This window comes from Prescottella agglutinans, assembly GCF_004011865.1.
Taxonomy (GTDB): domain Bacteria; phylum Actinomycetota; class Actinomycetes; order Mycobacteriales; family Mycobacteriaceae; genus Prescottella; species Prescottella agglutinans.
Map to the genome: position 1 here is coordinate 229,400 of NZ_RKLP01000011.1, position 42,190 is coordinate 271,589.

Consider the following 42,190-nt stretch of genomic DNA (forward strand, 5'->3'; position numbering starts at 1 on the left):
ATGCAGCACCGGTGGCTCCGGTTCGCGAAAAGTGGTGTGCCGGTTGGCCCCGACGACGAGCCGACGTGGGATGCCTACGACCCGATCGGTCGGGCCACACTGGTGATCGACAAGCAGGACAGGACGGTTCCGGACCTGGACGGGCCCCTGCGCGCCGCGTGGGGTGAACAGGTGATCGCGTTCACGTGACGGACGTGCCGGCGCGTTGACCGGAAATTCGTCCGAAAGTTGGAATTGCCCTCGATCCCCGGCGGGTTCGGCCGGAGATCGCGGGCTTCCTCTGGTGGAATCGCGGTAGCGTCGCCGGAAGGGGCGCCACACGAGGAGGGCGCAGACATGAGCTTGGATTCGTCGGATACCGAACCCCATGTGGGTCGCCGGGAGTGGATAGGCCTGGGCGTTCTCGCCGCCGGGCTGTCGTTGATCGTCGTCGACGGGACCATCGTGAACGTCTCGCTGCCGGTGATCATCGACGAGTTGGGTCTCGATCTCACCGACGCCCAGTGGATCAACTCCATCTACGCCGTGGTGTTCGCGGCGCTACTGCTCACCGCCGGCCGACTCGGCGACCGGTTGGGTCGCCGGATGCTGTTCATCCTCGGCGTGGTGGTGTTCATCGGCGGCAGCCTCATGGCGGCCGCGTCGGAGAGTTCGACGGCCCTCATCGTGGCCCGCGTCGTGCAGGGTGTGGGCGGCGCATTCGTGCTGCCGTGCACCCTCTCGACGGTCAACGCGACCTTCCGGGGCCGTGACCGGGCCATCGCGTTCGGCGTGTGGGGTGCGGTGATCTCGGGCATGGCTGCCGTCGGGCCGCTGCTCGGTGGCTGGCTGACGACGTCGTTCACGTGGCCGTGGATCTTCCTCGTCAATGTCCCGATCGGCATCCTCGTCATCATCGGCGCCGTCCTCACCGTTCCCGAGACGCGGGCGAAGATCACCGTGCCCGGACTGGACGTGGTGGGCCTGCTGCTCAGCGCAATCGGCTTCGGCGCGTTGATCTTCGCGCTCATCGAGGGCCAGACCATCGGGTGGTGGAAGCCGATCGCCGACCTGAATGTGTTCGGCATGACCTGGCCGGTGACCGCCCCGATCTCGGCGACGCCGGTCGTCGCCGCCGTCGGTGTGGTCGCGCTGGTCGGTTTCGTGGTGTGGGAAAGGCATCGGGCGCGGATCGGGTACTCGGCCATCCTCGACCTGGACCTGTTCCGGTTCCGTACCTTCAGCTGGGGCAACTGCACCGCGATGGCCGTCGCGATCGGTGAGTTCGGTCTGTTGCTGGTGCTGCCGCTGTTCCTCGTCAACGCGTACGGCCTGAGCACCCTCGGTGCCGGGACGGTGCTTGCGGTGATGGCGCTCGGCGCCTTCGCGTCCGGTGCCGCGGCGCGTCACGTCACCGCCCGGTTCGGTGCCCCGCGCACCGTGATGCTCGGTCTGGCGCTCGAGGTGATCGGTGTGCTCGCATTCGCGTTGTACCTGCGGCCGTCGTCGGAGACCTGGCTGATGGCGGTGCTGCTCGCGATCTACGGCCTCGGCCTGGGACTGGCGTCGGCGCAGCTCACCGGGACGGTCCTCGTCGACATTCCGCCGTCGGAGTCCGGCCAGGGGTCGGCGACACAGAGCACCGTCCGCCAGCTCGGTTCGGCGCTCGGCACCGCGATCCTCGGCACCGTGCTGTCGCTCGGGCTCGCGCACAGCCTCACCGATCGGCTCGAGCCGATCGCGCTGCCACCCCAGGTGGAGACGCAACTGGTCGACGGCACCCGCGACTCGGCCGGCGGCACCATCCCGCCGATCCGCGAGCAGGGCGACCACGGCAAGCTCGGCCCGGCCGGACCGGAGACCGCCGACGCGCTGTCGGAGGGCTTCGCCGACGCCACCCGGTGGTCGCTGTTCGTCGCCGCCGGTTTCCTGCTCGTCGGCCTCGTGTCCGCGACACAGCTACAGTCGCGCAGGCGCGAGGAGGAGGCGGCGGCCACAGCGTAGGCGTCGCGTCGGATCGCGGCCGCCGGATACGTCACCGGCGGGTCAGTCATCGGTGGGTGGGAGCACCTGCCAGAGCACGACGACGGCGATCACCGCGAGGATGCACAGCACCCCCAGTGTCGCCGCCATCCAGATCGAGCCCGTGAGACTCACCGCGACCGCCACCACGACGGTGGCGGTCACGGTGACACCGAGGACCAGCAGGTGCCGGACGGGCCTGCGTCCAGGTCCTCCCGGCATCGCGTCGGCGTCGATCTCCTCGACGGATACCGCTACCGGCGCATCCCTCCTCGCGTCATACCCATGCCCATGATCCCGGCGCCGAGCACGAAGACCAGGGCACCCACGACCACGTTCGACCAGATCATCCCCGCGCTGGTGGTCACGCCCGAGACGAGCCACGGCGAGACGATCAACCAGACCCCCAGCAGCGGGGCGACGAATGCGAAGCCGTGGGTGCGGCTGAACGTCGTGGCGTGACCGACCGCCAGCAGAGCGACCGCGAGGCCGGCGAACAGGTTGCACATCATCAGCGACGTCTGCCCGCTGAACCCGACGATCCACGGCGATGCGGCCGCGTAGAGACCGGCCAGAACCATCAGCCCCTCGGCGACCTGGGGAACCGGACTCTCCCCGAACTCGTCGTAGCGGGCGCGGAGTTCGGCGATGTCTGGGTGGGTTTCCATCGACATGGACGGTGTTGTCGACATGACGGATCATCTCCTCGACCTTGTGTCCCAATATCGAGACTAGTCCGCTTTTGCGGGCTTACGCGATCGCCAGGATGCGCGAGCGACACCGAACTCCGGACCCGGCTTCGTGTTTCGCGCCCGTCGAGAGAGGAGCGGCCGTTCGGTTTCCGATGATTCCGGCTCGTGGGTGCGCGTCGCTCGAACGAGTGCCATCCTGGAACGGGTCGGAGTCGATCGACCCGACACGATCGCGAGGAGGTGAGGGCGCCATGAGTTCCGGTCACAGTCTGCACCTCACCGTTTCCCCAGTCGGTGCCGCTTAGCACTGCAGCGCACGCGTCGGCCTGAACGCGCACGGTGATCCTGGATATCCGTGTGCCTCGTACCGATCGTGCGTGCGCGATGGCACGCATGCGTCGGCCGACTGCATTCACCGTGTGGCCGCACGGAACCACCCCGCCGGAGTCCGGTGCGGCACGGTGCGAAGGAAGGACTCGTCCAATGACACGCGTATTTCCCTTTGGCGTGCAGTCTTTTTCGCTGCCTGCCCTCGAGTCACGTCGCGATCTCGATCCGGGCGTCGTCGAGACCCGAAACGGATCGGTCACTCGCACGGCCGCAGGTCGACCTGGTGCGATTCTCGCCCTTCCCGTGAAGATCGACTTCGAAACCGGTTGTCGAACAGCAGATTCGGGCTATCGGGTTCGCCGGGATGGTTGGGGATCGAACTCCCTGCAAGTGTGGTCCGAACCGGTCACCGGGGGCTCCGGCGCACCCGCTGCCGCGGTTCCCGGGATCGGTCAGGCGGTGACTACTGCGCTCGACGAAGTCGCCCTGGCCGTGATGGTCGGCAGCCTCGTCGGAACGATCGCCGGTGCGACGATCGGCGGCTTACTCGGCGGCGCCGGACCTGCCTTCACCGTCGTCCTGTTGCCCGAATCGCTCGCGACGTGCATCGGCGGTGCCATGATCGGGGCCCCGATCGGTGCTCTTGCCGGAACGGTGGCCGTCGGTGGCGGGGGACTGCTCCTCGCCTCTACGAAGATCGTGCGCAGCCTGGTGTCGAGTTCTCGGGAATGACCGTCGATGGAAGAGGTGTCAGATCCCGGACGCGAACCGCCGGTGCCGGGCGGCGTCGGCGCGTTCGGTGCTGATGGCGTCGACCAGGCGGGTCAACCGTCCGAACGTGGGCCCCATCCGCCGCGGGCGGTGCACGATGGCGTCGCAGATGACACGGCCGGCCTCGTCGGGCGTCAGTGCCGAGGCCTTCAGGTACTGCGCGTTGGGCGTGATCATCGCGGTTCGCACCAGCGGCATGTACACCGCGGTGAATGTGATGTTCTCGTCGAGGGTTTCGGCCTGGAACGACGTCGAGACCTCGTCGAGTGCGGCCTTCGACGCCACGTACGCGGAGTAGCCCGGACCGCCGAACAGGTTCGCCGCCGACAGGATGTTGATCACCTGGCCGAAGCGGCGCTCCCGCATGCCCGGCAGCACCGCCAGCATCAGTCGCACCGCCGCGAAGTAGTTGAGCTGCATGGTGCGTTCGAAGTCGTGTGCCCGGTCGTACGACTGCTCGAGCGAGCGGCGGATGGACCGTCCGGCGTTGTTGACGAGGATGTCGACCCCGCCGTGCTCGTCGAGGACCTTCCGGATCATCGTGTCGGACGCGTCCGCGTCGTTGAGATCGCACGGGTACGCGAACGCCTTGCCGCCGCGCCCCGTGACCGTGTCGACGACCTCACGTAGTTCCGTCTCGCGGCGGGCGACCAGCAGCACGGTGGCGCCCGCAGCAGCGAGTTCGAGTGCGGCGGAGCGGCCGATGCCCGACGACGCCCCGGTGATCATGACGCGCCGTCCTCCCACCGCCTCGGTGAGCGTGCGGCGCTGCCGCCGCGGGAACGGCCCCCGCGTATCGAGCGCATGCTTGGCCTGGAACCACCACCCCGTCGAAGTCATGGTGACGGATCCTATGCGAGATGTGGCCGCCGATCGGGCGGGTTGCCGGTACCGGTGTCCGGCAACGTCATCGCGCGATCGGGGCCGCCGTCGCCGGGAGACGTGCTGGCAAACAAACAATTTGTCGTTTCCCACGCTTCCGATCCTGGACACTTGACCAACTGTCGAGTATCAATAATCGACCCCGAATCGGACCGTTCGGTTCTGCTCTCGGGGAGCTGTCCGCTCGACCCGAACGTCCCGAAGAGGAATCATGCGCAAAATCACGCTTGCCGCTGCCGGTGCCGTCGCAGCCGCCGGGCTGTTGGTCCCCGCCACCGCCGCGAACGCCGACACCTCGGCCAACACCGAGGTCACCTTCGTGATCGCCGGTGCGGGCGGCAACCTGTCCCTGATCACCGGAGGACCGGTCGGCACCATCGTTCCCGGGTCGGGCGTCGCCAGCGGCACCCTCACCACCGTCACGGTGAACGACTCGCGCAACGGCTCCGGGCGCGCCTGGACCGCCACCGCGTCGTCGACCGATTTCGTCGGCCCCAACATGACGATCCCGAAGAGCGCGGTCACCTACAACGCGACGGCCGTCGTCGGCGGACTGCTGGGCGGCAACCTGTCCTCGACCGGTGCACAGGCTCTGGATGCCCCGAAGGCTGTCGTCGACCGCACCGGGCTGAACTGGCCGACCGAAATCATCACCTGGACCCCGTCGCTCAGCGTCAACTACCAGGGCGGTGCAGCGATCGGCACCTACAAGGGCACCGTGACCATCTCGGTCGCCTAGAGCATTCGGTACCCACCGGCCGGGGCGCATGTCGAGCGTCCCGGCCGGCCCGCTAGAAAGTGATCCATGCGTTCCCTCCCCGCGCTGCGAAGCCTCCTCGCCCTCCTCGCCGCCGTTCTCATGGCGGTGGGGATTCCCGCGTCCGCGATCGCCGAGCCCGACGAACCGGCGGCGGGCGCGGCCGACGGTTCGATCGGTATCCGACTGGTCGATGCGCCGGTGGAGCTGAAGGACGATCCCCGCGCGCTTCGGTACATCATCGACAACCTGCCTCCCGGAACGACCATCACGCGACATGTGATGGTGTCCAACAACACCGGCGCACCGGCGAAGATCGACGTCTACGCCGGCGCCGCACGCATCGCCGACGGTGCGTTCGTGCTGGAGGAGCCGGGCCAGACGAACGCCCTCACGTCCTGGACCACCGTCGACCGGCCGACCCTCGAACTCGACAACGGTCAGCAGGCCGAGGTGGCGGTGACGATCGCGGTGCCGCAGGATGCGCCGGAGGTCGAGCAGTACGCGGTGATCTGGGCGTCGCACAAGACGCCGTCCACAGACGGCAGCGGCATCACCAATGAGTCCCGGGTCGGAGTCCGCGTCTATCTGTCGGTGGGGCCGGGCAACGGTCCGCCCGCCGACTTCACCATCTCCGGCCTCACCCCCCGCCGCGGTCCGGACGGCACCGCGTCGGTCGTCGCGTCGGTCACCAACACGGGCGGACGCGCGATCGATCTCTTCGGCACGCTGGGTCTCTCGGGCGGACCCGGAGGCCTGTCCGCCGGTCCCATCGACAGTGAGGCCGCAACCATCGCGCCCGGTGAGGACGGCGAGGTCGTGATCGCCGTGCCCGACAGCGCCGCCCTGCCCGCCGGCCCCTGGACGGCCGACGTGAAACTCGAGAGCGGCATGATCAAGCACGACATGTCGGCGTCGGTGACGTTCCCGGACAAGGGCGACGGCGAATCCGTCGGCGCCTCGGATTCCACGTCGTGGCCGCTCGTCGTCGGGATCGTCGTGGCCGTGCTGGCCGTGATCGCAGCGGCCGCCTACCTGGTGGTCCGGAAGCGTCGCCCCTCGGGCACGGGGCAGTAGCCATGTGGCACAACAGGATGCCCCGCGCCCTCCGCCTGTCCGTCGCCGCCGCCGGTGTGCTGGTCCTCGTCGGTGCGCCGACGGCGACCGCGACACCGTCCGAGGTGGCGGCGCCGGAAGAGGTGACGCCGACGGCGTCGCCGCCGACGACCACGACGACGACCGTCCCGCCGACGACCACGACGACGACCACGACGACGGCCCCGACGATCGCGACGACGAGCGTGACCGCGACGACGACGGTGGCACCCACGACCGAGGCCCCGTCGACGCAGTCGCCCACGACGACGACGGTGACCACCACGACGCCGACACCGTCGGCCCGCGCCGGCGTGCTCGACACCGCGGCGGCAGGCCGGTCCGGCCTGTCCGTCGGCACGTGGGGCCCGGTCGGCACCATCGTTCCCGGTGCCACCAGGGCGAGCGGCACCCTTCCTGTGGTTTCCGTGTCCGACAACACCGTCGGCTCCGGCAGGTCGTGGGTCGCGACCGTGTCGACGACCGACTTCGTCGGGCCGAGTATGACGATCCCGAAGGGTGCCGTCGTCTACGAAGCGACCGCCCTCGCCGGTAAGGGACTGGGCGGCGCCCTGAGTTCGAGGGGCGCGCAGAGCCTGGATGCGCCGAAGGCCGTCGTCGAGCGCACCGGCCTGGACCTGCTCGAGACGATCAGTTGGACCCCGGCATTGACCGTCAATTACCCCGGCGGCGCCGCGGTCGGAACCTACCGGGGCACCGTCACGGTCTCCGTCGCCTAGCCGGCGAGGGTCAGGCGGTGGTCGCCAGTGCCGCCGCCAGTCCGAATGCGACCGCCATCGCGGCGGATTCGCCGACCGCGCGGCGCAGCGACGCGTCGGCGCTCATGCGGTGTCCGGCCGCGGGGCCGACCCACGTGCGGCGCAGCCACCACCCCGCCGCGAGCAGGGCGGCGAGCGCGGCGGCCTTGGCGAGCACCACCCGGCCGTAGCCGGTGGTGACGAGCGGACCGAATCCGCCGAGTCGGACGGCGGCGTTGACGACGCCGGTCGCGGCGAGTACCCACACGCACCGCCAGGCGATCGCCGAGTAGCGCGGCAGCATCGTCGACCACGCGCCACGCGAGCGGGCGGTGAGCGCCAAGGCGACGAGCATCCCGAACCACGTCGCCGCGGCGAGGACGTGCCCGGCGTCGAGGAGGGATCCGAGCGCCTGCTGCGACATGTGGCCGCTGATCGGGCGGGCGATGAGCGCCAGTCCGGACAACGCCAGCACGGGGGCCGCGGGCCACGGCAGGCCGCGCCGGAAGGCGACCGCGGCGACCACGGTGACGAGCGCGGTGCACGCCACGGTCGCCGCGCCGAGTCGGCCCGCGCTCACCAGGCGCACGAAGTCGACGACGGTGCCCGGCGCCACCGCGAACCGCGAGCGGCCCTCGGCCTCGGCGGCCTCGAGGATCAAGAGCACGATCTCGGCGACCGTCCACGCGCCCGCCAGCGCCGCGGTCGTCTGCCACAGCAGACCGGGCTCGAGGGCGGGTCGGCGCTCGTCGCGCTGCAGCCACTGCCACCCGGCGAGCCCGAACACGATCGCGCCGAGCCCGACGGCGAGGACCCGGATCACGCTCGTCGGGGAGGGGCCTTCCGGGGTGGCGAGCAGCCACGCGAGCCCGACACCCGCCAGTGCGGTGAGAACGGCGGACAGCAGCCATGCCCGGCCGCCGTCCGCCGTCCCCACCCGCATCGGATTCCGGCCGTCAGTCCTGGCCGCGCGGCTTGCGCAGCGCGAACCACAGGCCGCCGGCGACCACGACGACGCCGACGCCGACGAACACCCAGATCAGGGTGTTCCCGCCGTCGGAGGACTCGTCCGAGCCGTTCGAGGACTGGCCGCCGCCGCCGGCCTTCGGGCCCGGCGTGCCGGTGCCCTCCTGCGTCAGCGTGAACACCTGGGTGCCGCTGACGGGGTGGCCGTCGGCGGAGGTGACCCGGAACGCGATCGTGTAGTCCCCGACCGGGCCGAGGCCCTCGAGCGGCACGCTGACGGTGTCGCCCTGGACCGACGGGTTGCCCTTCGACCACAGGTTGCCGTCGGGGCCGACGACGGTCAGCGACGCGAACTTCTCCTGCAGCGCCTCGTTGAACGTCAGGCTCACCCGCGCGGGGGCCGTCGCGATCTGCGCGCCGTTCGCCGGGTCGCTGGCGACGACGGCGGAGTGCGCGGACGCGGTGCCGACGCCGAGCATCGTCGCGAGCATCGCCACGAAGCCGATCGCGATGACGCGGAGGCTGGTGATTCGGCGGCCGGTCATGAGTGACGGCTCCGGATCGTGGCACCGATGCCCAGCGCGGCGCCCAGGGCGCCCAGCACCAGGCCGATGCCGCCGAGCCAGCGGGCGGTGGTGTCGGTGTTGTTCGTGGTCTCGGCGGCGGCGGGCGTGCTGCCGTGCGCGTCGCCGTCGCCGGTGCCGGCCGCGAGGGTCAGCGTCGGGGCCGGCTTGTCGGGCTCGCTGCCGTCCGGGTTGGGCTTCTGGTCCCACTGCACGACCTTGCCGTCGCTGTAGGTCTGGGTGGCCGGGAACGCCACCTCGTCCTGCTCGGGCAGCGGGCCGGCGGACAGGACGAACTGCTGGAACTGGCCGGGGCCGACGCTCACGCCGGGGGCCGCGGTCCAGGTCACCGACGTCGCGGTCGCGGACGCCGGATCCTTCTGGACCGTCGACGTCCAGCCGGGCATCGGCTCGGTGCGCGCCGACTTCAGGTTCGGCAGCTGCACCGTCACCGCGGTGGTGCCGGCGGTCTCGGACTCGGTGGGGACGCGGAACGTGAGGACGGTGTAGCCGCCCTGTTCGGCGCCGGGGGCGGCGACCGAGACGTGCGCGGAGGCCACGCCGGTGGCCAACAGCAGCGCGCCGCCCGCGGCGCCCGCCGTCAGGAGGGCGCGGGAGAGGATTCGCTTCATCTTTCCTGGGTGTCTTTTCTGTGCGGAGGTACCGGGTTCGCGGGTCAGGCGAACACCGGGGGTCCGCGCCGGGACAGGCCGGCGGCGAGCACAGCGAGACGGGGCGCGCGGCGGCCGGGCGGCCGCGGGACGAGGAATCGTGCCGGTTCGGCACCGGGCACCGGTGATGCGAGGGCGGCGCGTAGGACGCGCGTGAGCGGTCCGTACAGCCGCTCCGCGGTGAGGATGAGGGCCGCGCAGACGACGGTGGCCGCGACGTGCGCGCCGAGCATCGCGGCGGCCGGCGCGCTCCGGTGGAGGTGGTCGTCGGCCGAGAGGGTGAGCGCGAGGTGGCCGGCGCCCTGCCCGGCGGCGAGCGCCGCGAACAGCGCCCACCGGCTGCGGCTCAGGGCTGGTACACCCCCGACGGCCGCGCCGACGCCGGCGCAGGCCGCGAGGAGCAGCGTCAGTGCTGCGGTGTCGGGGAGCCCGCCACCGCCGACGCCGTGCGCGGCGACGGCCAGCGTTGCCGCCGTCGCCCCGACCGCGCCGCCGCGGAGGGCGGCGGTGGGGGCGGGGCGACGGACGGACACGGTGATCGGGAGGGCGTCAGCGGACGCCGAGGCGGGCCAGGATGTCGGCCTCGACGCCGTCGAGTTCCGCCGAGATGGCGTGGTGGGCCTGCTTGCGGCGGGCGACGGGCATCTGCTCGGCCGAACGGACGGCGGTGCCGAGGTCGCCGAGGCGGGCGCGGATCGCGGACGCGAACTGCTGGGTCTCGGTGTCGCCGGGGTGGCGGCTGACGATCTCGTCGACGGACTTCTCGGCGCCGGCGATGCGGGCGCTGAGCTTGGCGCCGTGGCCGGTGTACTCGCCGAGCTGGTCGACGGCGATGCCCATGCGCTGCGCGCGCTGGGTGTCGATCTGGCCGCGCAGCGCGGTGGCGCCGCGGTAGGCGATCGGCACGAGGACGGGGGCGAGCAGGCGCGCGACGCCGAGGTAGCGGCGCAGCTGGGCGACCGACAGGCCCTTCTCCGCGGCCTTGACGGCGGCCTTCTCCTGAGCCTTGAGGGTGGCGATCTGGGCCTTGTCGACCTTCTTCTGCGCCTTCGAGTCGGACCGGTGCTTCTTGCGGTCGTTCTTCGCGCCGAGCTTGGCCTCGAGCTTGGCCTTGTGCTTGAGCGCCTTCGCCTCGGCCTTGCGCGTGGCACGCCGCTTACGTTTCTTGAACAACCCCACTGGAAAGGCCCCTCCATCTGGTGTTTCGGCGCGGGCGCGAACTGCGTCACAGCCTATCTGTGCTCGTTTTTGATCGCCGCTTTCGGCTTTACCCTAGGCGAGCACATAATCTTCCACATCGTGTGTTCCCCGATCGGCCCGCAGGACGGCGCCGGCACCGCTGAGGCGGCGCCGGCCAGACGTGACGCTTCCGGCGCCCCGGCCCCGGTGCTGCTCGAGCCCGGCGCATTGACCCGGTGCCGTCATCGGATCCATCTCGACGCCACCTACCCGGACCTGCTCGCGGCGGCCCCCGAGAACACCGGCGTCAAGCAGCGGCAGGAGGCCGCCGCCGCCCAGCGGGAGGCGGTGCGGATCCGCCTCGCCGACGCCGACCCGGACGCCTGGGTGCGGATCGAGCCCGACGGGCCGGCGGGACAGCGGGCCCGCGCGACGCTCGAGGCGTGCCGGGCCGGGGCCGACAAGATCTGGGGTGCGGTGCTGCCGTCCGAGCGCGACACCGGCCGCCGCGGGCGCGCCGAGATCCTGCTTCGCGACGCCGACCGCGGCGGCTACATCCCCGTCATCGTGGTCAACCACAAGGTTACCGACCCGGGCAGCGGCGCGACCACGTCGGGGCTGTTCGAATGGGCCCCGAAGGTCGACGAGACCCGCAAGGTCCGGGCCCAGTTGCGCGACCAGATGCGGCTGGCGCACGTGTACCGGATGCTCGAGCGGAACGGCCTGGCGAGCCCGTCGCTGCTGGGCGGCGCCATCGGGTACGGCGCCGACTGCGTGCTGGTGCACGACCTGTCCACCGTGCTGGACGACTACGACGAGCGCTTCGCCGACCGCATCGCCGTGGCCCGCGGCGAGGTGCCGACCGTGCCGTCGCAGATCGGCGAGTGCCGCTCGTGCCCGTGGTGGTCGGGTTGCCGGGCGAAGCTCGAGGAGACCCACGACGTGTCGTTGGTGGCGTCCGGGTCGCGCGCCGACGTGCTGCGCGAGCGCGGCGTGCGCACCATCGAGCAGTTGGCGGCGTGGGAGGGCGACGCCCCGGAGGAGTGGCCGCACAACTCGTTCCACGACACCGTCGTCACCGCGAAGGCCTGGCTGGCGGGGGCGCCGCTGGTGCGCCGCAACGAGACCGTCACGGTGACCCGGGCCGACGTCGAGGTGGACGTCGACATGGAGAGCTACCAGGAGCACGGCGCCTACCTGTGGGGCACGCTGCTCAACGTCGCCGGCACTTCGGTGTACCGGCCGTTCGTGAGCTGGGACCCGGTGCCCACCGTCGACGAGGCGCGTTCGTTCGCCGAGTTCTGGACGTGGCTCATGGCCGAGCGCGCGGGTGCTGCCGCGGCCGGGCAAACCTTTGCCGCGTACTGCTATTCGCGGGCGGCCGAGGACAAGTGGCTGCTGGACTCGGCCCGTCGGTTCGCCGGGGTGGAGGGCATCCCCACCGTCGCCGAGATCCGCGAGTTCATCGACAGCCCGCAGTGGGTGGACATCTACCAGGCCGTCGGCGAGAACTTCGTGTGCCCGAACGGCAAGGGGCTCAAGAAGATCGCCCCCGTCGCCGGGTTCCACTGGCGCGACGCCGAGGCCAGCGGCGAGGCGTCGATGAGCTGGTACCGCGAGGCCGTCGGTTACGACGGCGACCCCGACCTCACCCAGCGTCAGCGCCTCCTCGAGTACAACGAGGACGACGTCATCGCCACCAAGGTGCTGCGCGAGTGGATGAGCGACCGTGCGGTCGAGGAGATTCCGCACGAGGACGACCTCTGAGTTTCGGATCGGACATTCCGCGCAATTTGTACTGAAAACCGACTGATTGTTACGGTCGGTGCTTCGATGATGTCGACTCCTGAGCGGAGGTGAACACGCATGCTTCTCGGTTCTCTCGGACTGACCCTGGCCGGCCTGGTCGGCGGTCTCCTGGGTGGTCTCGGCAGCCTTCTGGGCATCTGAGTCAACGCAGCAGCGCCCGCACCCCGGCCGACGGCCGGGGTGCGTTTCCTTTCGAAAGATCTTCACGCCCTTGCGCGTTGGCGGTTCCGGGCGTTTCGCGCACTGGTCGCGCAGACGACGAACGCCCCGGCTCGGATGAGCCGGGGCGTTCGTCGAGGAGCGGGGGACTACCGCGGCGCCATGCGCAGCGCGCCGTCCATGCGGATGGTCTCGCCGTTGAGGTAGTCGTGCTCGACGAGGAACTGCGCCAGCTGCGCGTACTCGTCGGGCTTGCCGAGGCGCGACGGGAACGGGATCCCGGCCTCGAGGTTCTTGCGGTACTCGTCGGTGACGCCGGCCAGCATCGGGGTGTCGATGGTGCCGGGGGCGATGGTGTTGACGCGGATGCCGACCTGCGCGAGGTCGCGTGCCGCGGTGATCGTCATGGCGTGCACACCACCCTTGGACGCGGTGTACGCGATCTGGCCGACCTGCCCCTCGAACGCCGCGACCGACGCGGTGTTGATGACGACGCCGCGCTGGCCCGCGTCGTCGACCGTGGGCAGGTGCTGCATCGCGTTGGCGGCCAGACGCATCACGTTGAACGTGCCCAACAGGTTCACGGTGATGACGGTGCGGAACAACTCCAGGTCGTGCGGGCCGTTCTTCGACAGGATGCGACCCGCCCAGCCGACACCGGCACAGTTGACGACGGTGCGCAGCGGGACGCCCGACTCGCCGATCGTGTCGATCGCGGCCTGTACCTCCGCCTCGCTGGTGACATCGGTGGGGATGAAGGTGACGCCGGCCGGCACGTTGTCGCCGGCGCGCTCGATGGACTGGGCAAGGTCCAGGCCGAACACGGTGGCACCCGCGTCGGCGAAGCGCTTCGCGGTGGCGGCTCCGAGCCCGGAGGCTGCGCCGGTGATCAGTGCCGCGGTTCCCTGGATTTCCACTGCTCTTCCCCTTCGGTCCGGGTCGACCACTGCGGTCGGCCGTGGTGACCTGCACCATAACGCGGGGGCGGGCGGTGGCGCTGGCCGGTCGTCACACCGGTCCGCCCGAGGCCGCCGCGAGGTCGTGCCGGTGCGCCCACGCCGCGACGTCGCCGCGTTCGAGCGCCACGGCCAGCAGGTCCGGGAACCGGTCCGGGGTGCACGCGAAGGCCGGAACATCCAGTGCGGCAAGTGCTGCCGCGTTGTCGCGGTCGTAGGCGGGCGCACCGTCGTCGGACAGGGCCAGCAGCACCACCACCTGGACCCCGGCATCGCGCATCGCGGCCACCCGGGACAGCATCTCGGCGCGGATCCCGCCCTCGTACAGGTCGGAGATCAGCACGAACAGCGATTCGGTGGGGCGGGTGATCAGCGACTGGCTGTACGCGATCGCGCGGTTGATGTCGGTGCCGCCGCCCAGCTGGGTGCCGAACAGCACGTCCACCGGATCGGACAGCTTGTCGGTCAGGTCCACGACCGCCGTGTCGAACACCACCAGGGACGTGCGCAGCGCCCGCATCGACGCGAGGACCGCGCCGAACACCGACGCGTACACCACGCTCGACGCCATCGACCCGGACTGGTCGATCGCGAGCACCACGTCGCGCTGCACCGCCTGGGACCGGCGGCCGTAGCCGATCAGCCGTTCCGGCACCACCGTCCGGTACTCCGGCAGGTAGTGCTGCAGGTTCGCCCGGATCGTGCGGTGGAAGTCCAGGTCGCGCAGCTTCGGGTTGGTGGTGCGGGCCGCCCGGTTCAACGCCCCCGTCACCGCGGTGTGGGTGGCCCGTGCCAGGCGCTCCTCGATCTCGCGGACCACCCGTTCCACCACCACCCGGGCGGTCGTCTTGGTGGTCTCCGGCATCACCCGGTTCAGGCTCAGCAGCGTGCCCACCAGGTGGACGTCCGGTTCGACGGCCTCGAGCATCTCCGGTTCGAGCAGCAGTTGGGTCAGCCCGAGCCGTTCCATCGCGTCCCGCTGCATCACCTGCACCACCGAGGTGGGGAAGTAGGTGCGGATGTCGCCGAGCCAGCGCGCCATCCGCGGCGCGGAACCGCCGAGACCGGCACCGCGCCGGGTACTTCTGTCGACGGGGCCGCCGTCGTCGTACAGCGCGGACAGGGCCGCGTCCATCGCAGTGTCCGACGCCGACGCCAGCGCGCCGGTGGACTCCTCGGCGACGTCGCCGAGCAGCAACCGCCAGCGGCGCATCCGTTCGTCGTCGATCGGTGTGGTCATGCGGGAATCCCCAGGATCAGGGCGGTGGCCGCCAGGGCGCGGCCGCCGCGGTCGGTGTCGAGGGCGGTGTCGGTGGCGGCGGCACGCCTGCCGTCGCGCAGGATCTCGCCGAGCGTGCGCCGCTCCGCGGGGCCGAACCCGCCGAAGGTGCGGCGCAGCGCCGGCAGCGCGTCGAGGAACTCGTCGGCGTGCAGCCCGGACACCCAGGTGTCGATCAGCGCCAACAGATCCCGGTCGTGGACGAGCAGCAACCCGCTGCCGCCGGCGAACCCGTCGATCCACCGGGCCTTCGCCGCGGCCGCGACACCGGCCGAGAGCGCCCGGCCGACCCGGGCGGTGGTGTCGGCGGTGTCGAGGCGGCCCACGTCGCGCAGCAGGCGCACGGTGCGTCCGGTGAGCAGACCGTCGACGTCGCCGCGACCGGCCAGCGTCGTCAGCGTGTCGAGCCAGCGGTCCGTCGACGCCGGATCGTCGCGCAGCGTGACCGCGGCGTGGACGTCGTCGAGCGCGCCGCGCAGCGCGTCCGCGGCGTCGGCGTCGAGGCCGGTGACCGCGGCGGGCAGGCCCGCACAGATGCGCACCAGCAGCGCGTCGACGACCCGGTCGAGGGCGGACAGGTCGGTGCCGCGCACGTCCCCGTACCGGAGGGTGCGCACCAGCGCCGGCAGCGCCGCCATCAGGTGGGCGACGTCGTGGTCCAGCGCCGCGGCGGTGTCCACCGCGTCCAGCAGGTCGGCGACGGTGTCGCGCAGGTCGGCGAGCAGGGCCCGCTCGAGCAGGCCGGTCACCTCGGCCAGGGTGACGTCGGGCCGGGCGGCCCGGTCGCGCACCACGGCGTCCGCGGCGGTGGCGACGGTGGTGCCCCAGCGGGCCGCCTCCACCACCGCGACCGCGAGTTCGGGCCGCCAGCACAGCTTCCACGTCTCCCGGAAGGTGCCGGTCGACCGCACCGTGGACTGGGTGGGCGCCGCCCACTCCACCTCGATCAACCGCAACCGGTGCAGCAGCTGCGACCGCTGCCGGTCGAGGTCGGTGCGCAGATCCAGGCTCAGTTCCTTCTCCGTCGGGGAACGCTTGAGCCGCAACGATTTCGACCGGGCCTGCAGATCCGCCTCGAGCGGCACGGTCGGGGTCGAGTCGGGGACCTCGCCGAGGGATTCGCCGACCACCAGGCGTCGGGTCACCAGGTCGAGTAGCAGTTCGTCGCCGTCGCACAGCACCGCGCGGGTGGCCTCGGTGACCTCCGCGAGGCCCGGAAGCGGCCGATCCCGCAGCGCCGCAAGGGTGTCCGCGAGCCGGGTTGCCTCGATGACGTGCGCACTCGACACCGGCAGGTCCTCGGCCCGCAGCACCCGCGCCACCCGGGTCAGCCACCGCGCGACGGTGTCGTCGGGGGCGGTGAACAGGTGCTCGTACCAGCCGGGGGAGACGATGCCGGCGCCGTAACCGGAGGCGACGGACAGTCGGGAGTGGGTCCACGGCACCCAGGTGAGCGACGCCTTGACCTTCGGGAGTCCGCGCAGCAGACGGGCGTCCGGCGCGGCCGGTCCGAGGCGTCCGGCCAGGGCGGGTGCGTGCATCGCCCCGCACACCACCGCGATCCGCAGCGCCCCCGCCTTGATCGTCGCGCGCAGCACCTGCCGCATGTGGGCCTCGCGGCGCGCGGTGTGGTCGTCGAGGTCGACGCCCTCGCGCAGCGCCGCCATCGCCTCGGTGATCGCGTCGAAGGCCGTGACCGGATCGTCCTCGTCGCCGGGGTTCCGGGATTCGACGACGGTGTCCCACCACTGTTCGAAGTCGTCGTACCCGGCCGCCGCGGCCAGCGCGGTCAGCGGGTCCGGGCGGGCGGCCTCGTCGCCCTCGCGGTCCGCGGCTAGCGCCAGCGTCGCCGGCAGGTCGCAGAACCGGACGTCGGCGTCGTGGTACACCGCCCACCGCAGCGCCTGCCACTCCGGCGAGAACACCGCCAGCGGCCAGAATGCCGCGCGCGCAGGCTCGTTGGCGGCGTATCCGAGCAGCGCCACCGGCGGCCGCAACTGGTCGTCCGCGGCCAGTGGGACGAGGGCGTCGGCGTCGGCCGGCCCCTCGATGAGGACGGTGTCCGGTTCGAACGCGTCGAGGGCGCGCAGCACGGCCCGCGCGGATCCGGGGCCGTGGTGCCGGATGCCGAACACCCGCACCTGTGCGCCGGGGGTCGCAGCGGTCACCCCGCCACCTCGCGGCACGCCCGGTAGAAGTCGTCCCACTCGGTGCGGTGGCGCACCACGGCCTCGAGGTACTCGGTCCACACCACCCGGTCGGCCACCGGGTCCTTGAGAACCGAGCCGAGGATGCCGGCGGCGACGTCCGCCGGGCGCAGGGTGCCGTCGCCGAAGTGGGCGGCGAGGGCGATTCCGTTGGTCACCACCGAGATCGCCTCGGCGGTCGACAGCGTGCCGGACGGGGACTTGACCTTGGTGCGGCCGTCGGTGGTGACCCCGTCGCGCAGTTCCCGGAACACGGTGACGACGCGGCGGATCTCCTCCGCAGCCGCGGGCACCGCCGGCAGTTCCAGTGCGGCGCCGAGTTGTTCGACGCGGCGGACCACGATCGCTACCTCGTCGTCGGCGCTCGCCGGCAGCGGCAGCACCACGGTGTTGAAGCGTCGGCGCAGCGCCGACGACAGGTCGTTGACCCCGCGGTCGCGGTCGTTGGCGGTGGCGATGACGTTGAAGCCCTTCGCCGCCTGCACCTCGGTGCCCAGTTCCGGCACGGGCAGCGTCTTCTCCGACAGGATGGTGATGAGCGCGTCCTGCACGTCGGCGGGGATGCGCGTCAGTTCCTCGATCCGGGCGACGGCGCCGTCGCGCATCGCGGTCATCACCGGCGACGGCACCACGGCGGCAGGTGTCGGGCCCTCGGCGAGCAGACGCGCGTAGTTCCAGCCGTAGCGCACCGCCTCCTCCGCGGTACCGGCGGTGCCCTGCACCAGCCGCGTCGACTCACCCGAGATCGCCGCCGCCAGGTGTTCGGACACCCACGTCTTCGCGGTGCCGGGCACACCGAGCAGCAGCAGGGCGCGGTCGGTGGCCAGGGTCGCGACGGCCACCTCCATCAGGCGGCGCGGACCGATGTACTTGGGGGTGATCACGGTGCCGTCGGGCAGCGTGCCGCCGAGCAGGTACGTCACCACGGCGTGCGGCGACAGCCGCCACGACGGCGGCCGTGGGCGGTCGTCGGCCGCGGCCAGCGCCGCGAGTTCGTGCGCGTACTGCTGCTCGGCGTGGGGACGCAGCAGGGCCGGCTCGGCGGTCAGGGTGTCGGTCACGTCAGCTCCTGGTGAAGGTGTCGGCGGTGGGTGAGGATGTCGGCGGCGGCCGCGAACAGGGCCAGTCGGTCGAGGTCGCCGGTGCGGGTGGCGGCGTCCGAGAGCACCGACTCGAGATCGAACGGGGCGCGGTGCGCGAGCAGGTCGACCGTGTGCCGCAGTTCCGCGGTCCGCAGGCGGGACGCGTACACGCCGGATATCACCGCGGCGGCCACGTCGTGCGGCCACGGCGCGGCCAGCGCCGCGAGCAGGCTCGGGTCGGGCAGCGCGCCGTCGGGGGTGGCGCGCAGGTGCGCGACGAGGATGTCGCGCGGCAGGTGGGCCGCGACCTGCGCGCCGACGGTGCCGTCGCGGCGCAGCAGCCCCACCGCCCAGTCGGCGTCGCCCTGACCGGCGACCGCCGCGGACCACGCGTGCTCGAGCGCCGACCGGAAGGGCTCCGCTACCGACACGTGCGGCAGATCCGCGGGGTCGAGACCGAGTTCGGCCCACACCGCGAGCGGGGCGGCCTGCACCACCAGGGTCAGCCGGACGTCGGGGCGCGGGGCGCTGCGGTGGTCGAGGCCGTCCCGCAGCGCGGCGTCGTCGAGGCGGTCCGGCAGCCTCACGGTGACGACGCCGTCGGCGACGGTGATCCAGTCCCGCAGGCGCTGCCCCATCCGCCGCCCGTACGCGGTGCCCGGCAGGTGTCGCAGCACCCCGGCCGCGGCCTGCCGCACGCGCAGGCTGCGGTCGTCGAGGGCGTGCTCGAGCAGCGTTTCGTCGCCGGCGCCGAGACCGGTGGCCAGTTCGGTGAGCAGGGCCGCGCGCTGCTCGGCGGTCTCGGACCGCCAGGCGCCGGACAGCAGCGCGGTCGCGGCGGCCGGGTCGGCGCGGCGCAGCGCCGCGAACCAGCGGCGCCGCGCGGCGGGGGTGCCGTGCCGCCAGTCCTCGTCGTCGCCGGTGTCGGGGTGGCGCAGCGGCGCCCAGTCGGGGTTGCGGGCGGCGAGCCACTGGCCGCGCGGCCCCGCCAGCGCGACCAGCCCGTCGCGGTACCGGGTGAGCCGGACGGCGGCGTCGAGCAGGTCCACGAGCAGGTCCGGTGGTGGCCGGAAACCCGCTGCGGCATCGAACCATTCGGGCAGCAGTGGGGAGTCGACGACGAGCAGGGAGCGCAGCCGCGTCGCCGCCGCCTCCGCCAGCAGCGGCCGCGGATCGTCGGGGGCGGGCGCCGGGACCGACGCGGTGGTGGGTGCGCTCGCCCCGGCGAGGAACGCGGACTCCAGCGCCGCCGCCGCGAGCAGCGTCGGTGCCGGGTCGCCGCCGTCGAGGGCGCCCGCCGTCGCCGCGGCGTGCAGGCCGGTCAGCGAGACCGTCGAACGGGCGGTTCCGAGAAGCGCTGTCGCGGTGAGGGACTCCGGGTAGGGGCGGATCATGCGGCGACCACCGTGCCGGCGTCGAACACGGAGGCGGGCAGCAGCGCGGTGCCGTCCCAGTCGCCGCACACGGTGACCGGGTGGCCGCCGGAGACGGCGAGCAACTGCCAGCGCGCGGCGTCACCGCCGCCGACCGGCAGGGCCCGGCCGGCGCGGTCCACGACGTGCCAGGATCCCGCGGCGACGGTGGGGGTGACGTCGGCGAGGAGCATCGGCCACGAGCGGATCCACGGGTCGGCGGCGAGCGCGGTTGCGTAGCCGGCGAGGGCGGTGGCCGGGTCGGTGGCGCCGGGCAGGGTGGTGAACGGTTCCGGGGCGGCGTGCTGGGTGCCCAGGTGCGCGCGGAGCGGCGCCGCGCCGGGGTAGTAGTGCACGTCGGCGTCGACGATGGTTCCCGGAATCGGTGCGGTTGTGGTGAATTGGGCGCTGCCGTGGGCGAAGTCGAGAAGCAGCGCCCACCGGCCGGAGTCGCGCCCGCGCAGCCACACCCGGCGGGTGACCAGGCGGCCCTCGTCCTCGGTGCGGACCGCGAGCACCTGCCAGCGGTCGCGGACGGCGGGCTCGGCGCGCACCTCGTCGGCGCGGACGGGGACCCCGAGGTGCGTCTGCACCGACCGGTTCAGCGGTTCCGGCAGCCGGTCGCGGTCCCGGAACGCGCGGATCAGCAGATGCAGGCGCGCGTACTGCGTGAGCAGGGGCGCCGGCCAGTCCGGGTCGGTGGCGACGAGCGCCGGCAGGGCGCGCAGGGCCGCGGCGACTCCCGGAGCCTGCGCGTCGACCATGCGGGCGGCGATGGCGTCGTAGGCGGCGGCGTCGTGGGGGACGGAACCGAGGCCGGCGACGACCCGGTCGGTCAGCCACCGGTCCAGCTCGTCGAGGCCGGCGGCGATCCGCTCGGTGCGGCGCTCGGCGGTGGCCGGGTCGGGCGCGGTCGTGGCGGGGGTCGCGGGGGTGGCCGCGGCGCGGGCCGCCCGGGTGGCGAGCCACTCGGTGACGAACTCGGGTGCCTCGGCGGCGGGCACGGCACCGTCCGCCCAGCGCAGCAGCAGGCCCACCGCGTGCTTGCACGGGAACTTGCGGCTCGGGCACGAGCAGCGGTACGCGGGCCCGGTCAGGTCGACCGCCGCCAGGTACGGGTTCTTGCCGCTGCCGCCGCACGACCCCCACAGGGCGGTGTCGGTGCGGCCGGTGTCCGTCCACTTCGAAGCCAGACCGCGGGCAGCCGTCAGCGACGCCGGGTCGGGCGCGGCGGCCGCGATCTGCGCGGGGGACCAGGGTTCTGTCACGGCAGCAAAACGTACGGCAGGTGCCCGACAAGTTGCCAAGCGCGCACGTCGATCGTGGGGTCCGTCACCACCCCACCGGACCGGCCCCCGGGTGCGTCCCGCCCAGCCCTACCCGTCTGGGCCCGATGCTGGAGTGGCGCCGCCCCTCGCTACGCCGACGATGGCCGGCGCCGATAGGTGCGGTCGGCGTCAGGGTCGTGAGCTCGGCCGGCCGCAGCGACGGCTTCGACTGGACGATCGTGTGGGCCGATCTGGTGGGTCCAGTCGGGCAGGTCTCGGGTCCGGGTGAACACGTACGCACTCGCGAAGTCCGGATCGCGGGTAGCGGTGCGCACCCACCGGGTGCGGAGGTGACGGATATCAACACATTGCGTGCCAACGATTTTCGTCATCCGATCGTGGCAGGTCCACTCGCCGGTCCGGCTCCAGGCTATGGTCTGGGTGAATTCGTTGCTGCCTAACGCAGAGGGAGTACTCGATGTCGATGACCGAGGTGTCCGCCGACCACCCGTACAGCCCGGCGTTCGTCGCCGCAGGGCTCATTTTCGTCTCCGGCGCATTGTCCGTCGATGCGACGGGTGCTCCGGTGCCTGGCCGGATCGAGGCGCTCGACGCTGCGGTCGACCGGATGGTCGAGCGACTGGCGACGGCCGGCGGCGAGCTGAAGGACGTCGTGAAGCTCACCTACTTCGTGACGGACCTGTCGCTGCGCGAGGAGGCGAACCGACAGTTCGAGCGACTCTTCGACGCCCCGCGCCCAACCCGCACCTTCGTCGAGGTGAGCGGCCTGCCGTACGGCGCGACGGTCGAGATCGACGCGATCGCGGCGGCGGGCGCCACGGGCTGAGGCTCGCGGGTGCGGCGCGGCGTCGACGCCCGGCGTCAGTCGCGCTGAGCGCCTGCGTATTCGACCGTTCCGTGGCGTCGTGGACGACGATCGTCTTCACGCGCTGTGGGTGACGGCGAGGCCGGAGGGCGGTCGGTTCGGGTCGAGCGACCCGAACCGGTCGATGGGGCTCCCTGGGCGAGCGGATACAGTCGTCTGTTCGCTTGTTGGTGCTGGATAGAGGCCTGGTCACGTGATCATTGGTGAGATCGAGAGCAAAGTCGACCGGGCCGCGTCAACCGCGGTCACAGAAAACCGAACCACCGAACCCGAGGACACCCATGCCTGACATCGATCCCGCCGCGACCGACACGAACTTCGCACTGCTGAAGAAGGATCCGTTCTTCGACGTGGTGGTCGACCTGGTTGCCGGGTATCTGTCCTCGGCCTTCGACGATCCCGCTTCGGGAGAGGTGGACGAGTGGACCCTCTCCTGCCTACCGGCGGCGGGCAAGACCGCCGAGCGCGAACGTCTCTTCACGCTCGCCATCGGACCCATGGAGGTCCTCTACGTGGAGCGTTACACGGAGAACGGCGAGACCGTCGACTTCCGCACCGTGCTGTACACGTCGTTGGCGGCGCTGATGCGCTCCACCGGCTTCAGCCTCGACGGCCTCGCGATGGCCAATCCCTTGCTGCGCTTCAAGCAGACCGAGTTCGCCTCTGCGGACGGTGACGGTGTGCTCATCGACTGGTTCCTGTCCGACGAGGGCGCCGACGACCAGTTCTTCGAACTGCCCCTCGACGAGACGACGATCCGCCCGCTCGCCGAGCGGCTCGTGGGCAAGGGGCGTGGCCCGTACGCGCAGTACCACAATCGCTCGTTCGCTCAGCACGTGCTCGATGCGATGAATGACGATGCCTGACATGATGATTCGGCTCCCCAAGGTTCTGACGTCCGGCGCCGACACCGGCCCCGTCGACGTCCTTCGGGTGTATTTCACCGAGCCGCTGGTGAAGACCGGGTTCGTCCGCAGCGGTGCGCGGTGGGACACGTGGGACTCGACCGGCACCCGCGAGCGGGACGTGAACGTCTTCACCGCCGACGACCTCGTTGCCGCGACCCTGTTGTCGGTGGAGGTGTCCCCGGACGGCGCGCAGATTCTGCTGCGGGAGCGCCGCGACGAGTTCACCGAGTTGCTCGTCGCGGTCGGCCCCGACCGCGATCTCGTCGACGAAGCGTCCGAGCTGACCCCCGAGTCGCCGGTGTGCCGGCTCGAGGCGGCGCTGTGGACGGTCCCGAGCATCGGGCGCACCGTCGCGTCGAAGCTGATCGCGCGGAAGCGGCCGCGGCTGTTCCCGATCTACGACCGGGTGATCGGGGAGGTGCTCGGCACCAAGCAGGCGCACCTCGAACCCGTCCGCCAGGCGCTGCGCGCGAACGACGGCGAACTGCATCGCAGACTCGTCTCGCTGCGGGAACAAGCAGACCTGGACGACTCGGTTCCGGCTCTGCGGATTCTCACGGTGCTCGCATGGATGCAGCTCAAGGCCCCGAACTGACGCCCGGTCACCGCCAGCGGGAACTCAGGACACGGTATCCGGGCGGCACCTGAGATCCCATTGGTGGGCGTGCGCGATGAGTTTCGCGCATTCATTCGGTCGATACCTGTGAGAGGACATTCAACCGAGGGAGGCACGCATGACGATCGAACACGACCTGGGGCCCGCGGCGGCCGAGGCGGCTCGTGTGGCCAACGGCATTCGCGACGATCAACTCGATCTTCCGACGCCCTGCGCGCAGTGGTCGGTTTCCGACCTGCTTCGGCACTTCCTCGAGCTGACGAACGCGTTCACGGCCGCCGCCCGGAAGGCGCCGTTTCCCGGTGACGGCTCGGCTCGGCCGGCGCAGTTGCCGCCCGACTGGCGGCCGCGGCTCGCGCGGCAACTCGACGCGCTGGCCGCCGCGTGGCGGGACCCGGAAGCCTGGCAGGGCGAGGCCGAGGCCGGTGGCGTCACGATGCCCGCGGCCGTCATGGGCGCGGTGGCGATCGACGAACTCGTTCTGCACGCATGGGACCTCGCTCGCGCCACCGGCCGACCCTTCGCATCCGACCCGGCCAGCGTGCAGGCAAGCCTGGGGTTCGCGGCGGCGATGTCCGTGCCGGGCGAGGAGGCCGGCCGCGAGGGGCTCTACGGACCCGTCGTCCCGATCCCGGCGGACGCGCCCGCCCTCGACCGGCTGCTCGGCTACGCGGGCCGAGATCCGCAGTGGTCGCCGTCCGAGGAGGTCGTCGGCGGGTGACCGCCGCCGGTTGTCTGGGCGATCATGGGTCTGCGAGACGCGCGGAAGGACCGACCCCTGATGGAGGAAGCAGCGATGGCGGAACGCTCCGTATCCGGCACCCGACAGCCGGTGGACTACGGCGACGTGGAGGGCGCAGTCCTTCAGGCGCTGCCGGACGAGGGGCACCGCGGTGTGAACCGCCTCAGCGTCGCACTCATCAGCGACGCGGAGTCGTTCGATGCACTGCTCGCGGCGTTCTGGCGGGTCGAGGCGGCGCATCGCCATGACGGCCGGTGCTTTCTGACGCTCGACGATCCGAACCAGTGCCTCTACACGAGCGGACACGCGCGCGCCAAGCACGATCTGGACGGGGACGTCGCGTACCCGGACGACGACACCGACGACGCGCTCACCGCCTACGACACAGCGGTATTCGAGTCGGCCGGGGCGGCGCTCCGAGACCCGGACCGGGCCGTGCAGTGGGAGGACGTGGGCAGCTCGCTCGTCACGGAGCCGAGCGACATCGAGGCGTTGGTGACGCTCAATCGCGCCCCGGGTCTGGTCGTGGACGACGTGCACGTGGTGCAGTGCCTACCGACCGCGGACCACACCGATCTGCTCGCCGACCTCCCGAACGGCTACTTCGCCTGCGACTGGACGCCGTTCGAATGTCACGCGGTGGCGCGCCGGATGGGCGAGCGGCACGGGTACGCGCTGGTCGGGATCGGCGCGTCCACGCTCGGGTTCCTCAGCGTGCTCGATCCCGAGCAGCGGGACGTCGACGCCCTGATCGCCGATCTGCGAGAGCTGTACGGGCACAGTGACTCAGACGCCTGGACCGAGCTCGGGGAGGTGCTGCGGGGGTCACCGGTGCTGCTTCTCGGATACACGGAGGACTTCGCGGAGCTCACGGAGACCTAGGCCGGAGGGGGCTGCCGAGGCCGTTGTGGTCGTGAATCAGCGGCCGTGCTCGAGCCCGGTGAACCGCTGGGCGTTCGACTCCTCGGCGGCGGTGAAGTTCTGCGCGATCTTCTCGAACACCGACTGCATCTGTTCGACGACAGTGATGTGGTCGGCGAGGGCCTGGTCGAGCGGGTACTCGCCGCCGGACGCCTTCTGCTCGAACTTGCGGGCCAGGGCGATGCCGGAGGGGAGGGGGCCTAGGCCGTCGATACGAGCGAGATCGAGGGCCTGGGTCCTCGCCAGTTCCAGCTCGTCGAGGAGCTGAGCGCACCGCTGAGCACACTTCTCGGCAACACCGGGCTCCAGGTAGAGCTCACCTGCATCCACCGATTCGCCGATCGAACTCCATAACGAGCCGTTCATGTACTACCAGCCTTCCCGTCAACGGGGGATCGAGGACTCGAGGGCTCGAGCGTTGCGAACCGCCAGCGAGCACGGTCCTTCTGCTGGGGCCTTCCCCGTCAGATAGCTCGACTTGATCATCACTGTGTCTGGACCCGACGTGAAGAGCACGTCGCAGAACTCGTTCCGCTTGTCGGTCGTTTCGCGAAATGTGAAGGCTTCACGTCCGGCGAGATCGATCGGCGTGAAGTCGGTGAAGCGCTCGTTCGAGCGGATCGTGTCGACGGACTGGCCTGTGGCGAAGATGGTGACGAAGTAGTCGGGTCCACGCCACCTGCACAGGCTCCAACCTGGTTGCTTCACACCGACGATGTCGCGTGTGACCGACGCGGGATCCGCCCCCGCCGTCCGCAACGCCTCGTCCGGAATGCTGCACGGATCGAGGGTCGGCTCCTCGGCCTGCTGCTGCGCCGTCTCGGCCTGCCCCTCGACACTCGTCGACCCGCAGCCGGTCAATGCGATGACGGCGAGCGCGGCCGCAGCAACGTGTCGTCCTACGTTCTTCATGCTGTGACAAACTCCGTGTCGTTGTCGGATTCCGTTGGTGCGCTGCGGTTGTGCATCATCAACCGTGCTGGATCCCGGTGAAGCGCTGCGCGTTCGACTCCTCGGCGGCGGTGAAGTTCTGCGCGATCTTCTCGAACACCGACTTCATTTGCTCGACGACGGCGATGTGGTCGGCGAGGGCCTGGTCGAGCGGGTACTCGCCGCCGGTTGCTTTCTGCTCGAACTTGCGGGCCAGGGCGACGCCAGAGGGGAGCGGTCCGAGGCCGTCGATGCGGGTCAGATCCTTGGATTGCCACTTGAGGTCTTCGAGCTCAACCCGAAGCTGCGCGCAACGTTGCGCGCACTTCTCCGCGATTCCAGGTTCGAGGAACAGCTCGCCCGCATCGACCAGGCCACCGAGCTCACTCCACAACGAGCCGTTCATGTGAACCAACCTTCCAATCAGCGAGGGATCGAGGGTGCGAACAGTTGGGCGTTTCGAATCGCGAGGGGGCAAGGCCCTTCAGGAGGTGTTTGATTCGTGAAGTAGCCCGACTTGATCATCACCGTGTCAGATCCCACCGTGAAGACGACGTCGCAGTATTGGTTGTCGGTGTCGGATACCTCGCGGAAGGTGAAGGCGTTACGGCCATCGACGTCGACGGGCGTGAAGTCGGTAAAGCGGCCGCTCGCGCGTACTTCATCGAGTGTGCGACCCGTTGCGAAGATCGTTATCAGCTGGTTCGAGCCTCGCCAATGGCACAAATTCCAGCCTGGCTGCTTGACACCGAGGATGTCCCGCGACTCCGTAGCTGGGTCCATCCCAGCCTCCCGCAACACATCGTCCGGGATGCTGCACGGATCGAAGACGGGCTCACCCTGCTCGGCCGCCGCCGTCTCCGCCTGCCCCTCGACGCTCGTCGATCCGCAGCCGACCAGGCCCAGCGCTCCGACTGCGGCAAGGGCAGCGACCCCCCACCGTCCCAGTGATCCCACGCTTCCCCCTCGTTTCGCGACGATCGACCCATTGGATCAGACGCATCGCGTCGGCACCCGGTTCCATCGAATCCCCGCCGGGACGGCCGGTGACCCACACCACCCTTTTCAAAGATACGGTCACGATATATCGTGAGTGTGTCGGTTAACGACGAAAGGAGAAACCGATGAGGAACATGAACCACCGGCGAGGGCCGGAACAGATGCACGGACACCCCGCCTGGGGCGAGGAGATGGGCCGTCAGCGCCGCCACCACCGCCCGTTCGACGGCGAGGATCCCCGCATGCGAGGTGGTCGAGGCCGCGGTCGTGGCCACGGCGGTCCCCGCGGACGCGGTGGCCCGCGCCGAGCAGGCCGCGGCGACGTCCGCGCAGCCGTCCTGCTCCTGCTGAAGGAGGACTCGATGTACGGCTACCAGCTGATGCAGACCATCACCGACCGCACCAACGGAGCCTGGCGTCCCAGCGCCGGCGCGATCTACCCGACCCTCCAGCAGCTGGAGGACGAGGGCCTGGTGCAGACGACCGCCGAGGGCGGCCGCAAGCTCGTCACGCTCACCGACTCCGGTCGAGAGTTCGTCGAGCAGAACGCCGAATCCTGGGGTGACCCCTTCGCGTTCGCGGGATCGGGACCCGATCTGCGCGGCCCGCTGCACGATCTGCACGGCGCCGCACGCCAGGTCCAGATGTCCGGAACCGCCGAGCAACTCGCCGCGGCGGAGAAGGTGCTCACCGACGCCCGACGGGCGCTATACCTGATCCTGGCCGGCGACGACCAGGACGCGGGCACCGACGACCCCACCACGGAGTCGTGAACACCGGCGTGACCGGTCACCCGGTCACGGCAGGCGCTGCGCGCCGAGAGGTTCGAAGTCGAAGTCGGATTCACCGGACAGCGCCTCGGCACTCAGCGCCGGCGCTGCCGCATCCAGCGACGGCCCGAGTAGCCGCAGCGAGTTCATCCGCTGCGAGAAGTACACCGGGAACTCGCCCCGCTCGTCGCGAGTGGCGGTGTCCCACAGCAGCACGTCGCCGTTCTCGCTGATCGCGAAGACGCGCAGCGACTCGACCAGCGACCAGTCGCCGTCCGGTTCGACCATCCAGTCGAACTCCTCGACCTGCCCGTCGCGGTAGGCCTCGTGGAGGCGCTCGGTGAGAATCCTGCTCCTGGCCTGCCAGCCGTCCGCGTAACCCGCGAGCACCGGCGGGTATACGAGCCACAGCCCGAACAGCCGGCCCCAGCCGAAGTCCCGCACGAAGGCGCGATAGGACTCCGGAAACCCGCCGCCGTCGGCGAATCGATACGTCTCCAGCACGTCCGGATCGACGTGCACGAGGGTGGGCGTACCGAGCACCCGGAGCGTGGAGAACCCGGTCAATGTCATCGAATCCCGTCCCGCCGCAAGGCGATCGAGACCGCGGCGGCCCGCGAGTCGACGCCGAGCTTAGCGTAGATGTGCGCCAGGTGCGTCTTCACCGTGGCCTCGCTGATGAACAGTCGCTTGCCGAGTTCCTTGTTGGTCAAACCCTCGGCCAGCAGGCTCAGCAACTCGGCCTCCCGCGCCGTCAGGGCCTGATCGGGGCGTCGCATCCGGTCCAACACGCGCGACGCCACCGGCGGCGACAGGGCACTGCGGCCCGCGACCGCATCCCGGATCGCGCCGAAGATGTCCTGCGGCGCAGAGTCCTTGAGGAGATAGCCGATCGCTCCGGCGTCGAGCGCGCGCACCACGTCGGCGTCGGTGTCGTAGGTGGTGAACACCAGTACCGGCTGATCGGAACGTGCCGCGCGGATCCGCCGGATCGCTTCCACCCCATCGATTCCCGCGCCGAGCGCCAGATCCATCATCACCACGTCGGGGGACCGGTTCGCGGCCATCGTGACGGCGTCCTCGCCGGTGTCGGCCTCGCCGATCACCTCGAGATCCGGCTGGGAATCCAGCAGCGCCTTCAACCCGGCGCGCACCACGAGATGGTCGTCGACCAGCAGCACCGAGATCACGCCGCACCCCCGACCGGGATCTGCGCCGCGACGACGGTGCCCTCACCGGGCGCGCTCTCCACCGAGAACGTGCCGCCGAGCGCCTCGACGCGCTGGCGCATCGCCGGCAGGCCGAACCCGCTCGTCTCGCCCACCACGAACCCGGCGCCGTCGTCGAACACATCCAGGGCGACGGCGTCGGGCAGGTACGTCAGGGTCACCCCCACAGTGTGCGCGTTCGCGTGCCGTCGGACGTTGGACGCCGCGCTCTGCGCGATCCGCAGCAGCGCGTGTTCGACGTCCGACGGCAGCCCGACCGGCTCCCCGATCACCCGCAACTGCGCGGACGGCACGTACCCGCGGACGGCGGCGAGCAGGGCCGCGTCCAGCGTCTGCGTCTCGAGGTCCGGGGAGCTCAGGTAGTGGACGAGGTCGCGGGTCTCGGCGAGATTCTCCCGCAGCGCCGTCGTCGCGGTGCGGACCTCGTCGCGGGCCCGCGGCCCGGACCGTTCCCACACCTCGTCGGCCGCCTCGAGGTGCAGCAGCGCGCTGGTGAGCCCCTGCGTGACGGTGTCGTGGATCTCCCGCGCGAGGCGCTCGCGCTCGGAGAGCACGCCGGCCTCCCGTTCGGTCTCCGCGAGCCGCGACTTGGCCTCGACCAGTTCGCCGAGCAGGCGTTCCCGCTCGGCGCTGTCCCGCTCCACCTGCCCGTACGCGAGGACGATCAGCGCACCCGTGCACAGCGGCGCCAGCAGCACCGCCCACTCGGTGCGGCCGCTGAACGACGCGAACTCGATGCCGGCGAACACCGCCAGCGCGGCCACGATCAGGTACGCCGCCCAGCGCGGGAACGCGCGCGTGCACAGGAAGAAGATCGGGAACGCCGTCCACGCGAAGCTCGGCGCCAGCCACACCAGCGCCACCCACGACGTCAGCACCGGCCACACCCACGGCTGCCACGCGCCGCCGCGCCGGGACAGCACCACGATCACCGCGTACAGCGCCGCCAGCACGACGATCAGGCCCGCGACCACCAGCCACCGTCCGCTCACCCCGTGATACGTCAGGTAGCGGGCCGTCGACGCCGCGAGCAGCACGTAGAACGAGAGGTGGATCGCGATACCGAGCGGTCCGCGAAAGGCGGTATTGCCCTCGTCATCCTGCATCGGGCCGATCCTACGGACGACCGTGCGAGGGGGTATCGGCCATTCGGATGATCCGGTGGTGGCCGCGCGGCCGATGCCGCCGACCCCGTCGCGGGGCGAGGCTCGAATCGTTCGATTCCCCACCTCGCCCCGAAAGGCCCACCATGACCGTCACCCGCCGCCTGCCCCGCGTCCTCGCGATCACCATCCCCGCCGTCGCCCTGCTCGCCGCGACCGCGTGCGGATCCACCGAGGACGCCGCGGCCGCCGCGACGACCACCGAGGTGGCCCCCGCCGCGGTGTCGTCGCAGAAGCCCGGCGACGCCGAGAAGGGCACCGTCACGGCCAACCGCCTGTCGGTGTCGACCGCCGGTCGCGCCGCGCAGGCCGCGCTCGCCAAGTGCCAGGCCGACGGCCTCGGGTTCGTCACCGTGTCCGTCGTGGACCGGTTCGGCAACGTGCAGGCGATGCTCCGCGGTGACAACGCGGCCGAGCACACCGTCGAGGCGTCGCGCGCCAAGGGCTACACGGCCGCCGCGTTCGGGGCGAACACCAGCGATCTCGCCGGCCGCGCGAAAGGCGACGGCCCGACGATCGCCGACCTGCCCGGCACGCTGTTCCTGCCCGGCGGCGTGAGCGTCAAGGTCGGCAACGCGTCCATCGCGGGCATCGGTGTCGGCGGCGCGCCCGACGGCAACGCCGACCAGGCCTGCGCCGCGGCGGGTCTCGCGGAGATCGCCGGAAGCCTGCAGTGAGGATGCCTGTCCTGCTGGCCGCCGTCGCGCTGACGGCGGCGGCCTGCGGCACCGGTGACGCCGTCGAGACACCGTCTGTGCCAACGACTTCGGTCGACGCACCGGCCACCTCCGCGGAGCCGTCGGGCGCGCCGGCCCCGCAGTCGACCCCGGAACTCGAGCACCGGTTGTTCGAGGCCGCGCGAACGAACGATGCGGCCGGGGTGCGGGACGCGATCGCGCGCGGCGCCGACCTCGAGGCCCGCGACGCCGACGGCCGGACACCGCTCGTCGCGGCGACCAAGGCGAACGCCGCCACCGCCGCCACCGCCCTGATCGACGCCGGTGCCGACGTGAACGCCAAGGACGACATGCAGGATTCGGCGTTCCTGTACGCGGGGGCGGAGGGCCTGGACGAGATCCTGCTCGCGACGCTCGCGCACGGCGCGGACGTGAAGAGCACCAACAGGTTCGGCGGCACCGCGCTGATCCCGGCATCCGAGCACGGGCACGTCGAGACGGTGCGGATCCTGATCCGGGCGGGTGTCCCGGTGAACCACGTCAACCACCCCGGCTGGACGGCGCTGCTCGAGGCGGTCGTCTACGGCGACGGCTCGGCCCGGTACGTCGACACCGTCACACAGTTGCTCGACGCCGGTGCCGACCCGACGATCCGCGACGCGCGGGGCCTCACGGCGCTGCAGAACGCGCAGAACCGCGGGCAGCGCGACATCGTCGTGCTCCTGGCCGCGGCGGACGGGAACTGAGGGCCCGACGGCGCCGGCGTCCGCGGATCGTCAGTCGCGCCGGGCGACGAGGTCGGCGATCCGCGCAAACCGTCCGGGCCCGTCGACGGTGACCACCTCCAGTGCCGCGGACACCTCGAGGAGGTCCGGGGGCACGGTCGCCGGGGCGAGCAGGACCAACATCCGCAGCGTCGGAAAGCCGAGGTCGTGGGCGGTGAGCCGCGTCTGCCCGTCGACGACCAACACCTGCGCGGGCCCCGACGCCTGCGCGCCGGGGCGGGCCGTGTTCGCCAGGGTGGTGCTCAGGTCGCCGGAGAGGGCGCAGTACGACACCAGACCGCGGTAGGCGAGGAGGCTGAGGCCCTCCTCGGCGAGCGCCTGCCGCAGCCGCAGCATCGGCATCGCGATGACGACGGTCGGGCCGCCGGCCGACCCCACCGTGACCGGATCGGGCGCGTCGTGGTCACCGATCACCCCGCTGCCGAGTTCTTCCGCGGCGAAGGCCCAGAACGACCCCTCGGCGGCCAGGTCCGGGGACACCGCGCGGACCGCGCTCAGCAGCGTCTCCTCGGCGCGACGCAGTTCCCGGTCGGTGGCCCCGCGCGTGCACCGGAACGCCGAGGAGTACGCCGCCGCGAGCGCACCGAACTCGCGCAGCGACGGCGCGATCACCTGCGCGGCACCCGTCTGCAGATCCACGCCGTCGACTCGACCGGTCCGGCGGTCGACGCGCAGTTCCGACAGCCCCGCGTCGCGGGCGATCACGGCCGCGTTGTCGCCGTCGAACGGCGGACTCAGCCACCGTCCGGGGTACGGGATGGCGCGCACCTTGTCGTGCAGGTCGGCGGTGATGTCCGCATCGCTGATCACCTGTGAAAGGCTATCCGCCACCGGCGATTCGTTCTCAGGCCGGATCCTGGATCCGCGCCCACGGCTTGGCGGCCTCGAGCTCGAAGGCCAGCTCGAGGAGGGTGCGCTCGTCGCCGTGTGCTGCCGAGAAGTGCGACGCCAGCGGCAGGCCCGTCGAGGTCTGGTGCAGGGGCAGCGAGATCGCCGGCCCGCCGGAGGCGTTGTTGAGCGGGGTGAACGCCGCGTAGGTCACCAGGCGATCGAACAGGGTGTCGAAATCCTGTGCGGGGGAGAGGTATCCGAGCTTCGGTGTGGTGTGACTGAGGACCGGGGACAGGACGACGTCGTACTTCTGGAACATCCGCGCGTAGGTGCGCGCGGTCCGCTGCATCCGGTAGAGCATGCGCGGGGTCTCGATCATGTGCTTGCGGTACATGGCGTCGAGTCCGCGGCTGAGGTTGTCGGTCCTCGCCGGGTCGAAGGTGGGCCCGAACATCCGCTTGCCGCCGGTGAGGAGCGCGAACGACAGGAAGCCCCAGTACAGCTTGAAGTCGTGCATGAACTCTTCGCCGACCGGCAGCGCCGCCTCCTCGACGTGGTGGCCGAGCTTGTCGAGCAGGTCGGCGGTGGACCGCACCGAGTCGCGCGTCTCGCCGTCGGTGGGCACCCCGGTCACCGAGTCCACGATCACGCCGATCCGCAGGCGCGTCGACGCGGGCCCCTCGACCAGCCGGATCGGCGGGAACTTCGGGTTGCGGTAGTAGCGTTCGGCGGCGGCGTAGAACCGGGCGCTGTCGCGCACCGACCGGGTGACCGCACCTTGGCTGATGATGCGGATCGGCATGGTCTTGTCGGTCGCGTCCGGGACCGTGCGGCCGCGCGTCGGTTTGAGGCCGACGAGTCCGCAGGCGGCGGCAGGGATGCGGATGGATCCGCCGCCGTCGTTGGCGTGGGCGAACGGCAGCACCCCCGCGGCGACCAGTGCGGCCGAGCCGCCCGACGAAGCGCCCGACGAGTGCTCCGGGTTCCACGGGTTCCGGACGGGGTCGGCGTCGGCGTACTCGGTGGTGGCGCTGAACCCGAACTCCGGCAGCCGGCTCTTGCCGATCGACACCGCCCCGGTGGACAGGAACTGCTCGACGACGGCGCTGTGCCGGCGGGCCGGGGCGGGTTCGAACGCCGCGCTGCCCTGGCCGGTGGGCAGGCCCGCGACGTCGACGTTGTCCTTGACGATCGTCGGCACCCCGGAGAAGACGCCGCCGCGCGGATTCTCGGCCTGCTGCAGGGCCCGCTCGAAGTCGCTCGTCTGGATCCCGTTCAGGGCGCCTTGCACGGCCTCGGCGCGCTCGATCGCGGCCTCGACCGCCTCCCGCGCCGACACCTCGCCGGCCGCGATGCGCGCGGCCACGCCGGTGGCGTCGAGGTCACCGAGGGCGTCGTCACGGAAGGCATGGATGCGGGTGTTGTCGGCCATTCCCGGAGTGTAGGAGCCGCGAGCGCGCTTGGGGAGGGGTTCGGGCCCCGCGGATCAGCCGGCGTCGGGCCGTTCGGCGATGGCCTCGCGGATCGCGCGCAGTTCGGTGCGCAGCGAATCGAGTTCCGCGCGGATGTCGCCCGAGGACTCCGCGGACTCCGCGGTGTCCGTGGACTTCGAGGACCCCCGCGGCTGCGCCGGCGTGGCCGCGGTCTTCTTCGCGGCGCGGCGGCGACCGGTCGTGGGCGGGGGCGAGGCGGTCCCGGGCTGCGGGGCCGGCACGAATCCGTTGAGGAACACGGTCGTGAGCGTCTGGGTGAGGGAATCGACGTCCTGCGCCAGGGTCTTGCGATGCCAGCGCACCGACATGAACACGCACTCGCGCATCATGCGCTGGAATTCGAAGATATCTACACCCGAATTGAATTCGCCGCCACGGACGCCGTCCTCGACGACGTTGTACCAGGCGTCGTGGGAGGACTCGACCGCGGCGGCGATCTCGGTGTAGCGGGGCAGTGCGCTCAGATTCGCGAACTCGTTCTGGTAGATCTCCGTCGCGTACGGGTGCCGGTCGGCGACCTCGAGCGAGACGCGGACGATGTGCCCGAGACGTGCCCGGGCCGTCTCGGGTTCGGCGACGACCGCGTCGTAGCGCTCCACCAGGTCGGTCAGGAAGCTCACGAGGATCTCGGAGACGATCGCGTCCTTGGAACTGAAGTAGTGGTAGAGCGTCCCCGAGTTGAGGCCGACCGCGTCGCCGATCTCGCGGATGGTCGTCGCCGCGATGCCACGATCGGAGAACAGTCGGGCCGATTCGGCCAGGATCACCTCGCGTCGACCCGCTGACGCCACGGCTCACTCCTCTTGTCCAGGTTTTCGATTCGATCGTGTACTACCCGAGGCTAGCAGCGGGCAAACTGCCCACTTACCGATGAAGCGCTTGCTCGGTAGCTCGCCCGTCAGAGCGGGAGACCCTTCGCGCCGACCGGCGGCGGCGTGTAGCGATGACCCCACACCGCGCCCTCGGTGATCCGGTAGGTCGGGGAAGCTGTCTCGATTCGCTCTCCACCCCAACCGATCTCGGTGGCGTGGCCCTCGGGGGAGTAGATGTAGAACGAGAGCATCCGGTCGTTGGTGTGCTTCCCCAGCGACTGCATCATCGGGATGTCGAGGTCGTGCGCACGATCGAGTGCCTTGCCCACGTCGTCGATTTCGGCGGTCTCCACCATGAAGTGGAGCAGTGCCGGAGCCTCGGCCGGATTGAGCCCGAGCGTGTGCTGGCGCGCGTTGCAGCCCAGGAAGTAGCTGGTGCCGCCGGGTAGCTCGAGCGAGTTGCGTTCGGCGAATCCGAGCACTCCCACGTAGAACTCGTACGCGGCCTCGGTGTCGACGACGTTCAGGATGACGTGCCCCATGCCCTGGTCACCCGTCACGAACCCGGACACGTGCGGCAGTTCCACCGGCCGGTGGCTCAGCACCGGCCCGTAGAACAGCTCCACCCGGTTGCCCGACGGGTCGTAGAACGCAGCGAACCCGGTGACCTGACGCAGTGCACACTCCTCGGCCGTGCCGGCGTGCGTCTCGATGCCCGCGGCCTCGACGCGGGCCACGAGGTCGCGCAGGTCGGAGCGGTTGAGGACCTCGAAGCCGACCGCCTCCAGTCCGGGCGTCACGGATTCGGTGACCACCAACCGGGGCGGGTACTCGTCCATGCGGTAGTGCAGCGCGCCCGGCAGCGGGCCCTCGACGGGCATCATGCCCACGAAGTCGCCGACGAAGGGCTTCCACTGCTCCGCCGACTCGACGTTCAGGCGCAGGTATCCCAGCGAGAGAACAGGCATTGCGTACTCCTCGGGTCAGTAGAGGGTGCCGGGATCTCCGGTGAGCAGGTACTGGCCGTACTCGTGATTCACCTTGTCCGGCAGGTTGATTGCGTGATGCTGGCCGGCGTGGACGTCCCGCCAGACCGCCTGCAACGCACTCGACGTCGAGATCGAGCGGGGCCCGCCCACCTGGTACGCCTTGTCCGCGGCCGAGACAGCCAGGCCGACGGCCGCGATGTGGTCGCGCTTGGTGCGCTGGCGGATCGCCATGGACACCGTGTCACCGCGTTCGACGGCGGCGAAGGCGTCGGCGAGGTCGGCCTGCAGGATGCGGTACGCGGTGTCGATCTCGAAGTCGGCCTCGGTCAGGCGTGCCAGTGTCGCCGGGTGCGGCAACTTGGTCGCGTCGACTGCCAAGCGGGACTTGTGGATTCCCACGGCCTCCTCGAGCACCCGGCGCGACATGCCGACCAGCGGCACCACGACGGCATTGACGAACAGCGTGTACCACGGCAGGCGGAAGAGTCCGGCGGTGTTCACCTCGTTGCCCGGGTACCGCTCCGAGTACAGCTCTGCGACGTCGTGGACGCGGTGCTCGGGCACGAACGCGCCCTCGACGACGATGTCGTTGCTGCCGGTGCCGGACAGCCCGGACGTGAACCACACGTCGTCGATCGTGTAGTCGGCGCGGGGAAGCAGCAGGTGGACGTGCTGCCCGGTGCGGCGGCCGTCCTCGTCGGCGACCATCGCGCCGACGAAGACCCAGTCGCAGTGGTCGCTGCCCGACGAGAAACCCCACCGTCCGGTCAGTTCGTAACCGCCGGGGACGATCCGGGCGGTGCCGGCCGGGCTGTACGACGAGCTGATCCACGCGTCGGGGTTGTCGCCCCACACGTCCTTCTGCGCCCGGTCCGGATACAGGCCCAGGTGCCACGAGTGAACGCCGACGACGCCGGTGACCCAGCCCGCGGAACTCGACAGCCGCGCGATCTCGTACATCGCCGCGTTGAAGACACCCGGATTCGCCTCGAACCCGCCGTACCGCTTCGGCTGGATGAGCCGCATGATGCCCGCGTCGCGCAGGATCTTCGCGGTGCCGTCGGCCAGCCTGCGCCGCTCGACGCATTCGGCCTCGAGGGCGCGTACCTGGTCACCGACGGCCAGGACGGCATCGATGGCGTCGTGTCGGAACTGCATGGGGGAAAGCTCCTTTCGTCGGCGTCGAACGTCGGATCCGTCGGACGGTTCCGCCGTCAGCGGGTCAGGAAGTCGGTGACGAGCGACTCGAAGTCGTGCTTGCGCTCGACCTGGGCCCAGTGACCGCACTCGCCGAGAATGTGCAGATCCGCCTTGGGCATGCGACGCAGCGCGAACAGGGCGCCGTCCGGCGGCAGCATGCGGTCGTCGCGGCCCCACGTGACCAGCGTCCGGTGCGGAATCTGGTCGGTGCGCGCCCACAGCGGCGCCTTGCCGGGCAGTGCGAGCGACGCCATGACCGCGCGCATCCGCTCGATCGCCCGGGGTGCGGTGGCGTTGTTCCAGCGTTCGTCGAGCAACTGCGGCGTGATGGTGGCCGGGTCGTAGACCATCGAGTCGACCCACGCCTCGAGCGCCTCGCGGGTGGGATCGACGAGGAACGCGTTCAGGCGCCGGGCGCCCTCGCTCATCATCGGTCCGAGCAGCGGCGCGTACAGGCCGCCCGGGCCCATCAGGGCCATCCGTTCGACGCGCTCGGGCGCGAGTGCCGCCGTCTCGAGCGCGACCCACCCGCCCATGGAATTGCCGAGCAGGTGCGCCTTCTCGATGCCGAGGTCGTCGAGGAGCGTGACGATCGACTCCGCGGCGACCTCGGGGTACGGCCGGTCGTACTCCAGGTCCGGGCTCGCGCCGAATCCCGGCATGTCGACGACGATGGTGCGGAAGTTGCGCGCGAAGACCGGCAGGTTCTTCGAAAAGTTCGACCAGCCGGACACCCCGGGGCCGGATCCGTGCAGCAGCACGAGGGGGTGACCTTCGCCGGCCTCGTGATAGTGCAGCTTGTCCGTGGCGGACGGTCCGCGGGTGGTGTCGGCGTAGTCGAGGGCGTCCATGATCGTCCAATCTCCCGAGCGGTGAGCGCACCGCGCAATCAGAAACATTGAGCCCGAACGAAACTCGAACCATCACCGCCCGGGTTGTTTGAAGTGAGACCCTACGGCCGTTCCGGCAACCAATCAAGCGATTGAGTGAAGTTTGTCCCGAGGCGTCCGGTGTGTGGGACGCTCGACGACTGTCGGCGCGAGCATTCGGGGACGGGGAACGCGGACTCTGCGGGGCCCTGTAGTGCGCAGCGGCACGGATAATGGGGTTACACACGCCGCGCACGTGACGGGAGCGAGCGTGACCATGCGACTACGCGCGATCAACTGGAACCGGGTGCCCGATCCCGAGGACGCCAAGGTGTGGGACCGGCTCACCGGCAACTTCTGGCTGCCGGAGCGGATCGCGCTGTCGAACGACCTGCCGTCGTGGGAGACGCTCACCGACGCCGAACGGCAGCTCACCATCCGGGTGTTCGCGGGCCTGACCCTGCTCGACACCGCGCAGGCCACGGTGGGTGCCGTCGCGATGATCGCCGACGCCGTCACCCCGCAGGAGGAGGCCGTGCTGACCAACATGGCGTTCATGGAGTCGGTGCACGCCAGGAGCTACAGCTCGATCTTCTCGACGCTGTGCTCGACGCGGGAGATCGACGCCGCGTTCGACTGGTCGGAGCGCAACCCGCACCTGCAACGGAAGGCGCAGATCGTCGTCGACTACTACCGCGGCGACGACGCCCTCAAGCGCAAGGCCGCGTCGGTGATGCTCGAGTCGTTCCTGTTCTACAGCGGCTTCTTCCTGCCGATGCGCTGGGCCGGCCGCGGCAAACTCACCAACACCGCCGACCTCATCCGGCTGATCATCCGCGACGAGGCGGTCCACGGGTACTACATCGGCTACAAGTGCCGGCGGGCGCTCGACCACCTCGACATCGGGGCGCGGGCCGCGCACCGCGACTACACCTACGAGCTGCTGCAGACGTTGTACGACAACGAGGTCCGGTACGCCGCCGACCTGTACGACGACGTCGGGTGGACCCCGGAGGTGTTGTCCTACATGAGGTTCAACGCCAACCGGGCACTGGCCAACCTCGGCTACGAGCCGCTGTTCCCGGCCGCCGACTGCGAGGTCGACCCCGCGGTCCTGTCGTCGCTCGACCCCGGGGCGGGGGAGAACCACGACTTCTTCTCCGGGGCCGGCAGCGCCTACGTCATCGGCAAGCAGAAGCCGACCGAGGACGAGGACTGGGACTTCTGAGGCGCGATCAGTTCGCGCGGCGCAGGTCGGCGCGCAGGTGGTGCGTCATCGGGACGTCGTCGAACGACATCCACATGTCGTAGCCGAGCGCGCTGCCGCCGTCCGACAGCTCGAAGCGGCGGCGGATCCCGTGGACCGGCTTGGCCGCGGGCGACGACCCGAGGGTGTGCTGCGTGAAGTCGAGGACGCCGTCGGCCAGTCCGGCGCGGTGGATCTCGACGAACCCGGTCGGCTGCGTCACCAGCAGTTCGACGACGCCGTCCGCCAGCCGCAGGTATCCGGTCTCGGTGTGCATCGGCTGCCCGCCGCCGGGCTTACGGGTGCGGGACCGGTAGAACAGGAACGGCTTTCCGCTCGGTGCGAGCTCGATCTCCTCGTCGTACGTGAAGTCGTCGATGGTGGGGTAGTGGCCGGCGCCGCCGCCGACCCACCGTCCCGCGAAGGCCGCGAGATCACCGAGGGGTGCAAGCAGTTCGGTCTGCGTCTGATCCATGTGGCCAGTCTAGGAAGCGCGGGGCGTGTCGGCCGGTTCCGGCGCGGCGGGGGTGCGGCGCGCACCCCTCGTCAGCCGGCGGACAGCGGCGCCGGCCGCGGAGACCGCGACGATCGCACCGGCGGCGATCGGGCCGGCCGGGCTGTCCGGGAACACGCCCTCGAGCACGAGCCAGGCGCCGAACGCGAAGAACAGCACCGCGGCGCCGATCTTGACGAAGTTCTCGGGCAGGTGCTTGCCCAGCAGCGCGCCGACGACGATCGCGAGGGCGTCCGCCGCCACCATGCCGATCGTCGAACCGATCCACACGCCCACCCAGTCGTTGTCGGCGGCGAGGGTGACGGTGGCGAGCATCGTCTTGTCGCCCAGTTCGGCGAGGAAGAACGCCGACGCGACCGCCAGGAACGCCGACCCGGTGACCTTGCGGGCCTTCTGTTCCTCCTCGTCGGAGAGGCTGTCGCCGCGCAGCGTCCACAGACCGAAGATGACGAACGCGATGCCACCGACGATCGAGATCGCGGTGGTGGGCAGCGCCGCGCCCAGGAAGTGGCCGACGCCGACGGACACCAGGTGGACGACCGTCGTCGCGGCGGTGATGCCGCCGATGACGACCCACCAGCGGTACCGCAGCGCGAAGGTCATCGCCATGAGCTGGGACTTGTCGCCCAACTCGGCGACGAAGATGACGCCGAAACTCAACAGGATCGCGGCCAGCACGTTCTTCGGACCTCCTCCGGACTTCTCGTTCTCGGAGGATGTCGGGAAACCTTCCTCCGGCCCCGAACACGACGGATGTGTTCGCGGCCGAAGGTCTCGCCCACCGGTGCAGAACCGGTTCGCTGGGCCGGGCGGGCACTACGGGGTGCCGGCCAGTATGTCGACCCAGCGATTGGGGGCTACTCCCCTTCGCTGAGGCAACGATAACCCCGGATCGGTGAAAGCGCAAAGGCCACAATAAGTTTGGAATCCCGAACTTTTCTCTTCCGAATCCTGTCACGCGGCGAGCAGCATCGCCAGAACCGCGGTGTCGGGATCGCTGATCGGATCGATTCCCACACGCGAAATCATCGATGTCACAGTGCCGTCCGCTTCGGCCTCGACCCACGCCGCCCGGTGCTCGAGCCCGAGATGCGGAAGGCCGGGCAGCAGGATGCAGCCCGATGCCGCGCCGAGGCACTCGGGCAGCGACGGGACCGTCTCGGTGGGCGGGTGCAGCATCAGCAACGCCGGGGGCTGATGGGCCGCGAACCGGCCGGGGGTGATCGCTCGTTCGCCGAGCACCGGTCCCTCCGCGACGATGAGGCCGACCGTTCCGGGCTCGGGATCGTCGGGCAGTTCTTCCCGCGCGCCGAACACCGTGGACGTGGCCAGCAGGCCCGGCAGGGACGCGACGCGGACCGCGAGCGCGAGCAACTGCGCCCACTCCCGCGTGGTCTCGGGCCAGCGCCCCGAGATCACGAAGCCGCGCAGGTCGCCCTTCGCGTGGAAGGGCGCGACGCCGACGTATTCGTGCTCGTTCATCTCGGCCTCGATTCTCCGGCCTCCCGGACCCACGGGGCGGGAGCAACCGGGCGGGCTCCGATGGTCGGAGCCCGCCCGGCTGACACGTCGTTCACACCTCGTTGGGTACCTCGAGCATGCGCCTCGGCGCTGCTGGCACACAAGGGGACCCGAGTGCCAGCGGGGCGATCGGTCGGATCAGAATCCCGGGCCCGGAACCGCCACCCGCAGCCGTCGGATCGCCCCGCCGCCGATGCGGAGCGCCTCCTCCGGGACCCACGTGTCGGCGGTGCACACGAACAGGTCCCGGCCGTCGGCGCCGCCGAGCGCGACCGCGTACGGATGCGGCACCGCGATCCGCGCGGTGATCTCGCCGCCCACGCTCACCCGGATCACCTCCTGGCTGAACGGGGACGCCACCCACACCCCGCCCTCGGCGTCGAGCGCGATGCCGTCCGGCATCACGTGCGGGTCGTCGAACTCGACGAGCACCCGGCGGTTCACCAGGCTGCCGTCGGTCTCGATCGTGAACGCCGACAGCCGTCCGGGCGTCGCCCGTGTCTCCGCGACGATCAGCGTCGCGCCGTCCGGCGTGATCGCCATCCCGTTGGCGAACAGCATCTGCTCCGCCACGACGTGCGCGGTGCCGTCGGGTTCGACCATCGCCAGATCGGCGGGGAACGGGGGTGCCGGAGGCGCGCTGTCGTCGCCGTAGTTGCCGATGTACGCGCGTCCGGTCGTGCCGTCGACCGCCATGTCGTTGAGGTGCCACGACGCGATGGCGTGGAGGTCCGCGTGCGGGGTCAGCGTGCCGGCGTCGTCGACGGCGTAGATCCTGCGTTCCTGCACGGACGCGACCAGCAGGCGGCCGTCGGGCAGGAACCCCAGGCCGGCGGGCTCTCCCGGCACCTCGACGACCTGCTCGAGGTCGCCGGTCGCCGGGTCGAGGCGCAGGACGACGCCGCGGTAGATGTCGGAGAACCACAGGCGGCCCTCCCGCCAGCGTGGGCACTCGGGAAACGCCAGGCCCGACGCGATGGTCTCGATTGTGATGTCCGTCATAGCTCAACCATACCTAGCGAGCGCTTGGTCGATGGGGTGGTGAAACGGGTCGGAAATACAGCGACGCCGCGCCCGGAAGACCGAGCGCGGCGTCGAAGGGATGCTCCGGCGGAGCGATCTCGTGGATCAGGCGGGGACGATGAGTCCGGCCGTCTGGGTGCGTGCCTTGGCGAAGCGGTCGGCGACGTCGGCCCAGTTGACGATGTTCCAGAAGGCGTTGACGTAGTCGCCCTTGACGTTCTGGTAGTCG

The 42,190-nt window shown here is 70.9% G+C and carries 48 protein-coding genes (1 of these 48 only partly in view); 16 read left to right on the forward strand and 32 right to left on the reverse strand.

The features are described from left to right. Positions 1-189 carry the final stretch of a carboxylesterase/lipase family protein gene (locus tag EGT67_RS20515; RefSeq protein WP_127917936.1) on the forward strand. 1,362 nt of this gene lie to the left of the window's left edge, so only the last 189 of its 1,551 coding nucleotides appear in the window; its start codon lies off the left edge, out of view; its stop codon occupies positions 187-189. A gap of 147 nt (positions 190-336) precedes the next feature. Further along, entirely contained in the window at positions 337-1,983 is a 1,647-nt protein-coding gene (locus tag EGT67_RS20520) for an MFS transporter (protein ID WP_127917937.1), read from the forward strand. A gap of 42 nt (positions 1,984-2,025) precedes the next feature. Here the strand turns inward: EGT67_RS20520 and EGT67_RS20525 are convergent, their stop codons facing one another. Further along, entirely contained in the window at positions 2,026-2,223 is a 198-nt protein-coding gene (locus EGT67_RS20525; RefSeq protein WP_127917938.1) for a hypothetical protein, read from the reverse strand. 32 nt (positions 2,224-2,255) lie between these two features. Continuing rightward, entirely contained in the window at positions 2,256-2,693 is a 438-nt protein-coding gene (locus tag EGT67_RS20530; protein ID WP_127917939.1) for an SPW repeat protein, read from the reverse strand. 789 nt (positions 2,694-3,482) lie between these two features. On the opposite strand from EGT67_RS20530, the gene EGT67_RS20535 reads away from it, so the two are divergent. Next, positions 3,483-3,755, forward strand: a complete 273-nt coding sequence (locus EGT67_RS20535; RefSeq protein WP_127917940.1) for a hypothetical protein — start codon at positions 3,483-3,485, stop codon at positions 3,753-3,755. Positions 3,756-3,773: 18 nt separating this feature from the next. On the opposite strand, the gene EGT67_RS20540 is transcribed toward EGT67_RS20535, so the two are convergent. Then, positions 3,774-4,634 (reverse strand): SDR family NAD(P)-dependent oxidoreductase, encoded by an 861-nt coding sequence (locus EGT67_RS20540; protein ID WP_127917941.1) that lies wholly within the window; start codon positions 4,632-4,634, stop codon positions 3,774-3,776. Positions 4,635-4,887: 253 nt separating this feature from the next. Here EGT67_RS20540 and EGT67_RS20545 point away from each other — a divergent pair, with 253 nt between their 5' ends. The 3 genes from EGT67_RS20545 (at position 4,888) to EGT67_RS25160 (ending at position 7,268) form a co-directional block, all read left to right on the forward strand. Then, positions 4,888-5,415, forward strand: coding sequence for a hypothetical protein (locus EGT67_RS20545; RefSeq protein ID WP_127917942.1), 528 nt, complete (start codon positions 4,888-4,890; stop codon positions 5,413-5,415). 66 nt (positions 5,416-5,481) lie between these two features. After that, positions 5,482-6,510 (forward strand): hypothetical protein, encoded by a 1,029-nt coding sequence (locus tag EGT67_RS20550; protein ID WP_241566143.1) that lies wholly within the window; start codon positions 5,482-5,484, stop codon positions 6,508-6,510. A gap of 2 nt (positions 6,511-6,512) precedes the next feature. Next, positions 6,513-7,268 (forward strand): hypothetical protein, encoded by a 756-nt coding sequence (locus tag EGT67_RS25160; RefSeq protein WP_164877614.1) that lies wholly within the window; start codon positions 6,513-6,515, stop codon positions 7,266-7,268. Positions 7,269-7,278: 10 nt separating this feature from the next. Here EGT67_RS25160 and EGT67_RS20560 read toward each other — a convergent pair whose 3' ends face one another. From EGT67_RS20560 to EGT67_RS20580, 5 genes are read right to left on the reverse strand one after another with little or no spacing between them, the layout of a single operon-like run. Then, positions 7,279-8,223, reverse strand: a complete 945-nt coding sequence (locus tag EGT67_RS20560) for a CopD family protein (RefSeq protein WP_127917996.1) — start codon at positions 8,221-8,223, stop codon at positions 7,279-7,281. A gap of 19 nt (positions 8,224-8,242) precedes the next feature. Further along, positions 8,243-8,797 (reverse strand): copper resistance CopC family protein, encoded by a 555-nt coding sequence (locus tag EGT67_RS20565; protein ID WP_127917944.1) that lies wholly within the window; start codon positions 8,795-8,797, stop codon positions 8,243-8,245. Further along, on the reverse strand, positions 8,794-9,447 hold the full coding sequence (locus EGT67_RS20570) for a YcnI family copper-binding membrane protein (protein ID WP_127917945.1): 654 nt from the start codon (positions 9,445-9,447) through the stop codon (positions 8,794-8,796). Before EGT67_RS20570 ends, EGT67_RS20565 begins: the two co-directional genes overlap by 4 nt. 44 nt (positions 9,448-9,491) lie before the next feature. Continuing rightward, a complete protein-coding gene (locus EGT67_RS20575; RefSeq protein WP_127917946.1) occupies positions 9,492-10,019 on the reverse strand; it encodes a hypothetical protein in 528 nt (175 codons plus the stop codon). A 16-nt stretch (positions 10,020-10,035) separates the two neighbouring features. Then, on the reverse strand, positions 10,036-10,665 hold the full coding sequence (locus tag EGT67_RS20580) for a DUF6474 family protein (protein ID WP_127917947.1): 630 nt from the start codon (positions 10,663-10,665) through the stop codon (positions 10,036-10,038). 210 nt (positions 10,666-10,875) lie between these two features. On the opposite strand from EGT67_RS20580, the gene EGT67_RS20585 reads away from it, so the two are divergent. After that, positions 10,876-12,432, forward strand: a complete 1,557-nt coding sequence (locus tag EGT67_RS20585) for a TM0106 family RecB-like putative nuclease (protein WP_127917997.1) — start codon at positions 10,876-10,878, stop codon at positions 12,430-12,432. 350 nt (positions 12,433-12,782) lie between these two features. Here the strand turns inward: EGT67_RS20585 and EGT67_RS20590 are convergent, their stop codons facing one another. The 6 genes from EGT67_RS20590 to EGT67_RS20615 all read right to left on the reverse strand — a co-directional run bounded on the left by EGT67_RS20590 (position 12,783) and on the right by EGT67_RS20615 (position 20,837). Continuing rightward, positions 12,783-13,550, reverse strand: a complete 768-nt coding sequence (locus EGT67_RS20590; RefSeq protein ID WP_127917948.1) for an SDR family NAD(P)-dependent oxidoreductase — start codon at positions 13,548-13,550, stop codon at positions 12,783-12,785. Between the two features lie 91 nt (positions 13,551-13,641). Continuing rightward, positions 13,642-14,829, reverse strand: coding sequence for a VWA domain-containing protein (locus tag EGT67_RS20595; protein WP_127917949.1), 1,188 nt, complete (start codon positions 14,827-14,829; stop codon positions 13,642-13,644). Continuing rightward, the gene (locus tag EGT67_RS20600; protein WP_127917950.1) at positions 14,826-17,036 is read right to left on the reverse strand and encodes a DUF5682 family protein; all 2,211 of its coding nucleotides are present in this window, start codon (positions 17,034-17,036) and stop codon (positions 14,826-14,828) included. The genes EGT67_RS20595 and EGT67_RS20600 overlap by 4 nt, the downstream gene beginning before the upstream one ends. Continuing rightward, positions 17,033-18,136 carry an ATP-binding protein gene (locus EGT67_RS20605; protein ID WP_127917951.1) on the reverse strand — a complete coding sequence of 368 codons (1,104 nt, stop codon included), beginning with the start codon at positions 18,134-18,136 and terminating at the stop codon, positions 17,033-17,035. The genes EGT67_RS20600 and EGT67_RS20605 overlap by 4 nt, the downstream gene beginning before the upstream one ends. Next, entirely contained in the window at positions 18,133-19,551 is a 1,419-nt protein-coding gene (locus EGT67_RS20610) for a DUF5691 domain-containing protein (RefSeq protein WP_241566144.1), read from the reverse strand. Before EGT67_RS20610 ends, EGT67_RS20605 begins: the two co-directional genes overlap by 4 nt. Continuing rightward, the gene (locus EGT67_RS20615; protein WP_127917952.1) at positions 19,548-20,837 is read right to left on the reverse strand and encodes an SWIM zinc finger family protein; all 1,290 of its coding nucleotides are present in this window, start codon (positions 20,835-20,837) and stop codon (positions 19,548-19,550) included. Before EGT67_RS20615 ends, EGT67_RS20610 begins: the two co-directional genes overlap by 4 nt. Before the next feature lie 478 nt (positions 20,838-21,315). On the opposite strand from EGT67_RS20615, the gene EGT67_RS20620 reads away from it, so the two are divergent. The 5 genes from EGT67_RS20620 (at position 21,316) to EGT67_RS20640 (ending at position 24,871) form a co-directional block, all read left to right on the forward strand. Then, a complete protein-coding gene (locus EGT67_RS20620; protein WP_127917953.1) occupies positions 21,316-21,684 on the forward strand; it encodes a RidA family protein in 369 nt (122 codons plus the stop codon). 320 nt (positions 21,685-22,004) lie between these two features. Then, a complete protein-coding gene (locus EGT67_RS20625) occupies positions 22,005-22,589 on the forward strand; it encodes a hypothetical protein (RefSeq protein ID WP_127917954.1) in 585 nt (194 codons plus the stop codon). A 1-nt stretch (position 22,590) separates the two neighbouring features. Next, positions 22,591-23,226, forward strand: coding sequence for a DUF6308 family protein (locus EGT67_RS20630; protein WP_421958150.1), 636 nt, complete (start codon positions 22,591-22,593; stop codon positions 23,224-23,226). Between the two features lie 139 nt (positions 23,227-23,365). Next, positions 23,366-23,968, forward strand: a complete 603-nt coding sequence (locus tag EGT67_RS20635) for a TIGR03086 family metal-binding protein (RefSeq protein ID WP_127917956.1) — start codon at positions 23,366-23,368, stop codon at positions 23,966-23,968. A 75-nt stretch (positions 23,969-24,043) separates the two neighbouring features. Continuing rightward, complete coding sequence (locus EGT67_RS20640; protein WP_127917957.1) at positions 24,044-24,871, forward strand: hypothetical protein; 828 nt, start codon at positions 24,044-24,046, stop codon at positions 24,869-24,871. 36 nt (positions 24,872-24,907) lie between these two features. On the opposite strand, the gene EGT67_RS20645 is transcribed toward EGT67_RS20640, so the two are convergent. The 4 genes from EGT67_RS20645 to EGT67_RS20660 are packed head-to-tail and all read right to left on the reverse strand — an operon-like array spanning position 24,908 to position 26,797. Continuing rightward, complete coding sequence (locus EGT67_RS20645; RefSeq protein ID WP_127917958.1) at positions 24,908-25,276, reverse strand: hypothetical protein; 369 nt, start codon at positions 25,274-25,276, stop codon at positions 24,908-24,910. Between the two features lie 18 nt (positions 25,277-25,294). Next, a complete protein-coding gene (locus tag EGT67_RS20650; RefSeq protein ID WP_127917959.1) occupies positions 25,295-25,822 on the reverse strand; it encodes a DUF3558 family protein in 528 nt (175 codons plus the stop codon). 58 nt (positions 25,823-25,880) lie between these two features. Next, positions 25,881-26,246 carry a hypothetical protein gene (locus tag EGT67_RS20655; RefSeq protein WP_127917960.1) on the reverse strand — a complete coding sequence of 122 codons (366 nt, stop codon included), beginning with the start codon at positions 26,244-26,246 and terminating at the stop codon, positions 25,881-25,883. Between the two features lie 17 nt (positions 26,247-26,263). Further along, a complete protein-coding gene (locus EGT67_RS20660) occupies positions 26,264-26,797 on the reverse strand; it encodes a DUF3558 domain-containing protein (protein ID WP_241566145.1) in 534 nt (177 codons plus the stop codon). Positions 26,798-26,964: 167 nt separating this feature from the next. On the opposite strand from EGT67_RS20660, the gene EGT67_RS20665 reads away from it, so the two are divergent. Continuing rightward, complete coding sequence (locus EGT67_RS20665; protein WP_127917961.1) at positions 26,965-27,612, forward strand: PadR family transcriptional regulator; 648 nt, start codon at positions 26,965-26,967, stop codon at positions 27,610-27,612. 24 nt (positions 27,613-27,636) lie between these two features. Here the strand turns inward: EGT67_RS20665 and EGT67_RS20670 are convergent, their stop codons facing one another. Genes EGT67_RS20670 through EGT67_RS20680 form a run of 3 tightly spaced genes read right to left on the reverse strand, consistent with a single transcriptional unit; the run spans position 27,637 to position 29,944 of the window. Next, positions 27,637-28,182 (reverse strand): SMI1/KNR4 family protein, encoded by a 546-nt coding sequence (locus tag EGT67_RS20670; protein WP_241566146.1) that lies wholly within the window; start codon positions 28,180-28,182, stop codon positions 27,637-27,639. Beyond that, positions 28,179-28,799 carry a response regulator gene (locus EGT67_RS20675; RefSeq protein WP_127917962.1) on the reverse strand — a complete coding sequence of 207 codons (621 nt, stop codon included), beginning with the start codon at positions 28,797-28,799 and terminating at the stop codon, positions 28,179-28,181. The genes EGT67_RS20670 and EGT67_RS20675 overlap by 4 nt, the downstream gene beginning before the upstream one ends. After that, entirely contained in the window at positions 28,796-29,944 is a 1,149-nt protein-coding gene (locus tag EGT67_RS20680) for a sensor histidine kinase (protein ID WP_127917963.1), read from the reverse strand. The genes EGT67_RS20675 and EGT67_RS20680 overlap by 4 nt, the downstream gene beginning before the upstream one ends. Positions 29,945-30,087: 143 nt before the next feature. Here EGT67_RS20680 and EGT67_RS20685 point away from each other — a divergent pair, with 143 nt between their 5' ends. Continuing rightward, on the forward strand, positions 30,088-30,678 hold the full coding sequence (locus EGT67_RS20685; protein WP_127917964.1) for a GlcG/HbpS family heme-binding protein: 591 nt from the start codon (positions 30,088-30,090) through the stop codon (positions 30,676-30,678). Further along, the gene (locus EGT67_RS20690) at positions 30,675-31,424 is read left to right on the forward strand and encodes an ankyrin repeat domain-containing protein (RefSeq protein WP_127917965.1); all 750 of its coding nucleotides are present in this window, start codon (positions 30,675-30,677) and stop codon (positions 31,422-31,424) included. Before EGT67_RS20685 ends, EGT67_RS20690 begins: the two co-directional genes overlap by 4 nt. 30 nt (positions 31,425-31,454) lie before the next feature. Here EGT67_RS20690 and EGT67_RS20695 read toward each other — a convergent pair whose 3' ends face one another. The 6 genes from EGT67_RS20695 to EGT67_RS20720 form a co-directional block, all read right to left on the reverse strand. Next, positions 31,455-32,273, reverse strand: coding sequence for a hypothetical protein (locus tag EGT67_RS20695; protein WP_127917966.1), 819 nt, complete (start codon positions 32,271-32,273; stop codon positions 31,455-31,457). A gap of 34 nt (positions 32,274-32,307) precedes the next feature. Continuing rightward, entirely contained in the window at positions 32,308-33,726 is a 1,419-nt protein-coding gene (locus EGT67_RS20700) for an amidase (RefSeq protein WP_127917967.1), read from the reverse strand. Between the two features lie 54 nt (positions 33,727-33,780). Further along, positions 33,781-34,578 carry a TetR/AcrR family transcriptional regulator gene (locus EGT67_RS20705; RefSeq protein ID WP_127917968.1) on the reverse strand — a complete coding sequence of 266 codons (798 nt, stop codon included), beginning with the start codon at positions 34,576-34,578 and terminating at the stop codon, positions 33,781-33,783. Positions 34,579-34,685: 107 nt separating this feature from the next. Beyond that, positions 34,686-35,567 (reverse strand): VOC family protein, encoded by an 882-nt coding sequence (locus tag EGT67_RS20710; protein WP_127917969.1) that lies wholly within the window; start codon positions 35,565-35,567, stop codon positions 34,686-34,688. Between the two features lie 15 nt (positions 35,568-35,582). Continuing rightward, positions 35,583-36,746: an acyl-CoA dehydrogenase family protein gene (locus EGT67_RS20715; RefSeq protein ID WP_127917970.1), complete on the reverse strand. Its 1,164-nt coding sequence runs from the start codon at positions 36,744-36,746 to the stop codon at positions 35,583-35,585. 56 nt (positions 36,747-36,802) lie between these two features. Further along, entirely contained in the window at positions 36,803-37,639 is an 837-nt protein-coding gene (locus tag EGT67_RS20720; RefSeq protein WP_127917971.1) for an alpha/beta fold hydrolase, read from the reverse strand. Positions 37,640-37,934: 295 nt separating this feature from the next. On the opposite strand from EGT67_RS20720, the gene nrdF reads away from it, so the two are divergent. Continuing rightward, positions 37,935-38,885 carry a class 1b ribonucleoside-diphosphate reductase subunit beta gene (gene nrdF / locus EGT67_RS20725; protein ID WP_421958152.1) on the forward strand — a complete coding sequence of 317 codons (951 nt, stop codon included), beginning with the start codon at positions 37,935-37,937 and terminating at the stop codon, positions 38,883-38,885. A 7-nt stretch (positions 38,886-38,892) separates the two neighbouring features. Here nrdF and EGT67_RS20730 read toward each other — a convergent pair whose 3' ends face one another. From EGT67_RS20730 to EGT67_RS20750, 5 genes are all read right to left on the reverse strand, one after another. Then, positions 38,893-39,378: a heme-binding beta-barrel domain-containing protein gene (locus EGT67_RS20730; RefSeq protein WP_127917973.1), complete on the reverse strand. Its 486-nt coding sequence runs from the start codon at positions 39,376-39,378 to the stop codon at positions 38,893-38,895. A 9-nt stretch (positions 39,379-39,387) separates the two neighbouring features. Then, positions 39,388-40,095 carry a TMEM165/GDT1 family protein gene (locus EGT67_RS20735; protein ID WP_127917974.1) on the reverse strand — a complete coding sequence of 236 codons (708 nt, stop codon included), beginning with the start codon at positions 40,093-40,095 and terminating at the stop codon, positions 39,388-39,390. 276 nt (positions 40,096-40,371) lie between these two features. Beyond that, positions 40,372-40,899 carry a peptidase gene (locus EGT67_RS20740; protein ID WP_127917975.1) on the reverse strand — a complete coding sequence of 176 codons (528 nt, stop codon included), beginning with the start codon at positions 40,897-40,899 and terminating at the stop codon, positions 40,372-40,374. Between the two features lie 177 nt (positions 40,900-41,076). After that, entirely contained in the window at positions 41,077-41,940 is an 864-nt protein-coding gene (locus tag EGT67_RS20745; RefSeq protein ID WP_127917976.1) for an SMP-30/gluconolactonase/LRE family protein, read from the reverse strand. Positions 41,941-42,066: 126 nt separating this feature from the next. Continuing rightward, the coding region (locus EGT67_RS20750; RefSeq protein ID WP_277750165.1) for a Fe-Mn family superoxide dismutase at positions 42,067-42,190 on the reverse strand (124 nt) is incomplete at its 5' end.

Excerpts from the sequence above, each read along its gene's own strand:
- EGT67_RS20710 (WP_127917969.1), bottom strand. The coding sequence starts at position 35,567 with ATGCCTGTTCTCTCGCTGGGATACCTGCGCCTGAACGTCGAGTCGGCG.
- EGT67_RS20700 (WP_127917967.1), bottom strand. The coding sequence starts at position 33,726 with ATGGCCGACAACACCCGCATCCATGCCTTCCGTGACGACGCCCTCGGT.
- EGT67_RS20570 (WP_127917945.1), bottom strand. The coding sequence starts at position 9,447 with ATGAAGCGAATCCTCTCCCGCGCCCTCCTGACGGCGGGCGCCGCGGGC.
- EGT67_RS20680 (WP_127917963.1), bottom strand. The coding sequence starts at position 29,944 with ATGCAGGATGACGAGGGCAATACCGCCTTTCGCGGACCGCTCGGTATC.
- EGT67_RS20740 (WP_127917975.1), bottom strand. The coding sequence starts at position 40,899 with ATGAACGAGCACGAATACGTCGGCGTCGCGCCCTTCCACGCGAAGGGC.
- EGT67_RS20545 (WP_127917942.1), top strand. The coding sequence starts at position 4,888 with ATGCGCAAAATCACGCTTGCCGCTGCCGGTGCCGTCGCAGCCGCCGGG.
- EGT67_RS20630 (WP_421958150.1), top strand. The coding sequence starts at position 22,591 with ATGATGATTCGGCTCCCCAAGGTTCTGACGTCCGGCGCCGACACCGGC.
- EGT67_RS20655 (WP_127917960.1), bottom strand. The coding sequence starts at position 26,246 with ATGAACGGCTCGTTGTGGAGTGAGCTCGGTGGCCTGGTCGATGCGGGC.
- EGT67_RS20620 (WP_127917953.1), top strand. The coding sequence starts at position 21,316 with ATGTCGATGACCGAGGTGTCCGCCGACCACCCGTACAGCCCGGCGTTC.
- EGT67_RS20565 (WP_127917944.1), bottom strand. The coding sequence starts at position 8,797 with ATGACCGGCCGCCGAATCACCAGCCTCCGCGTCATCGCGATCGGCTTC.
- EGT67_RS20720 (WP_127917971.1), bottom strand. The coding sequence starts at position 37,639 with ATGGACGCCCTCGACTACGCCGACACCACCCGCGGACCGTCCGCCACG.
- EGT67_RS20520 (WP_127917937.1), top strand. The coding sequence starts at position 337 with ATGAGCTTGGATTCGTCGGATACCGAACCCCATGTGGGTCGCCGGGAG.
- EGT67_RS20525 (WP_127917938.1), bottom strand. The coding sequence starts at position 2,223 with ATGCCGGGAGGACCTGGACGCAGGCCCGTCCGGCACCTGCTGGTCCTC.
- EGT67_RS25160 (WP_164877614.1), top strand. The coding sequence starts at position 6,513 with ATGTGGCACAACAGGATGCCCCGCGCCCTCCGCCTGTCCGTCGCCGCC.
- EGT67_RS20730 (WP_127917973.1), bottom strand. The coding sequence starts at position 39,378 with ATGGATCAGACGCAGACCGAACTGCTTGCACCCCTCGGTGATCTCGCG.
- EGT67_RS20665 (WP_127917961.1), top strand. The coding sequence starts at position 26,965 with ATGAGGAACATGAACCACCGGCGAGGGCCGGAACAGATGCACGGACAC.
- EGT67_RS20645 (WP_127917958.1), bottom strand. The coding sequence starts at position 25,276 with ATGAACGGCTCGTTATGGAGTTCGATCGGCGAATCGGTGGATGCAGGT.
- EGT67_RS20715 (WP_127917970.1), bottom strand. The coding sequence starts at position 36,746 with ATGCAGTTCCGACACGACGCCATCGATGCCGTCCTGGCCGTCGGTGAC.
- EGT67_RS20610 (WP_241566144.1), bottom strand. The coding sequence starts at position 19,551 with ATGATCCGCCCCTACCCGGAGTCCCTCACCGCGACAGCGCTTCTCGGA.
- EGT67_RS20530 (WP_127917939.1), bottom strand. The coding sequence starts at position 2,693 with ATGTCGACAACACCGTCCATGTCGATGGAAACCCACCCAGACATCGCC.
- EGT67_RS20540 (WP_127917941.1), bottom strand. The coding sequence starts at position 4,634 with ATGACTTCGACGGGGTGGTGGTTCCAGGCCAAGCATGCGCTCGATACG.
- EGT67_RS20625 (WP_127917954.1), top strand. The coding sequence starts at position 22,005 with ATGCCTGACATCGATCCCGCCGCGACCGACACGAACTTCGCACTGCTG.
- EGT67_RS20650 (WP_127917959.1), bottom strand. The coding sequence starts at position 25,822 with ATGAAGAACGTAGGACGACACGTTGCTGCGGCCGCGCTCGCCGTCATC.
- EGT67_RS20640 (WP_127917957.1), top strand. The coding sequence starts at position 24,044 with ATGGCGGAACGCTCCGTATCCGGCACCCGACAGCCGGTGGACTACGGC.
- EGT67_RS20745 (WP_127917976.1), bottom strand. The coding sequence starts at position 41,940 with ATGACGGACATCACAATCGAGACCATCGCGTCGGGCCTGGCGTTTCCC.
- EGT67_RS20635 (WP_127917956.1), top strand. The coding sequence starts at position 23,366 with ATGACGATCGAACACGACCTGGGGCCCGCGGCGGCCGAGGCGGCTCGT.
- EGT67_RS20685 (WP_127917964.1), top strand. The coding sequence starts at position 30,088 with ATGACCGTCACCCGCCGCCTGCCCCGCGTCCTCGCGATCACCATCCCC.
- EGT67_RS20670 (WP_241566146.1), bottom strand. The coding sequence starts at position 28,182 with ATGACATTGACCGGGTTCTCCACGCTCCGGGTGCTCGGTACGCCCACC.
- EGT67_RS20595 (WP_127917949.1), bottom strand. The coding sequence starts at position 14,829 with ATGACCACACCGATCGACGACGAACGGATGCGCCGCTGGCGGTTGCTG.
- nrdF (WP_421958152.1), top strand. The coding sequence starts at position 37,935 with ATGCGACTACGCGCGATCAACTGGAACCGGGTGCCCGATCCCGAGGAC.
- EGT67_RS20550 (WP_241566143.1), top strand. The coding sequence starts at position 5,482 with ATGCGTTCCCTCCCCGCGCTGCGAAGCCTCCTCGCCCTCCTCGCCGCC.